This is a genomic window from Paenibacillus sp. FSL R7-0273 (assembly GCF_000758625.1).
Classification (GTDB): domain Bacteria; phylum Bacillota; class Bacilli; order Paenibacillales; family Paenibacillaceae; genus Paenibacillus_AQ.
In genome coordinates this window covers 4,791,407-4,849,077 of sequence record NZ_CP009283.1, presented here as the reverse complement: position 1 = coordinate 4,849,077, position 57,671 = coordinate 4,791,407, and the positions used below count along the sequence as shown (strand labels likewise).

The following is a 57,671-nucleotide window of genomic DNA, read 5'->3' as shown; positions in this document are numbered from 1 at the left end:
AATCATTCTCCTTTATGTGGCTAGAAGAGCTGGGGCTGCCGTATGTATCTCCGGCAGCAAGCCGCCCGGCGGCAACCGGACGGCTCTCGGCCATATGTGGTTAAATCCTTACCACACCGTTACATTGGAGCTGCCGCTGCTCTGGTAGCCTTCGGTAGCCAGCACCTGGTAGGACCAGCTGCTGCCCAGATTCATGCCCTTGCTCTTCCAGGCATTCACATGGTTAGCGAAATTAATCGCAACGTTGCTGCCGGTTGCCCGTTTCGACTGCCGGACGCTCCAGAACTGGGTGAAGGTCGCGGTGCCGTCGATGGACGGCGCATTAGTCCGCGTAGTTGTATAGATATCATAGGTGCCGCCATCACTCGTAACGGTACCTTTATAAGTACCGGTAGGCCGGTAGGTTCCCCAGCTGTCAACGACGTAGTATTCGATCAGTGAGTTGCGGGTCCATCCGTAGAGCGTCAAATAGGCATTGCCTGACGGTGACCATACACCGGCATTGTAATTAATAGTCCGGCTAGCCGATCCGGTATTCCAGCCTTTACCGACCACGAAATTACCTGTATTAGACCAATTAACGCTATAATTACCTCCAGTTCCATTGACAGCGTTTACAGTTCCTCCGCCGTCAGTCCAGTTCTGCCAGTAATCAGTCGCTGCTGCTCCTGCCGTTGCTGCAAACATGCCAAAAGCCATTGAAGCTGTAAGAAGTGCTGTAACTGCCTTTTTAAACTTGAACATGGGAAAGCCTCCTAGAGTTTGATGGGGTGTTCATTGGTTCATTGCCTTGCCTGAGAATGTGCTTTTCGGAATGCGGATTTGCGCTTATCCCCTGCCGCCGCTTCATCTCCTTCCGGTGGGTCTCTCGGCATATTTGCTAGAATACGAGATGATTATAGAATAACAGCGCTATCATTACTATTTACCAAATTAAAGGTGTTACCCGGATTTTTACATATATTAGAGATTCACCCGTCAGGCTGTCCGGCGCAAAAAGGGAGTGCTCCCGGATAATCCGGAACACTCCCTTTTCAAATTCCCTTTTCCTTTAAAGCAAAGAAATTCTGCAGTTAGTTAACCGGCACGTACCCGGTCTTAGCCACCAGCTCCTGTCCCTCGGGAGACACGATCCAGTCGAGGAACTCCTGCTGCTTAGGAGAAGGTGTTCCTGTTGTTACAGCATAAAAATTCACTGTGTACGGGTAAGCTCCGCTGCTGATGTTCTCTCTGTTCGGCTCAATCCCGTCTATTGCAAGCAGCTTAAGCTCGTCGCTGCTGTTCATCTGGGAGGCATAGTAGAGGAAGCTGAAGCCGATAGCGTTTTTGTAGTTACGGTAATTGGAGGTCCGGGAGATAATACCGCTCATCAGGCCCATCACATCCTCAGACGGAGGCTGCATCAGGGTGCGGTCCTGCATGATTTTTTGGAGCATGGACTGGCTTCCGCTGCCCTCATCACGCTGAAAGGCCCGGATCCGGTCATTCCGGCCGCCTGCTTCCTTCCAGTTGGTCAGCCCGCCGGAGTAGATGTCCATAATCTGCTCCGTGCTCAGGCTGTTTACCGGATTACGCTTGTTGACGAAAAAGACAAAGGCTTCACGGCCGATCGGTGTCAGCACCAGCTCGCGGCCGGCCAGCTTCGCCTCTTTTTCCTGGGCGAGTGAAGGGGTGGCGGTAAAGATGATGTCTGTCTCTCCGGAGATCAGCCGCTTATAGGCATATGAGGTAGAGGAGCACACTACCGGACTGCCCTCAAAATCATACGGATCATATTTATCCTCGGGATATACAGCCTGCACAAAGGCGGAGTAGAGCGGATAAAGCGCAGTAGCCCCGTCAAGACGCGGAAGTACCGTGTCCGTGATCTGATAGGAGGCCGGCTGGTCCAGCACGGCAGCTTTGGATTCAGCATGGAACGGCTGATACTGCTCAAGAGAAACCTCCTGCTCGCTTACTTCGGCCAGACTGTTCACATAGGCTTTATTGATCTCATACCCGCCGGTGGCCAGCAGACACAGTCCCAGGAATGAAGCAAAGGCAATGCCGCGGGTGCGCGGCTCAAACCAGTCAAAGATGGCAGCGATGATGTAGGCGCACAGCCCGGCAGCAACAACAGCAGAGAGCGGTGCATAGAACCTGAAACCGCCCATTAGGGCAACGATAAAATAGCCGATAAAGGCCAGTAAGGCGATAGGAACTACGGCTGCAATAGAAAACAGCAGGTTTAACCAGACAGATCTTTTCACGTGGACCCTCTTTCTGAATGATAAAGTATATAAAAAAACAGATGATTCCATTATACCTTATTAAAATCATAATATCTTCCAGTTGTTTTGAAAAATGGAACAGGCCATGCCTTTCTGTATGAAATACAGCAAAATATTTTCATAAAAGACTGGACGAAATCAGCGAATGGAGTTATCCTGAGATTGTGAAAAAAATAACGGAATACAAGATTCTCGGGGTAAGGTGAAATTCCTGACCGGCGGTGATGTTCAAAGCGAACTAAGCCCGCGACTCAAGCTCCGCTGTTAACGCGGAATTGACTGATCTGGTGACAATCCAGAGCCGACGGTAAAGTCCGGATGGGAGAGGATCAAAGAATATGGACACAGGTGTATTCCTGTTGCCTTTTATTCGAGATGCCCCCGATAATTGCCCTTTGCTGGGCGGATCGGGGGCTTTTGGTCTCTTATCGAGGGTTTGTATCGACAAGGAGAATGAATTATGAGTAATGCAACGGCTTCATCATCAGGGATTGGCAGAGCGCCAATCCGCAGCGGCTTCTGGCTGGTCGTGCTGGGAGCTGCGCTCTGGGGCGTCGATCCGCTGTTCCGGATCATTTTGCTGGATTCATTAACTTCCTCACAGATTGTGCTGCTGGAGCATGTGGTGCTTTTCATCGCAGCTGCGCCTGTACTCTGGCGCCACCGGGCTGAGTTGAAGAATGTAGGACTCCGCCAGGCAGGCGCATTGCTGGTCGTGTCCTGGGGCGGCTCTGCACTGGCAACCATCCTGTTCACCAAAGCTTTGTCCAGCGGCGACCTGAACGCTGTTCTGCTGCTGCAGAAGCTGCAGCCGGTATTTGCCATCGGCCTGGCTGCCGTAATTCTGAAAGAACGGCTTCCGCGCAACTTCGGCCTTCTGATTGTGCTTGCCCTGGCCGGAACCTATCTGCTGACCTTCGGCTGGACGGTTCCCTTCGGCCATGTTAACAACTTTATCAGCGTTGGCAGCCTGATGGCTATGGGCGCTGCCGCACTCTGGGGCGGATCGACTGTAATGGGCCGGTACCTGCTCGGCTCCATGCGCTATGAGACGGTAACCTCACTGCGCTTTATACTGGCCCTGCCTCTGCTGTTCGTCCTCACTACACTGGAAGGTGCACCATGGCAGGTGAGCGGCGGACTGGGAGCCACTTCACTCGTTGCAGTTAATCTGCTGCTGCAGGCGCTGCTGCCCGGACTTCTTAGTATGCTGCTGTACTATAAGGGCCTGAATACAACCAAAGCCTCTTTTGCCACACTCGCAGAGCTCAGCTTTCCGATGACCGGGATTCTGATTAACTGGATTGTCTACCACCAGCTGGTAACTATGGCGCAGGTCGTCGGGTTCGCTCTGATCTGGACCGCTTTATTCTATGTTTCCAGCCAGCAGAGCAGGCAGGCGCAGACTGAGTTGAAGCAGGCCGCTTAACCGTAAATATGCCTGAGGGGAGTGACCCCAGGGCTTTAATGTAACAAAAGGATATCTTCATGCAGCTGTTGCAGCTGAGAAGATATCCTTTTTTTAGTTGCGTGGTTTTTTTGTGCTTAAGAGTAAAAATAAGGCCTTTCTCCCATACTACCGTTATTCTGCTGTCATCCTTTGAGGAGGTGCATGAAGATGAACGATAAGCGGGCACCCGCAATTTACATACAGCTGAAGAACCGGGTTACAGTGCCCAAGGGCAAGGGGGTTATGCTGCGGGATGTGGCTTATCTGATTGCCGGTCCCGAGCTGCGGGAGAAGCTCGACTCCATTCTGCTGCTCCAGCCGGAGCAAAGCGACGGGAATCTGATTCTGATTGATCTGCTGACCATCATCCCGCGCATTCACGAGCTTGTACCTGGAGCTGATATCCAGCCGATCGGCGAGGGGCGGACCATTGTCCAGATTGAAGGCCCGCTTGAGGTGCGCAAGCCGTCGATTGCCCTGTTTGTGCTGGTCTGGCTGCTGCTGTTCTTCGGCTCGGCGCTGACGATTATGAATTTTCATGCCGATGTCAGCATGCAGGAGGTGCATGTGCGGATTGTCGAGATGCTGACCGGGCGGCGGGATGAGCATCCTTATGTTTTTCAGGTGGCGTATTCGCTGGGGATCGGGTTCGGGATGGTCGTCTTTTTCAATCACCTGTTCAAAAAGAAATGGAACGAGGAGCCGACGCCGCTGGAGGTAGAAATGTTCCTGTACCAGAAAAATATCGATCATTATGTAGTGCATGAGGAATACAGCAAGCTCGAGCACCGGCAAGGCTCTTCCGGGAAAAAAGGAGAAGTCCCATGACGGCGCCGCTCTCGCTCGGGCTTCATCTGCTGCTGGGGGTAGCGGCCGGAATCGCCGTCGGCGGGGGGGTCATTGCCCTTTTTATCGTGCTGGATATGGTTCCCCGTCTCGCCCAGCTGACTTCCTCCTACAATAAAGTGCACTGGTATGAGGGCGCGATGGTCGGCGGCTCGCTGCTTGGAACAGTCAGTGATTTCTGGAACTGGAAAATAGCAGCCGGTCCGCTGGCAGAGCTGGGGGTGGGGCTGCTTGACGGGATTTTTGTCGGCATGCTGGCTGCTGCCTTGACAGAGGTATTGAACGTGCTGCCTATCCTCGCCAAACGGCTGCATATGACGCAATATTTGTTCGGGCTGCTGATGGCCATGGTCTGCGGCAAGGTGGCGGGCTCATTGTTTGACTGGTTTGTGTACCAGCGCTAAGCGGACTGCGGCTCCTGGTTCTGCAGGTCTGAGGCGTGAAGAACTTTTGAGGGGGTTACGGGTTGGTGAGGTATATTCACAGCGGAGACCAGGTGAAGGCCGAGAAAGGAGAGGCCTCTGGTCCCCCGCCTACGGAAGTACAGGAGGATAGGAAAGAGCCGCCGGAGGAACTGGGCAGCCTGCTTGAGGGAGGCCTGACGGTTCCGGAAGGCGGTCATGTGACTGCAGCTGCCGACAGAGCGGAGGGAGACGATACAATGGATACGAATCAGCCGGTAAATAACGGGCCTGCGGACAGCAGATCCGGTAATAATAACCAAAGTCAGGGGAGCGGCAGCGATGCAGGAACAGGTACCGGGTACCAGGAAGGGGCTGGAGGCGAAGCTGCCCGGACGAATGATGCAGCGGCAGACGGGGCCGATATCGGCGTAGATGCCGGAGCAACGGGATATGGGGACCATGATCTGCAGGCCTCCGACGGACCCGGTACACCGGATCAGGAAGGTGAGAAGGAGCAGGCAGACGCTGATGAAAGCACAGAGTCTAATGACGGCCCCGGAGCCGTCAGCAGCAGTGCCCGGGAGGACACGGGGGGACAGGAAGAGGAAGAGGAAGAGGAAGAGACCCCGGAGAAGGGGGGCGGCTTGAAGGGCTTCCTGTCCACGCTGTTTGGCGATGACGAGGATCAGCAGGAAGCGTCCGGGACGGAGGATAGCGGCAGCCAGGCCAGCGGGAATGCAGCGCAGCAGGACAGCGGAAATTCGGGCCAGCAGGAGAGCAGAAATTCAGGCCAGCAGGACGGAGGAGTTTCCAGCCGGCAGGAGAGCGGATTCTCTGGCGGCCAGGATGCCGAAATATCCGGTGAGCTGGGTACCGGTGAGCCGGAAGCAGCAAAAAGGGGGCTCTTCGCCAGATTGTTCGGTGATGAGCCTGATGAGGAGGAGGAAGACGGCGGAGGGCAGGAGGCGGAAGCTGCAAGCAGCCGGCAGGATAAAGAGCAGGACGGCAAAAAGTCTGCAAAAGCGAAAAAAAGCGGAAAGCAGGCTGGCGGGAAGCAGGAAAAACAGACTGATCCGCTGCAGAAGAAGCGGGACTCGGAGCGCTCTGACTCGCTTGAGCAATCGATCATTTACTGGCAGGGCAATGATAAAATTCCGGAGTCTCTGGAGGATACCAAGAAGACATTGACGGAGGTGCTGGGGCTCGGGTCCTCCTTTGACATTGTGTTCAGGGAAATGACCTTCGGCGGACGCAAGGCGGCACTCCTCTGCATCAGCGGTTTTGCCAAGGATACTATTATTGATGAAATACTGAAACGGCTGACGTACCTGACTCCGGACGAGGTGTCCACCGGTGCGCTTAGCAGCTTCATGACCGAATACATCCCTCACATTCAGGTGGAAAAAGGCGAGCTGCTGAGTGAGAGCATCAATAAGGTGCTGTCGGGCATGAGCGTATTCTTTATTGAGGGTGAAGACCAGGTTATCATCATGGATACCCGTGCCTACCCGGCCCGCGGCCCGGATGAGCCCTCGATTGAGCGGGTGGTGCGCGGGGCCCGTGACGGGTTCACAGAAACACTGCTCAGCAATGTGGCGCTGGTGCGCAGAAGACTCCGCGATCCCGGACTGAAATATGAGATGCATCAGGTCGGACGCCGGACACGGACCGATGTCTGTGTCGCCTATATTGATGATATTGTGGACAAGACGCAGGTGCAGGCCGTTACCGACAAAATCAAGAGCATTGACATCGACGGCATCCCGCTGGCGGACAAGCAGCTGGAGGAGGCCATCGTCGGCAGGGGCTGGAACCCATATCCGCTGGTCCGCTATTCGGAGCGCCCTGATACAGTCGCTTCCCATCTGCTGGAAGGCAGGGTTGTTGTCTTTGTAGATACCTCGCCGAGCGTCATTGTCCTGCCGACGACGTTCTTCGATCTGTGCCAGCATGCCGAGGAGAACCGGCAGACCCCGTTCATGGGTACCTATCTGCGCTGGGTACGGTTCATAGGGGTGTTTGCCTCCATGTTCCTGCTTCCGTTATGGATGCTGATGGTTATCCATCCTGAGCTAAAGCCGGCGGTGCTGGAGTTCATCGGTCCGCAAAAAATGGCCAAAATCCCGCTGCTGGCCCAGTTTCTGATCGTTGAGCTCGGGGTCGATCTGCTGCGGATGGCCGCTGTGCATACGCCGACCCCGCTGGGCTCGGCAATGGGCCTGATCGCGGCTATTCTGGTGGGTGACATCGCTGTGCAGACCGGGCTTTTTGTCAACGAGGTCGTGCTGTATATGGCGGTGGCCTCCATCGGGATGTTTGCGACTCCGAGCTATGAGCTGGGGCTGGCTAACCGGATTGTCAGGCTTGCACTGCTGCTCGCCGTAGCTGCCTTCCAGGTGCAGGGCTTTATGATCGGGTCAACGCTGCTTGTCATACTGCTGACGACGCACCGGTCCTATAACTCCTCATATTTGTGGCCGTTTATACCATTTAATGCAAAAGCCATGGGGGCCATTCTGGTCCGGCAGCCGGTGCTCAGCTCCAAAGCAAGGCCGTCATTCAACAAAACGCGGGATAATACAAGAATGCCGCCTGTTCAGAGGAACGAAAAGTAGCCGTACAAAAAATACAAATCAACTGCAAATTAGTCCATTCTATGACGTTCCCTCTGTCTGTTATACTGAATACACTAAATAGCCCCTGTGAGATCCGGGTTTCAGCCCGAAGCCTGTTTTTGGAACTCTGCGGGGCAGCATTTCATACAATAGACAGGGTGGAATTAAGACGTTCCACGGAAATTGGAGGACTGGACAATGTTTTTACACGGGACGAGCCGGATTAATGATGCAGGACATCTGGAAATCGGCGGATGTGATGTGACCGATCTCAAGGCGGAATATGGTACCCCGCTATATATAATGGACGAGCAATTAATCCGCCAGCGCTGCCGCGAGTATATGGATGCCTTCAGAGCCTCCGGACTCGGCTTCCAGGTTGCTTATGCAAGCAAAGCGTTTTCGATCATGGCGATGTGCCGCCTGGTTGACGAAGAAGGTCTGTCACTGGACGTGGTATCAGACGGAGAGCTGTACACGGCACTTGAAGCCGGATTCCCGGCTGAGCGCATTCATTTCCACGGCAACAACAAGACCCCGGATGAAATTGAGATGGCGATTGAAGCGGGGATCGGCTGCTTTGTAGTTGATAATCTCGTGGAGCTGGGCCTTTTGCAGGCCATTGCAGCCAGCAAGGAAGTAACCGTGAATGTGCTGCTGCGCGTAACGCCGGGCGTTGAAGCCCATGCACACCATGCCTATGCTTCGACCGGCCAGACCGATTCCAAGTTCGGCTTTGATATCGGTAACGGCTCTGCCTATGCTGCTGTACAGCAGGCTTCAGATAAAGCCAATCTGCAGCTGCTGGGCGTGCATTCGCACATCGGCTCACAGATTTTTGAAACAGAGGGCTTCCAGCTGGCTGTTGAACGGATTGCTGAGTTTACCCGCAAGGTGAAGGAAGAGCTGAACGTTGATTTCCCTGTCGTCAATCTCGGCGGCGGCTTTGGTATCCGTTATGTGGAGGGTGATACACCGCTTCTGGTTTCGGAATATGTCGCAGCTATTACAGATGCTGTGAAGACACATTTCGCCGGCATCGGCAGTTCTCTGCCGCAGATCTGGGTAGAGCCGGGCCGCAGCATCGTCGGTGATGCCGGTACTACGCTGTACACAGTGGGCACGAACAAGGAGATTCCGGGAGTCCGCAAATATGTGGCTGTTGACGGCGGTATGACAGACAATCCGCGTCCGGCATTATACGAATCCAAGTATGAAGCACTGCTTGCCAACCGGGCTACTGAAGCTAATGAAGAAACAGTATCCATCGCCGGCAAATGCTGTGAGAGCGGCGATATGCTGATCTGGGATGTAGAGCTTCCCGCTGTTAAGAGCGGGGATCTGCTCGCAGTTGCCTGCACCGGTGCCTACAACTATTCGATGGCCAGCAACTACAACCGTATCCGCCGTCCGGCAGTCGTCTTTGTGCAGAACGGCCAGAGCGACCTGGTTGTACGCCGCGAGAGCCATGGTGACATTGTCGCTAATGATATTGTCCCGGAGCGTATTGCCAAGCAGGCTGTAGCGAAGTAGGATTGTGAGCCCCTCAGCGTTCTTTTAAGCTGGTTCATTTGCAGAGCAAGCGGGAAACCCTCCCGCTTGCTTTGCTTTGTGCGGAGTTTCATAGTAAACTAATAAACGTATTCTACATCTGAACTTTTGGAAGGGGTCATTTACATATGGCAAAGCAAGCAAAGGTAACACTTGAGAACGGCGGCGTAGTGCTGATCGACCTGTTTGAAAACGATGCTCCTAACACTGTAGCCAACTTCGAGAAGCTGGCTAACGACGGTTTCTATAACGGTCTGGTATTCCACCGCGTTATCCCTGGCTTCGTGGCACAGGGCGGCTGCCCTAACGGATCAGGAACCGGCGGTCCAGGCTACACAATCAACTGTGAGATCAACCCTAACAAGCACGAGCGCGGAACACTGGCAATGGCGCATGCCGGCAGAAACACAGGCGGAAGCCAGTTCTACATCTGCTACGCACCACAGCCTCACCTTGACGGAGTACACACTGTATTCGGTAAAGTAGTACAGGGTATGGAGCTGGTTGACAGCTTCCAGGGCCGCGACAAAATGACTTCGGTCGAAATTATCGAAGCCTAATATTTCCGTTTCATGGGCCTGCGCCCTTTTCGGATGATGAAACAGCACCGCACTGGTTTTCCAGCGCGGTGCTGTTTTTTTGTACAAGCCTATAGACTTCTTTTCCGGGAGGTGCTCCGGCTTCTAAGGGCTTCCGGCAGCTTGAAAAAGATCAGGAACATCATCAGGAAGATGAGAAAGGCAAAGGCCTCCTCCACCAGCAGGTAGTAAGGGTAGGGTCCGAAATAATCGAGTACGGAGAAGGTGCCGGGCTTATGCGCCAGGAACATATAGTTGGCACCGAGCAGCTTATCCAGGCCGAACACGGCAGCAGCAACCAGGTTGAGACACAGCATCGTGAACAGCAGCGAGCGCCAGGTTGGCCGGTAGCCGTAGGCCCAGGTCATGAACAGGGATGACAGCACAATTGCCGCATGGGCGGTAAAGAACAGCACAAAACGGAAATGGGGAAAAGGATACACCAGATTTGGGGTTAAGAGGGCGATAACGGCTCCGCCGATCCCGGCAAAATATAGAAAGTCATAAAGCAGACGGCTGCGGGTCAGCAGCATGATAACGGATAAGAGCAGGGTAATTCCGCATAGCTCAAGCGGCAGTGAATGCCGGGCTGTCCAGATGCCGTGGGAAAGATACCAGGCATGCAGCCCTCCTTCTGCAGCCAGCAGCACCAGGATCAGCAGCCAGCGGACGGAGTTCCGCAGTGAAGGGCGGGTACGCAGCGCAAATCTGGCTGAGAACAGCAGCAGGCAGAGTATTGCTGTCACACCAAGAGCAAGGAAATGCGGCAGCGAGAACATAATGAAATCCGTTTCATGCTTCCGTCCGAATAAGGTGATCAGGTCCACAAATGTCGCTCCTTTTTAAATAAGGCTTGCTTAGCAAAAATAAATATTCCGATTTTAAACATTATTCTGATTCTAAGCTTCTATACTTAGGTGATATAAGTATATAACGCTCAAGCTGACCAGAAAAGGAAGGAATTCTGTATGTTTACATAAGATGGACGCATTACGACCGGAATACATAACTGGCCTTGGGGCGGAGTATGCATCTACAAGCAGGTTCGGCGTCATCTTGAACAGAATCCTTGGTGGGAGCTTGAAATGAAAACCAGGAAATGGGGGCTACCGGGGAATGGTGAAAAAAAGGTTTAGTCTGGCGATTGTGGTTGTTATGCTATTTGTGCAATACGCTTACGGTATCGGGTTTATTTCACAGGCTAAGGCAGCGGCGATCGAAAATGAGGCGGACATCATTACCAGTGTGTCCATGGCTGTTTACGGACCTGACGGAAGCACAGTTACGGGCAGCGTATATGACGTGAATTCAACCGTCACCCTAGATTATACATGGGCGCTTCCGGACGGACACAGCTATAAAGCAGGGGATACTTTTACCTTCAAGCTCCCTGAGCAGTTCCAGCTGTACAATGATATCAGCGGCGAACTCGTCTCAGATGACGGGCAGGCGGGTCAGTTCACGATCAGCAAGGACACTCATGAGGTGGCTATGACTTTTAGCAGCTACATTGAGAGCCATGGGAACGTGCACGGAACCCTGCGTGTAAATACCAAGTTTGACCGGACAAAGATCGGCGGGAGTACGACCGAGCAGATCGTCTTTCCGGTTAACGGCGGCTCACAGACCATAGTTGTAACCTTCAAGCCGGAGGTGGGCTCAACGATCGGGAAGTCCGGTGTTGCGGGCGGCTTCAATGCCGGCCGGATCGACTGGACTGTAGATGTGAATAAACGGCTGGAGCCTGTAACGAATGCGGTTATTACCGATCCGATTCCGGCCGGCCTGACACTGGACAGTACTGTAACAGTGGCTGTATATCAGCTGAATGTCCAGCTTGACGGCACGGTGCAGCAGGGGGTATTGCTGGATGCCGGCAAATATACTGCTGAGGTTGCAGGAGGTGTGCTGACTGTCCGGTTTGCCGATCCTGTAATTAACGGCGCGTACCGGCTGGTCTACTCCACAGGTGTTACAAGCGACGATTCGAGCTACACTAACACCGCGACCTTTACCGGAGACGGACGTGACCCGGCCAGTGCCTCTGCGACAGTGACCGTCGAGCGCGGCGGCAGCCTGAAGAAGCAGGCCGTTCATTACGATTGGGGTATCCAGGTCATTACCTGGGCTATTGAATACAATTACAATCTGAAGGCTATCCCGCAGCAAAGCGCGGTGCTCACCGATTTATTTGACGATTCCCAGCGGCTGGTGCCCGGTTCAGTCGTTGTGTATCCGGTGACGCTGGATTCCAGCGGCAAAGCCATTAAAGGAACAGCCTTGACTGAGAATAAGGACTTTACCGTAACCGGTATAACCGGTGCTGAGAATAAGCAGGGCTTTAAGCTGCAGTTCACGGATGGTATAAGCTCCGCATTCCTCATTGAGTACAAAACCGGGGCGGCAGGCCGGGTGTTTAAGGACCACACGGTTACGAATACCGTGTCTGACAGCACCTATAGTGATACGGCCACCCAGCTGGTCAGACCCATTATTATCTACAAAACCTTCTCTGGTGCAGATTATAAAGAGCATACCGCTAACTGGAAGATTACGATAAACGGCGATAACTACCCGATGAAGGAGGTAGTAGTCACAGATACCTTCCCGCAGGGCGGTCAAAAGCTGCTTCCGGAAACCATCGTTGTGCGGAATGCCAGCAATACTGTGCTTGGCGAATCGGCGTATACACTGGAATATGCTACACCGGTTGTGCCGAATGCCGGGTTTAAGGTGAAATTCAAAACCGCAATTACCGGTTCATATACCATCAGCTATACGACCCAGTTTAGCAATGACTGGCTGAAGGGTAATACCGACGAGTTCATAAACACCGCCAGAATTGACTGGAAGGATATTGAGGGCGTTACGCAGACCACGAGTGCTAACGGGAAATTCATTCCCCGTTCCGAGTGGAAGAACAACGGCTTCAAAACCGGGGTGTATGATGCTTCCGGCAAAGAGCTGACCTGGACAGTAGGGGTTAATTATACGGCGAAAGCAGTAGCTTCACCTATTGTTTCAGATGTTCTGACCGCAGGACAGAGCCTGGTTCCGGATTCTCTGAGCGTCTACAGCCTGAAGGTTGATGCCAAGGGAGATTACTCCAGAGGGGCCGAGCTGAGCAAAAACGCATATTCCTACTCAGTAGGAAGCGGCAATGAATTGCGGGTTGTATTTGCAGACAGCATTAACGAGCCTTATGTGATTGTCTTCAAGACCAGCCTTGCAGGACAGCTGATTGGCAGTACTGTAGTTAACACTGCTAAGCTTCTGGACGGTACCGTAAAGGTATCCAAGGATCTGATTGCCTCGGTGACGATCCCGCATGGCGGAGAGTATGTGCTGAAGAACGGGCTGCAGAACGGGGATAAGATCAACTGGAGCCTTGCGGTGAACCGCAGCCAGTCCCATGTGAAGGATGCAAAGATCATTGATACACCGAGCTATAACCAGATTCTGCTGCCGGATTCTTTCCGGCTGTACGCTGGAGCTGCTGCTGCGAACGGGGATATCACCAAGAGCGGCACCGAATTAGTTAAAGGTGTGGATTATACCCTGCAGATACTGGCTGATAATGATGGCAGACAGAGCTTCGAACTGAGCTTTGCCCGTGACATCGACAGAGCCTATATTCTGGAATATCAGTCGCTGATCGCAGCGAAGACCGGCGATAAAGTGACTAATACGGCGAAATTTACCGGTAATAATGTAGTGCTTGTTGAAAAGGATACAACCTCGGAAATTATCGTTGGCGTATCCAGCGGCTCAGGAACCGGCAGCGGCGAGCGCGGGACACTGACTGTCAGCAAGCTGGATGCACAGGATAGCGGTAAGGTGCTGGCTGGGGCAACCTTTGAGCTGTACCGGCTGAACGGCGCTGAACGTATTCTTGTTAATACACGGACTACAGATGCAGCAGGAAAAACGGTGTTCAACAACCTCTGGCTCGGCAGCTATATCCTGATTGAAACAGCTGCTCCAAGCGGGTATGTACTGGATACTAAGGAGTATCAGGTGACCATTGGTTCAGTAACAGGTGTTAACCTGACCGTCTACAACACTGCAGTGCTGCCTACGGCGACGGTTGCCCCGACAGCTACACCAACCGTGGCACCAACGGCAACACCAACTATTGCGCCAACGGCGACACCAACTGTTGCGCCAACACCGGCTATGACAGAGTCACCGGCGCCGACGGCATCACCGGTACCAACTGAGTCAGCGGGCCCTGGCATTACGCCATCACCGGCCCCTTCAGCTCCGGCGACCCCGCTGCCGACCCCGGCAGTCACACCGGCAATTCCGGGAGGTACACCGGAAACGCCTCCGCCAGGAACTGTAGTACCGGGTGTAATTATTGAGGATGATGAGATTCCTGCCGGTCCGGCCATAACTCCGCCGGCGTCAGCTGGCCCGTCGGTTCCTCCGGGAACTCCTGGGGAGGAGCCGGTGGAAATTCCGGTCGATGATGAGATTCCGCTGGGCGGCGTCGATCCGGACAGCGGTGCTCCTGATAACGGAGGGACTCCGGAGATTGACATTAACGATGACTCCATCCCAAGAGGAACCGTAACGGAATCCGGAGGAGGACGGCTGCCGCAGACCGGAGAGAGCAGTCCCCTGCCGCTCTATCTGGCGGGTGCCGGACTGATTGCTGCAGGTGTGATCTTGAACCGGGTGTTCAGACACAGACGTAATCAGTAAACGTAATTTTAAATTTTAATAAGTTATTGCAGTACAGCTATAGAGCAGGAGCCTGCGGCAGATGATTGCCGCAGGCTCTTTGCTGTTTAGTCAGACAGATATGATTGAGCTCAATTATGAAGCTGTATCCCTGCCTCCAGCTCCTGCGGGGCTTCCTGAACACTATGCTGCTTAAGGCCCTTAGCCCCCAGCAGCGCAACGGTGATTATAGCCAAGCCGGATATGCCCAGAATCAGTGAGGTCGGGATCCGGTCAACCAGTAATCCATACAGAATCATTCCGGCCGGTGCGATGGCCCCTCCAGCTGTTTCAACAACTGCAAATACCCTGCCAAGATATTCCGGCTCTACTGTCTGCTGCAGATATACCTGGACCGGAATATTGATATTCATGACTGTGCAGCCGACCATGAACAGCAGGACGAGCAGGTAGATAAAGGCGGCGGTGCGCCCGAAATCAAATATCAGCGGCAGCAGCATGGCAATGAACAGCAGGCCCAGCAGGACCAGTCCGCGGATCAGGGAGCCGGCAGGGCTGGCGCTCTGCCGGCGGACGGTCAGCAGCAGTGACATTGCCAGCATTCCGGCGGCAAGCATGGCATTAATCGATCCGTACTGGGCGGAGGAAAGGGCGAGATTCTGAACGGCTGTATAGGGCAGCACAACATTCAGTGCTACTACAAAAAAATTGACCCAGAATACAATGATGAGAATAGCGCGGATGACAGGCTTTTTAAATGCGTAGGAGATTCCTCCGGCAATGCTGCTGCGGAACTCTGCGAATATTGCAGGACCGGTGCGGGAGCCCGGCCGGCCAGCAGGGGAAGAGCTGGGGTCTGCAGAGTCAGCAGAGCTGGCTGACGGCTTGAACTGCAGCCCCAGGCTCATGAGGGTAGAGACTGCGAAGCCTGCTGCGTTCAGCAGCATGAACTGCTCTAGCTGAACAACAGCGTACAGCATACCGCCAAGTACAGGAGCGAGCAAATTGCCGATGGAGCCGGCAGTTTGATTAAGTGAGCCGGCCCGCTGCAGCGAGCCTGGCTCTACAAGCTGGAGCAGGGAAGAGGAGATGGCGATGCCGTAGAAGGTGGAGCATACAGACAGCATAACGAGAGTCACATAGACCGGAAGCAGCGAAACCCCGTTAAGCGAGACAGCCAGATAGGCCAGCAGCAGCGCCAATACAGCGGCAAAATCGGAATAAATCAGCAGCTTGCGGCGGTTCATGCGGTCAGCCATCACTCCGGCAAAAGGGGCGAGCACAATCCGGGGCAGCATTCCGCAGACCATTGTAACTGCGAAGCTGCTTCCCGAGCCGGTCAGCTTCAAGATATACAAGCCCACCACAAAGGTATACATGCCTGAGCCGAGAATGGATGCGAGCTTGGCGGTGAAGAAAAGCAGCATATTACGATTGCCTGGAACAGTCCATAAGCCTGGTTTTTTTACCATATACAGCACTCCTCAAATGAAAAAAAGTTAAGTTATATTAAACAGATTATAGTGTCAATGCAGGTTTTGTGCAATATTAAGTTTAATTATATTTAACTTTGTTTTATTGTTAATCTGAGATAAGCTATACTGGAAGAAAGACGGATATAAGGATGGCTGTAAAAGATGACAACCAAGCAGACAATCGGAGATAAAATAAAAGCACTGCGCCAATCCAAAAAGCTTACGCAGACCGAACTGGCCGGAGAAGCAATGACCAAAAGCATGCTTAGCCAGATAGAGAACGGCCGTGCCCTGCCGTCCATGCGCAGTCTGCAGATCCTGGCTGAACGGCTGGGGGTAGACGCTGGTTATTTCCTTGAAGATGATCAGGGGATAGACCTGGCCGGTATGGTACGTGACATAGCAGCGCAGTTTAAGCTTAAAAACTATAGCGCGGTGGTTAGCGGTGTGAGGCCGATGCTGGACGGAAAACTTCCGGTGACCGTAGATGCTGCCCGGCTTATGGAGTTTTATATCGCAGCCTGCTATTATACAGGCACAGACGGAGGAGAAGAGGCTGTAGCGAGGGCCGCAGAAATCTATGAGCGGTTTGGCTTATTTGTGGAGAGTGCCAAAGTCCGGTATCTGACCTACGCGCTCCTGTTTACACAGAGCAGATACGAGGAAAGTCTGGAGCTGATCCTGGACGTCAGGGAATTGTATATGAGTAAAAAGGTCGGCAGCAATTTACTGTTTGAAATTGACCTTCACTATGCAGAAAGCGTTACTCTGTCCGCTCTTGGGAACTACAGCGGAAGCGAGGCGGCGGCACTGGCTGCCATAGCGCTGTCACGTGAAGAGGGTGTGTATTATTTGACAGACCATCTGTACCGCGTGTTATCGAACCTAGCCCTGATGTCCGGAAATTTGGAGCAAGCGGGGCATTATCTGGATAAATCGCGGCTGTATGTGGAGCTGTCGGAGGACGCGATGTCCTTACAGCTGCTCAGGCTTGCCAAGATGAGACAGCTGAACGCAGAGCGGCGTTACGAGGATACCCTGCAGCTGGGGGCACAGTTTGAAGCAGAAGGAGACAGATATGTATCAAGCTGGAGCCTGGCAGCGGGAACGGCTTTATTTTATCTGGGCCGGGATGAGGAAGCACTGGAGCTGCTGTCCAGAGTTACTCTGGCTGATGATGTCCACCATCCTCTTGACCGTGCTGCGGTCTTCACTTCCTATGCGTACAAAGCAAGGATATATGGCAGACAAGGAAAGCTGGAGGAAGCACGCCAGCAGTCACAGATTGCCTACGAGCGGGTGCAGCAGTTTCCGCCATCCGTATATACCCGGTTTATCGGCGAGACTTACCGGGAGCTGCATGGGCAATAGATTAAGTCCTTTTTGCTGTAATATTAAAAGCTTTTTTGTATGGTGAGCTGAGAATAACATGTTATACTAACCAAAATTCATAATCGGAGGGAAATGGAATGTGGAAGGAATTTAAAAGCTTTGCCATCAAGGGGAATGTGCTTGATCTGGCAGTTGCCGTAATTATTGGGGCAGCATTCGGCAAAATCGTCTCCTCGCTGGTTGCTGACATTATCATGCCTCTTGCAGGCCTGCTGAGCGGTGGGGTTGATCTGGAAAAGCTTACTTTTACTTATCTTGATGCAGAGGTAAAATACGGGGTATTCCTACAAAGTGTGGTGGATTTCTTTATCATCTCGTTCTCCATCTTTATGGTGGTCAAGCTGGCCAACCGGTTTAAGCACAAGGAGACGGTAAAAGTGGAGGTTGTAGAAACTCCCGCACCGGATCCAGAGATCGCTCTGCTGACTGAAATCCGTGATCTGTTAAAAGCAAACAAGCAGGGTGAGGCGTAGGCCGCACATTATGCTATAACTGCCCGACTGTATCCGGCTGCTGCGAGGTACGTTGGGCTTGCTTTTTTTACCGTATAGTGCTAACTTTATTTTAGTCAGTGCTGCTGGCTGTGCTATAATCGGTACTTAATTTCATACTGATTTGATCCTTCAGGGCAGGGTGTAATTCCCTACCGGCGGTGATGTCACTGTTCAATGGCTGTTGCAGCCTTGACGTGCTTAGTCCGCTACCCGCGCCGTATCTATGATATGGACGGTGGACCCGGTGCAATTCCGGGACCGACAGTATAGTCTGGATGGAAGAAGGAGAGAATAACGTACTGCCCCTGAACGGGCAGGCGTACTGGTGTATTCCAATATATATTGTGCGAACTTTCACAAAGATTTGTGAGTAGGTTTATTTACGCACCATTTTATTAGAATTATCGGCAAACTCTCGTATATCCCGTCTTGAACTCCTCCTGGAGATTGAGACGGGTTTTTCTGTTTTTTAACTGAAGGCAACTTAGCAGAGATTGGAGGCAGATCATGGATATTATGAATGACGAGTTTTACATGTCGCTTGCGCTGGATATGGCGGAAAGAGCGCAGGGACAGACGGGAATTAACCCGGTAGTCGGCTGCGTAGTCGTTAAGGACGGAGCTGTGATCGGCCTTGGTACTCATCTGCAGCGCGGAACCGGCCATGCTGAGGTGCATGCATTAAATATGGCGGCAGGCAAAGCGCAAGGCAGTACCGCCTATGTCACGCTTGAGCCGTGCAGTCACCACGGCAAGACGCCGCCCTGCAGCCAGCGGCTGATTGACGAAGGGGTGGCGCGGGTGGTTGTTGCCTGTGAAGACCCTAACCCGCAGGTGGCGGGCCGGGGCTTCGAAATGCTGCGCGAAGCAGGGATCGACGTTGAAGTCGGGCTGCTGCGAAGCCGTGCCCTGCGGCTGAATGAACGGTTTATTAAGTACATTTTGACCAAGGAGCCCTTTGTAACCCTGAAAAGTGCAAGCACGCTGGACGGTAAGCTTGCGACAAAGACAGGTGACAGCAAGTGGATATCAAATGGTCAGGCACGGGAAATTGTACATACGCTGCGCCACCGTCATCAGGGGATTATGGTAGGCGTAGGCACGGTCATTGCCGATAATCCTTCACTGACAACCAGGCTAGAGGTTCCCGGACTTCATCCGGTGCGGATTGTTATTGATTCGAGCCTGCGTACTCCGCTGGAAGCAAGTGTGGTTACCGACGGACAGGCGCCGACGATTATTGTGACAACCGCAGCGGCTGATCCGGAACGCAGAGCGGCGCTTACGGCGGCAGGTGTTACAGTCGTAACGAGCGGAGACGGGCCGCGGGTGGATCTGAAGGAAGCGATGGTCAAGCTCGGTGAGCTGGAGATCAGCTCGATTCTTCTGGAAGGCGGCGGAACGCTGAATGGCGCGATGCTGGAGAGCGGACTGGTTGACCGGGTAGTGCTCTTTTATGCGCCTAAGATTGTCGGCGGTGGAGCAGAAGCTCCGGGAACCTTCGATTTTCCGGGCATAGCGCTGATGAAGGATGCAATCACCCTTGAGGGATTGGAAGTGGAAGTGCTCGGGGATAATGTCTGTATCAGCGGCACACCGGTGCGTTAATCAGAGTTGTTGTATTCCTGACAAAACGAAGCATTTGCTTCCGAAGCCACAATACTTTTAGGAGGGGATCATATGTTCACCGGATTGATCGAGGAGATCGGCGTGCTGCGCGGTGTCAGCAGCGGCGGCGAGATGCTGGTGCTGAATATCGGCGCATCGCTGATTATGAGCGACCTCAAAATCGGCGACAGCGTGGCCGTCAATGGTGTCTGCCTGACGGCAACCTCAATCAGCGAGCATTCTTTTACCGTGGACGTCATGCCGCAGACCTACCGCAACAGTAACCTGAAGGAGCTGCGCAGCGGCAGCCGGATGAATCTGGAGCGGGCGATGGCAGCCGGCGGCCGGTTTGGCGGACACATCGTTCAGGGCCATGTAGATGGTACAGGTGAGATCCGCAGCGTCAAGCGCGACCAGAATGCCGTCGTGTTCGAGATTACGCCGGACCGCAGCGCTTTGTTCAAATACATTATCCCCAAAGGCTCCATTACCCTTGACGGCATCAGTCTTACTGTGGTGAATACGTCATCCTCGGCTTTCACCGTGTCCATTATCCCCCATACACTCGGTGAAACGGTGCTTGCCCATAAGCGGCCGGGAGACAGCATCAACATCGAGTGCGATGTGCTCGGGAAATATGTCGATCATCTCCTGCATTACAAGGGCGCAGGCAGTGAGGACGAAGCGGGCAGCTCAAGCATAAGCCGTGATTTTCTGGCGGCAAACGGATTTGTATAAGTGATTAGGAGGACAGAATAATGAGCGAACACAACAAGCAGGACAGTGTACTGGACCCGATTGAAGATGCCATATATGATCTGATGCGCGGCAAGGTGGTTATTGTGGTTGATGACGAGGACCGTGAGAACGAAGGGGATTTTGTTGCCCTGGCTGAACGGGCTACACCGGAGGTTATTAACTTCATGATTACCGAAGGACGCGGTCTGGTCTGTGTACCAATCACGGCCGAGCGCGCAGAGGAGCTGGATCTTCAGCCGATGGTTACCCACAACACCGATAACCACGGCACAGCCTTTACCGTTTCGGTTGACCATGCCAGCACGACTACCGGTATTTCCGCCGGCGAGCGCTCCCAGACCATCAAGGCCTTAATGGATCCGGCTGCGAAGCCGTCCGATTTCCGCAGACCGGGCCATATGTTCCCGCTGATCGCCAAAAAGGGCGGCGTGCTGCGCCGCTCCGGCCACACCGAGGCTGCTGTCGATCTGGCCCGCATGTGCGGCTCTTATCCGGCCGGCGTCATCTGCGAGGTGGTCAAGGTTGACGGCACGATGGCCCGGCTGCCTGATCTTGTGGAGATAGCGAAGAAGCATGATCTTAAGCTGATCAGCATTCAGGATCTGATTCATTACCGCAACGAGAAGGAGCAGCTGGTCACCCGTGAGGTATCGGTGAATCTGCCGACCGATTTCGGCACCTTCCAGACTATTGCTTACACTAATGAAGTGGATGACAAGGAGCATGTCGCGCTGGTTAAGGGCGATATTTCCGGCGACGAGCCGGTGCTCGTGCGCGTTCACTCCGAATGTCTCACCGGTGATGTGTTCCATTCCCACCGCTGCGATTGTGGCCCGCAGTTTGAAGCGGCGCTGCGCCAGATCGAAGACGCCGGCCGGGGCGTGCTGCTCTATATGCGCCAGGAGGGCAGAGGCATCGGCCTGATCAACAAGCTGCGGGCTTACAAGCTGCAGGAGGAAGGGCTGGATACAGTTGATGCCAACCTCAAGCTCGGGTTCCCGGCGGACCTGCGGGACTATGGCATCGGGGCGCAGATTTTGAAGGACCTCGGCGTCCGCCAGATCAAGCTGCTGACCAACAACCCGCGCAAGATCAAGGGACTCGAGGGCTATGGCCTTGAGGTTGTAGAGCGTGTCCCAATCCAGATGCCGGAGAACAAGGATAACACCGGTTATCTTCATACCAAGCAGGCCAAGCTCGGCCATCTGCTGTCTTTTGACAACATTGAACAGAATGAGGATTCAAAGGCTTAGTCTGTGCCACAAACTACCAACTAACTAATGAAGGGTTGATGAATGAATATGCCGAATTATTTTGAAGGACATTTAGTCTCCGAGGGATTGCGTTATGGTGTTGTTGTAGGACGTTTTAATGAATTTATTACAAGCAAGCTGCTGTCCGGCGCACTGGATGCCTTTAAGCGCCATGGGGTTGCCGATGATGAGGTAGATGTGGCCTGGGTGCCGGGCGTATTCGAAATTCCGCTCATCTGCCAGAAGATGGCCGAAAGCGGCAAGTACGATGCAGTAATTGCACTCGGTACGGTTATCCGCGGATCAACAACACATTATGATTATGTCTGCAACGAGGTTGCCAAAGGAGTAGCGGCCATCAACCTCAAGACTGGTGTTCCGACGATCTTCGGTGTGGTAACTACCGAGAATATCGAGCAGGCAATTGAGCGCTCCGGAACCAAAGCAGGCAACAAAGGCTGGGATGCAGCTACCTCCGCAATTGAAATGGCTAACCTGAACAAGCTGTTTAAATAAGCTTTTTAGGCAGTAACGCATGCTCCCCTCTTGACGGATTGGCAGCATTCGTGATTATTTATAAGTATAAGAAGAAAGCTTGGACTATAATAATCTTTCTACTTGTGTAGCGTCCTGTTTGCGGCGCTGCACTTTACTTTTTTTAGCAGGAGGAAATTTCGTGACTGTATTGTACAAGCTGGAGACGTTCGAAGGTCCGCTCGATCTGCTCTTGCATTTAATCGACAAGGCGGAAATCGACATCCAGGACATTCCGGTCAGCGAGATTACCGAGCAGTATATGGCATACCTGCAGAGCATGCAGGAGCTTGAGCTGGATATTACCAGCGAGTTTCTTGTCATGGCGGCCACACTGCTGTCGATCAAGAGCAAGCTGCTGCTGCCGAAGCCGCCGGTGATTGAGATCGAAGATTTCGAATACTACGAGGACGATGGCTATGATCCGCGGGCCGAGCTGGTGGAGCGGCTGATCGAATACCGCAAAATCAAGAGTATTGCCGTACAGCTCATGGATATGGAGAGCGAGCGCAGCCTGATTTTCACCAAAGAACCCGAGGACCTCGGTCCGTTTGTGCCGGTGAATCTGGATAATACGCTTAAAGGGCTGCACACCTCTGACCTGATTGCCGCTTTCCGTAAAGCGCTCAGCAAGGCGGCTAGAAGAACCTCCTACCAGCGGATTACCCGTGATGAAATCTCGGTCAAGGACCGGATCCGTGATGTGTCGGAGGCGCTGATGCGCAGAGGCATGGGCGGCAGGCTGCGGTTCTCTGCGCTTTTGCATGAGAGTATGGACCGGCATGAGATTGTTACCACCTTCCTGGCCATTCTGGAGCTGATGAAGATGAAGGCGATTTTTTGCTATCAGGAAAAATTATTTGATGACATTGTCATGGAGTGGAGAGGAGGAGAGGACTTCAGTGGACTACAAAACGCTGAAATCAATTATTGAGGGTCTGCTGTTCCTGTCCGGGGATGAGGGGTTGTCTGTCCGGCAAATTGCCGAGATTACCGAACAGCGTCCGGATTTAGCCGGCCGGGCGCTTGAGGAGCTCAAGGATGATTACGTGGCTCAGGAGCGCGGCCTGCAGGTAGTGCAGATTGCCGGTAACTACCGGCTGGCTACATTATCTGACCATGCACCCTATTTCGAGCGGCTGGCCTATTCGCCGGCCAGATCCTCTTTGTCCCAGGCAGCGCTTGAGACACTGGCCATTGTGGCATACCGCCAGCCGATTACCCGGGTTGAGATTGAGGAGATCCGCGGTGTGAAATCTGAGCGGGCGATTCATACGCTGAACAACAAGGATCTGATTCACGAGGTTGGACGTGCGGAAGCGGTGGGACGCCCTATTCTGTACGGGACTACCAAATCCTTTCTGGACAGCTTCGGGCTTGCCAGCCTGAAGGAGCTGCCGGAGCCGTCCAGCCTGGATTCAGCAGACAATCTGGAGGAGGAAACCCAGCTTCTGTTCAATAAGCTGGACAGCCAGATGTCGTTCGATGATGTAGGGCAATAAGCCATTATCCTTAGCGTAATCAATAGCCGTTGCTCCATTTGGAGCAGCGTTTTTTTTTCATATACACAGATATCCGGGCAGACCCGGCAGAGCAGGATTCTGCTTTTTGCAGCGATTTGAATCTGTCCGAATGTTTTCCAGCCAACTTTGCCATACTAATCCAAGGGTTCTATAAAAAGGCTGCTTGGAGGTTAATCCGTGACGTTATGGCTTGCTGTACCCTTAGCCCTGCTGCTGCTTGTAATTGTACTGGTGCTGTCTTCCTCCATTCATTTTCACTTCCGTTTATGCAGAATCGGCAAGGATGACCGCATTGAATTCGATATAAAAGCTTTATTCGGCCTGGTTAAATTCCATTATGAGCTGCCCAAGCTGATCTATGAGGGAATTGCCCGCGGAGTAAAGATAAAGCTCGAGGAGAGCGGAATTGCGCCTGTACGTCAGGATGCTGATTCGGTGGAACAGATTGACGATGAGACGCTGCGGGACTGGAAGAGGAAGCTGAAAGAGGCGCTGCAGGCCACCATGGACCTGAAAAGCTGGATAAAAAGCCTGATGTCCCACGTCATCATTACCCGGTTCGACTGGTCGACGGATTTCTCGCTGGGTGATGCGGCGTACACCGCGACGGCTACCGGAGCGCTGTCCGGGCTGAAATGGGGCATGGTCGGCTGGATCTCGCGTTACGTCCGGCTGCAGCGCAGTCCGCGGATGTTTGTCGTGCCGGTGTTCCGCGATGAGCTGTGCTTTTCTACAGAGGCTGTCTGTACCGGCAAGCTGCCGGTTTCCAGTGTTTTCTTTGCAGGAATCCAGCTGCTGTGGCGTGTTATCCGGGTAAAGGGCGGGCTGTCGCGCTGGATACGTCTGCTTAAGAATAAAAACTGATTCCCGCTTACGGAGCTTATGCTAAGAAACATCTTACATACAAATGCTGCGTATTGGGGATGATATCACCTGTGATCGACCTGAAAAGTCTTTAAAAGCCAAAGGAGGATATCAATATGAGCGACCATCCGATTCAAGGTCTGATGCAGACGGCGATGGAAAATATCAAAGGCATGGTGGATGTTAATACGATTGTCGGGGATCCGGTCGAAACCCCGGACGGCAGTGTAATTCTGCCGATCAGTAAAGTGGCCTTCGGGTTTGCTGCAGGGGGCAGTGACTTCCGGGTGGAGGATGACGCTCCCGGCATCAACGGAAGCGGGAGCGGAGTCAAAATGCTCCCATTCGGAGGAGGCAGCGGGGGAGGGGTATCCATTCGTCCGATTGCGTTTCTGGTAGTCGGCAGGGAAGGGGTACATATTGTGCCGCTGGATAATCAGACCCATCTGTTTGAAAAAATCATTGATGCCGCGCCGAATCTGATCGACAAAATCCAGAACATGATCCAATCCGGTACACCGGTAGGTGCCGAGATTGTCGGCGCTCCGGGTACAAAAACGACAACGGTAAAAACAGAAAGCGTGCATTCCAATCCATCAGCCCATTAATGGCCTGTAGCGTAGGACAGCCGGGGATACCGCCTTAACAGGGCGGTGTCCTTTTTTGCCTTGCGGGAGGGACATACCTGTCAAGCCTTCCGCATACACTTGTACAACACAGAAGGAATAAGGAAAGAAGAACTGAATGAAAAGCCGGAGGATGAACATGAAACCACTAAAAATGATCACAGGAAAGCCTTTGCTGCTTCTGATAATGGGCCTGCTGCTGGCTGTTATAGCCCCGGCTTATCCCGTGCATGCGGAGAATGCCTCTATCTCAACCCATGCCAGGGCTGCAGCGCTGATTGATGTCGAATCGGGAAGGCTCCTCTACAGCAGCCGGGGGGATGAGCCGATGCTGATCGCCAGCCTGACCAAAATCATGACGGCAATCGTGGCGATAGAGAACGGGGACCTGACTTCCGAAGTGAAGGTGGGCAAAAATGCTTTTGCCAAGGAGGGCTCCTCACTGTACCTGAAGCTGGGCGAGGAGATGCTGCTGGAGGATATGCTCTACGGCCTGATGCTGCGCTCAGGAAATGATGCGGCCACGGCAATCGCCGAGCATGTGGGGGGATCGGAGCAAGGGTTTGTCCATCTGATGAATGCCAAGGCGGAGGAGCTGGGGCTGAAGAACACCCATTTTGCCAATCCGCACGGTCTGGATGCAGAAGGTCATTATTCCAGTGCCAATGATATGGCCGTGCTGACCGCTTACGCCATGCATAATCCCGCTTTTAAGGAAATTGTGAAGACACAGGAGAAAACAGCTGACAATCCGTATGAGAAATGGGACTACAAGTGGGCTAACAAAAATAAAATGCTGCGCCTGTATGAAGGTGCGGACGGGGTTAAGACCGGATATACCAAAAAAGCGATGCGTTGTCTCGTTAGCTCCGCTACGCGCGGCGGCCAGCAGCTGGTTGCTGTTACGCTGAATGACGGCAACGACTGGAATGATCATGCTGCACTGCTGAACTTCGGCTTCAACCATTATCCGCTTAAAACCCTGATTGAACGCGGAGAGGGCATCAGCGGCTACAGCTTCCTGACCTCCCGCAAGTTCGCTTACCCGCTCGGCCAGGGTGAGGAAGCCAGAATTACAACAAAGCTGGTCTTAAATGAGGAGCCGGCTGCCGCCGGCGGGACAACAGCCCGTACCAGCGACTTCGGACTCAGAGGAGCCGTTGTACTCCAGCTTGGCGGGAAGGAAATCGGCCGTGTGCCGGTGTATGAGCCGGACCGGCTCCCGCCGGAGAAATCTCTTTACATGAAGCGCTACAGTCCGGCCGGAACAGCTGAATATCCGGCAGATAACTGGCTGCAGGCGCTCGGGAGCGCTTTACGGGCGCTGCTGCAGATGGGAAGGTAGTAAGCGCACCTGGGAATGAGAGAGAGCAGGACAGGGGAGGGACCGGAATGATTAATGGAATCTGGCTGGGGATGATTGTGATCGGCTTTGTATTTGCCGCCGTGAACGGCCGGATGGATGCTTTTACAGCGGCAGTTTTTGACGGCGCCAAGAACGGGGTTACCGTAAGCTTTGGACTGATCAGCGTACTTGTATTCTGGATGGGAATGATGCGGGTGGCCGAGGATGCCGGCCTCCTGCGCAAAATAGCCCGGCTGCTAGGGCCGGTGGTAGGCTTTCTGTTCCCGGATGTGCCCAAGGGCCATCCGGCAATCGGCTATATTCTGTCCAACATGAGCGCCAATCTGCTTGGCCTGGGCAATGCGGCAACACCAATGGGTATCAAGGCGATGCAGGAGCTGCAGACGCTGAATCCTGACAAGACTACGGCGACCCCGGCCATGTGCACCTTGCTTGCGCTGAATACAGCCAGCATTACGCTTATTCCGGCCACGCTGATCGCGATCCGGCTCAATTACGGCTCTGCCGATCCGGCCGGGATTGTCGGCACAACGCTGGCGGCAACCGCCGTAGCGACACTGGCTGCGGTTGGCGCGGACAGGCTGATGCGCAGGCTGTCCCTGCTGCGCCGGCCGCCGAAGCCGCCGGCCGTAAGGCCCGGGGATCACACCGCCGGAGGATCAGCCGTCCCGCATACCTCGATGAAAGGGTGAGCCGAGCTTGTTACACCTAATCAGCATCATCTCTGCCTGGGCGATCCCGGTCATGATCACCTTTATCCCGCTGTATGCTTTTACACGCAAGGTTCCGGTATATGAATCCTTTGTAGAAGGGGCTAAAGACGGCTTCGGGACTGCAATTGCCATTATTCCGCATCTGGTCGGCATGCTTGTGGCCATCAGCGTGTTCCGGGCCTCCGGGGCGCTGGATTTCCTGATGGGCTTTATTGCTCCCGCACTGGAAGGGCTCGGTGTGCCGCCTGAGGTGCTGCCGCTCGGCCTGCTGCGTCCGCTGACCGGCACCGGCTCGCTGGCCTATACAACTGATCTGATACGCGTTCATGGTCCGGACTCCCTGATCGGCATGATTGCCTCCACCATTCAGGGAAGCACCGACACAACCTTGTATGTGCTGACTGTCTATTTCGGCGCAGTAGGCATCCGTAACGGCCGTTATGCGCTTAAGGTCGGCCTGTTCTCTGACATTGTCGGCTTCATCGCCGCCATTGCTGTATGTCTGCTGGTTTTCGGATAGTCAGGAGCTCCAGATAAATTAAGAATTTGAAATTCCGGAATTGCTGTGTTAGGATAGAAGCAATTGAATAATCCTTAAATGCATCGTTTAATGGATTGTTACTGGCCGGGCCAGGCAAAACCTAAACTGATGGTAAAGCATTTGTCCTCTCCTTTTGGAGGTGGCGATTTCTTTACTAACGGTTTAGGTTTTTCTTGTTTTCGGGCATCATACTTATAAAATAACAGAAAGAGGTTATGTTCATGGCTACAGCAAACACAGGATTCCCGGACAATTTTTTGTGGGGCGGCGCTACGGCAGCCAACCAGCTTGAGGGCGGCTTTGACTTGGACGGCAAAGGCCTGTCCACTGCAGATATGATTGCCCATGTGCCGAAGGCGCAGCGTAAAGGGGATCACTCGATGGAGATTTCCTCGGAGCGTATTGCCGAGATTCTTGCCGGTGACCTTAGCGAGCGTTTTCCTAAGCGTGAAGGTGTGGACTTCTACCACCGCTATAAAGAGGATATTGCCCTGTTTGCCGAAATGGGCTTCAAGGTGTTCCGGATGTCGATCAACTGGGCGCGGATTTTCCCGAACGGGGATGACGCCGAGCCGAACGAAGCAGGCCTGCAGTTCTATGACAATGTGTTCGACGAGCTGCTTAAATACGGTATTGAGCCGCTGGTCACGCTGTCCCATTATGAGACTCCGCTTGGTCTGACCCTGAAATATAACGGCTGGGCCAGCCGTGAAGTCATCGGGCATTATGTAAAATACGCCGAGACCGTGTTCACCCGCTACCGGAACAAGGTGAAATACTGGCTGACCTTTAACGAAATCAACGTGATGACAATGAGCCCTTACACCGGCGGAGGCATCCTGTCCGACAAGGTTGAGCACAAGCTGCAGACCATTTATCAGGCGCTGCACCATCAATTTGTGGCAAGTGCACGGGTGACAAAGCTGGGCCATGAGATTATTCCGGGTGCACAGATCGGCTGCATGCTGGCCCGCCTTGAATCCTACCCGCACACCTGTAACCCTGAGGATGTCCGTAAGAGCCAGCTGGAAAGCCAGATGAACCTGTTCTTTACCGATGTGCATGCCCGCGGTGAATATCCAAGCTACATGAACCGTTATTTTGCCGAAAATAACATCGTAATTGCACGCGAGCCGGGAGACGATGAGATCATTGCCGCCCACACGGTAGATTTCATTTCCTTCAGCTATTACATGACCCTTACTGTTACTGCCGGACCGGAAGGCGATGTGACCGGAGGCAACCTGGTAGGCGGTGTCAAGAACCCTTATCTCGAAGCTTCCGACTGGGGCTGGCAGATCGATCCTGTAGGCCTGCGCATTACACTCAACACCCTGTATGACCGTTACCGGAAGCCGCTCTTTATTGTAGAGAACGGGCTGGGCGCAATCGACCGTGTTGAAGCTGACGGCTCCATTCATGATACTTACCGGATCGACTATCTCAAACAGCACATTATCCAGATGAAAGAAGCAGTTAAGGACGGCGTAGAGCTGATGGGCTACACAGCCTGGGGTCCGATTGACCTGGTGAGCATGTCCACTTCCGAGATGTCCAAGCGTTACGGCTTCATTTATGTCGACCTGGATGATGAAGGAAAGGGTACACTCGCCCGCAGCAAAAAGGATTCCTTTGACTGGTACAAGCAGGTAATTGAATCGAATGGCGAAGTGTTATAAAACGTTTTCATAATGCTGTTGTCAATCTGCAGGCAATGTGATAATATGCATATACGGGAAAACTAAAACTGGATTGTTACTGAACCTTCAGGCAAAACCAGAAGCTGGCATTAAGTGCCTGTTTTGGTTTTGCCTTTTTACTACTCTGACGGCGTAAGGTGATGGAATGAAAATTGAGAAGGTGCTCAACAATAATGTCGTGACCGTGCTTGATGCCAGCCAGAATGAGCTGGTCATCATGGGCCGGGGAATTGCCTTCAAGAAGCATACCGGTGATCTTATTGATGAGGACAAGATTGAAAAGGTATTCTCACTGGATAACAAAGAAGTCTCACAAAAGCTTATGACGCTGCTGTCGGACATTCCGATTGAATATGTTGAATGCTCCGATGAAGTGATCCGCTATGCGGAGACGGTGCTGGGCGAGAAGCTGCACGACAGTGTGTACATCTCGCTTACGGACCATATCCATTTCGCCATCGACCGGCACCGTCAGGGGCTTCAGCTCAAGAATGCGCTGCTGTGGGAGATCAAGAGGATGTACCGCAAGGAATTCTCAATCGGCCTCAAGGCTCTGCAAATTATTGAGGACCGGCTCGGCGTATTGCTGCCGGAAGACGAGTGCGCTTTCATTGCAATGCATCTGGTCAACGCCCAGCTGAACGGGGAAATGCGTGAAACGGTCAGCATCACGAATATCGTGAAGGACATCTCGAATATCGTGAGACGCAGCTTTTTGATTGAGCTCGACGAGGAATCGCTCAGCTATTACCGCTTTCTGACGCATCTGAAGTTCTTTGCGCAGCGGGTGGTTCAGGGCTCACCGGTTGACGACCGGGACAGGGATCATACACTGCATGATCTGGTCCGCGTCCAATACCCGGAAGCCTACGCCTGCGCAGAGAAGATTGCGGATTACACCCGCAAAATTTACAAGCGGAATTTATCCAAGGAAGAAATTTTGTACATGACGATTCACATTGAGCGGATTGTCCGGAACGAAGATACAACCGAATAAAGCAAGACGGGATTGTTACTCTAAGCAGGCAAAACCTAAACGCTGAATAGTATATGCGGCATTATCGCGATACTATGGGTGTTTAGGTTTTTTTGTTCCAAAAAACTCGGAATTGAAGGAGCATATCAAGATGGATAAAACAGCACTCTCCAAAGATATATTGAAGCTGGTGGGCGGAGAAGAGAATATTGAACAGGTTACCCACTGCATGACACGCCTACGCTTTAACCTTAACGATAACAATAAAGCGGATAAAGCGGCTCTGCAGAAAACGGATGGCGTTATGGGTGTAATGATCAACGGGGGCCAGTTCCAGGTTATCATCGGTAACGATGTGCCGGTCGTATATAACGAGCTGGTAAAGAATATGAAGGGCGCTCCCGAGGGAAGAGTAAGCTCGTCCTCAGCTGATGCCGGAGACAAGAAGAAAAAGAATGTGCTAAGCAGCATACTCGATTTCATCTCCGGAAGCTTCACTCCGATTCTGCCGGCGATTACCGGCGCAGGTATGATCAAAGGGATCATTGCCCTGCTGGTAGCAGCGGGATGGATGGGTACAACCAGTTCAACCTATGTCATTCTTTCGGCTATCGGTGACGGCGCCTTCTACTTCCTGCCGATCATTCTGGCGGTCAGTGCGGCCCGCAAGCTGGGAAGCAATATGTATATCGGTGCAGCGATTGGTGCCGCTATATTGCATCCGACGGTTACAACGCTGCTGGGCGCGGGTGAGCCGGTTACTTTTGCCAGCCTGCCTGTTGTAGCTGCAACGTATTCCTCGTCGGTTATTCCGATCATCATTGCGGTATGGCTTGCTTCCTATGTGGAAAAAGCAGTCGATAAAGTTACACATGCCTCGCTTAAGCTGATTATTGTTCCAACCGTTACACTGCTCGTAATTGTACCGTTGACCCTGATAGCTGTAGGTCCGCTGGGCGTTATCATCGGTAACGGTCTGACTGACGGCATTTCGTGGCTGTTTAACAATACCGGATTGTTCGCCGGCCTTCTGCTGGGCGGTACCATGTCCCTGCTGATTATTACAGGTATGCACTATGCGCTGATTCCGATCATGATCGCCTCCATTGCCAGCCTTGGATATGATTACATCATTCCAATTATGATGGTAGCCAACTTTGCCCAGGCCGGTGCAACCTTCGGTGTCTTCCTGAAAACGAAAAACAGCAAGCTGAAGCCATTGGCCCTTTCGACAAGTGTGACGGCGCTGATGGGGATTACCGAGCCTGCAATGTATGGGGTTAACATGCGTTTCAAAAAGCCGTTTATCGGCGCTTTGATCGGCGGAGCAGTGGGCGGAGCGTTCCTGAGCCTGTTTAAAGTAAAAGCTTATGTTATCGGCGGTCTGGCCGGTTTGTCCGGTATTCCGATGGTTATTGGTGAAACCTTTGTCTACTCCGTGATCGGCTTTGCAATCGGTATTGTTGTGGCAGCCATTGTAACTTACATTCTGGGCTTTGAAGACGAGCCTGAAGCTGCAGCAGCAGCGGTTCCGGCTGCAACGGCTAATGCAAATACTTCTTCTAACTCAGCAGTGATTGCTGATGCGCTGGAAGCTGAAGCTGCTGCTAAGGTTACTGAAGATATCTACAGCCCGATTACCGGTGAAGTTAAACCGCTGAGCGAAGTAAACGATCCAGCGTTCTCTGAAGAAATTATGGGTAAGGGCTTTGCGATCCAGCCGTCTGAAGGCCGGGTAGTATCTCCTGTCAACGGTACGGTGTTCTCCCTGTCAAAGAGCGGACATGCGATTGGCCTGGTCAGCGATAACGGCGCCGAGATGCTGATCCATATCGGTATCGATACTGTGAAGCTGAAGGGACTGCATTTCTCGCCGAAAGTGACAGCCGGCAGCAAGGTATCCGTTGGCGACCTGCTGATGGAGTTCGACCGCGCAGAGATTGAAAAAGCAGGCTACAGCACCATTACACCGGTAATTATCACTAACATTGCCGAGTACAGCTCCATCAAACCCGGAGGCCGTTCCACAGTGAAGGAGCAGGAGCTGCTCTACACCGTGCAGGCCTAAACCATTCCAATAGAAGAAAGTGAGTGAAGCTTATTATGCAAAAGACATTTAAAATCATCGATGAAGACGGCATCCATGCCCGTCCGGCGACAGCTCTGGTCAATACTGCAACCAAATTTAAGGATACCGAGGTGTTCGCGGAGAGCGGCGGCAAGAAGGTTACCCTGAAATCGATTCTCGGCGTGCTGTCGCTCGGCCTGGAGCCCGGCGATACGCTGAGCCTGATTGCCGAAGGCGGACAGGCCGCGGAAGTGCTGAGCGCGCTGCAGGATGTTATGGTTAAGGAAGGGCTGGGAGAGGTTCAGGAGTAAGACCGGCTGAGTGCCGCCTGCTCATAGGGCTGACCCTTACTGCAACGAATAAAACTGGTGTCCGGGTACCTGCACTTGCAGGTATTCGGGCACCGGTTTTTTGTGTTGGCAGATTTATTTCGGAAGATCCCGCAAGTCCACACTAATTAGTTGGATTTAAACCGCTTACATTGTGTGTCCTCATCCACTTGCCGGATTTAGTTGGAAAAAAGACACCTGATTCCGCCTGTTTTGGCTAAAATGATGCTTTTTCGATGATCTAAGTGTGCTTTTTCCACCTAAATGCTGGATTTGTCTGAAAAAGAGTAATTTAGTTGTCTTATTTCCACTTAGGTATTGGGGGGGCTCCGTCTGCCATATTTTACGGGCTATGTATGGATCACCGTATGTATTTGCAGGCCACTCAGCCCAATATTGGAATTTGCTATCTTTTATATTTACAGGCAGAGGGGCTTTAACTCTGCCGGCGCGGTTCCGGCAAGCGCAGCCAAGCTGCTTGCCCGCATGTTACCCTCACCCTCAGCGGGGTGAGGGTTTGTTTTGCAGCGGATGGGCGGGAGTAACGGAGGGGATTTTGGAACTGTAGGAGCGTTAGCGTCCGCCTTTGTCTGCAGATTTCTACCGCGAACAGCGGTTTAATCAGGAAATCTGCAGACAACAGCGGCCGGAAGTCCAAAACTTCCCGCAGTTACGGCTGCAGCCCATCCCCGCCGATCAGCCCCATTTTAAAAAACCAACCCGTCACCCCGCCCTCCCCCCAATCATATGCTATTGCAGCAATACGGAGGGGGGCCGGCATGCGTTGGAATATAAAGGATTTATTCTGCATCATTCCCGCTGTCCGTCGATAAACGGCAAGGGATTTGATTTTTGGGTGGGGAAGGACGGCGGGATTTACGCCGCGCCGCTGCTGACAGATCCGGACCACATCCATATCTGTCTGGAAGGAAACTACGGGGAGGAAGAGAGCATACCGCAGCTTCCTGGCCGCCGGGAGCAGCTGTTTGCCGCCGGCAAGCTCATTCTTGAGCTGGCGGCACGCTATCAGATTTCGCCGCTGCTGATCGAGCCGCACAGTAAAACTTGTCCGGGAAACTTTTTTCCGTGGAATGAACTTGTGATTTATCCCGCTGATGGTTATCATTAACCTGAGGTGAGTAGTCGAAAATGGAAAGATTACAGAAAATTTTGGCGCAAGCAGGTGTTGCGTCCAGACGCAAATGTGAAGAATTGATTTTGGCCGGTAAAGTGGAGGTCAACGGGGAACTGGTAACAACACTCGGCACCAAGGTAGACCCCGAGCAGGATATTATTAAAGTGGCCGGAAGACTGATCCGGGGCGAAAATAAAATCTACATTATGTTCAACAAGCCCAAAGGTGTCATCACCAGCGCATCTGATGATAAGGGCCGTAAGGTAGTAACGGATTATTTGAAAGGCATCAAGGAGCGGGTATACCCTGTAGGCCGGCTGGATTATGACACAGAAGGGCTGCTGCTGCTGACGAATGACGGGGAGTTTGCTAATCTGCTGACCCATCCGAAGCATCACGTGCCGAAGACGTATCTGGCTACGGTCAAGGGTACTCCGCATGGCACCGCCCTGGACAAGCTAAAGGCAGGCATCAAGCTGGAGGACGGCATGACCGCACCGGCAGAAGTGGAATACAAGGATGTGGACGAGGCCAGCAAGGAATCCGTCATCAGCATTACCATCCACGAAGGCCGCAACCGCCAGGTGCGCCGGATGTTCGAGGCGATTTCTCATCCGGTTATCCGGCTGAAGCGGATTTCCTTCGGCGATATTCTGCTGCAGAATCTCAAGCGCGGCTCCTACCGCCACCTGACCAAGGATGAAATTAACCATCTCCAGCAGATCGCCAAGGCAGGCGCCTTGAAGACTAACCAAACACGCAAAGACACATAAAGTTCACATTTTCCTCTCCTAAAACTGTGACAATATTCGGTATAATGTTCATAGGATGTTCACACCTGACAACTTAAGTGTATGAATTGCGTCACAGAAGGGGGCTTCGCGTGTGGGCAAAGCGAGAAAGCCGATTCAAATCGTAATTCTGTTTCTGATACTTTTGCTTGGAGGCTATGCCATTGGCACCTCGGTGTTTGGCGGAGACGGCAAACCGCATGAAGGCAGTAAGGCGCCCTCCTTTGAGCTGCTGGGGCTTGACGGCCTGACCCACACGCTGGATGAGTATAAGGGTCAGACTGTCGTGCTGAATTTCTGGGGCTCCTGGTGCGGTCCCTGTGTGAAGGAGATGCCTGCCCTGCAGGCACAGTACGATAAGTGGAAGGATCAAGGGGTAGTTGTTGTAGGCGTCAATGTCGGGGAAGACCAGATGACTGTTGAGAACTTCGTCAAGCAGGTGGATATCCAATTTCCTGTTGTTATGGATACCGGGCGGGATGCAGTGCGCAGCTATGGCGTTTCTCCGCTGCCGACGACCTTTTTCATCAACCCTGAAGGCAGAGTGGACAGCATTCACATCGGGCAGTTGGAGCTGGATTCGCTTGACGCACAGATCGGAAGGCTGGTGGATCCATGATTCCGCGGGAGCCACGGTTCAGCAATACCAAATGCGACTGCGGCCATCAGAATCCGGTTGGAACTGTGCTGTGCGAAGCCTGCGGCAAGCCTCTGGACGACAGGGAGCTTAAAGCCGGCGGGAATCTGGAAATGCGCTATGACGGTGTTGCCCGCCGTTCACAGCGCGTTAATCCGGGTGTGATTGACAGGGTATGGAACTTTTTTTCCTCGGTCAAAATAGCCATTTACCTGATTGTGCTTACACTGCTTGGCTCCATGCTGGGGACTATCTTCCCGCAGGAGAGCACCTTTCTTAATATTGATGCATCAACCTACTACAAAGAAATGTACGGAACAGCCGGGAATATATATTATAGACTCGGCCTTTCGCACACCTATGAATCCTGGTGGTTCGTAACCCTGCTGGTCATGATCGGAGCTTCGCTGGTAATCTGCAGCCTGGACCGCGTGCTGCCGCTGTATAAGGCGCTTACCCGCCAGAAGGTGCGCAAGCACCGCCAGTTTCTGACCCGTCAGAAGGCTGTGCTGGTAACACGGGTGGAAGCAGAGCCGGAAGCCTGGGTTGCTGCGCTGGCAGTGCCGCTGAAGAAGAAGGGCTACCGTGTCAGGACCGAAGGGGGCGCGCTGCTTGCCGAGAAGCACCGTTTCAGCCGCTGGGGACCTTATGTAATACATATTGGCCTGATTGTTTTTTTGCTTGCCGTGTTGGCGAGGGGGCTGCCGGGACTGAATATGGATCAGCATCTTGCTTTTCAGCAGGGGGAGATCACGAGAATTCCCGATACGACCTATTATCTGAAGAATGAGCAGTTTACTGTGGAGTTTTACAGTGATGAAGAAATGCCGGAGGAGTTCCGCGGCAAAAAGGTGCTGCCCAAGCTTTATGAGACTAAGGCGGTGCTCTATGAATGTACGGCTGAATGCACAGATCTGTCCGGTGAGCCTCAGCTTGCAGAGGTCGCCAGCCACGACATCAGAGTTAATTCTCCATTAAGCTACAAAGGATTGAAAGCGTATCAGTTTGATTATGATCTGACGCCTGTGCTTCGTTCGGTGCAGCCGGAACTTGTGAATGCCGCTACCGGAGAGGGCTACGGCAAGTTCAAGCTGGATATGAACAACCCGGAGCGTGTGTTTCAGTCAGGACCGTATACCCTTTCCCTCAAAGAAAAGTATATGGACTTTGGTCTGAATGAAGAGGGCCAGCCGGTATCCAAATCTCCGTATCCGAATGCTCCGGCCTTCCTGTTTCTGATAACCGGACCGGGACTGCCGGAAGAGGGCCAGCAGTATTTTTATTTTCCGAAGCAGGTGGATAAGGAGCAGTTCCAGCAGCAGGCGATTAATAACCGGCTGGGCGGAAACGGGCGTTTTCTGGAGCTTACGGTACAGGATATGGGCGATGTTGATTTTTCGGCTTCGACCTCTTACCTTAATATCCGGGTAGACCGGGCGATGCCGTTTGTCTGGACCGGGGCGGGGATTATTATGCTGGGGCTTGTGCTGGGCTTCTACTGGCAGCACAGACGCATCTGGCTGTGTGTAGAGGACGGGGAGCTGGTGCTTGGCGGACATACCAGCAAGAACTGGTTCGGCTTCCGGCGCGAAATCGCTGCCCTATTGCAGAAGGTAGACCTGATAGTCGATGAAAAATCATTGGACAACGGGGGAGGTCTGGCATGAGCCTGCTTGATTTCAGCAGTGATGTGTTTATCGTTGCCTTCTTTTTGTACAGCGGGGCGTTTATGCTGTTCACGATTGCCATTATGGGCCGCCGGTGGTCCGGCAGGAAGCCCGGTGAGCATACCGCCCGATGGGGCAAAGCTGCTTTTATCGCCTCCTCTCTGGGACTGCTGTGCCATCTGGCCTATTTCATTACCCGCTGGATCGGCTCAGGCCATATTCCGGTCAGCAATATGTATGAGTTCATGACTTTTCTATCGATGATGATCATGGTTGCGTTCACTGTAATCTTTGCCATCTACCGCAAAATCATTCTAGGTGTGTTTGCGGTTCCTGTATCGATCATAGTGATGGCCTATGCGGCCGTATTTCCGCAAGAGGTGCAGCCGCTAATTCCTTCCTTGAAATCCATTTACCTGAATATCCATGTTACGCTTGCTGCGCTTGGCGAATCCTTCTTTGCTGTAGGCTTTGCCGCCGGACTGATGTACCTTCTGCGTACTGTGAATTTCGACAGCAAAGCGCCCAGTGACCGCAAACAGCAGCGGCTGGTTGAATTTACTCTCTTTTCAATCATTGTTATAATTGGGTTTCTCGGAAGTGTCTTTGCCTTCCGCGGTGCAGGATACGAATCGGTTTTTGTCCGCAATAACGTAACGATTGACAGCGCCGGGCAGGGTGATAGTACAATAGAGAAAGTGAGTTATAAAATGCCGCCGATTGTGGCACCTTACCAGAGCGAAACCGAGGTTTTCCAGCCGTTTCTCGGCATCACAAAGCCGCTGTTTGAAGCACCCTCCTGGATGAATGGTGTCAACGCGGGGCGCAAATTCAATACCGTAATCTGGTCGCTTTTATCCGGTCTGATCCTGTACTTCATACTCCGATTAATAGTCCGCAGGCCGCTGGGCAAGGCAATCCATCCGGTAATGGACGGAATTGACGAGAATGATCTCGATGAGATTGCTTATAGGGCCATTGCGATCGGCTTTCCGATATTTACGCTGGGGGCATTGATATTTGCCATGATCTGGGCGCAGATTGCCTGGGGCCGGTTCTGGGGCTGGGACCCTAAGGAGGTCTGGGCACTCGTAACCTGGCTGTTTTACAGCGCTTATCTGCATTTGCGGCTGGCCCGCGGCTGGCAGGGACGCAGATCGGCCTGGCTTGCCGTTCTTGGTTTTCTAGTGGTCATGTTTACCCTGATAGGCGTGAATCTGGTGATCGCCGGGCTTCATTCCTATGCGGGAACAGACTAGTGGAACAAGGCATTTCAGGCTCCTGATCAAGGGTCAGATCTGTCTGTGAGTTTTGGGTGTTTCGTTTATCCGGTGTTATTTTGCGTTATAGTAATGTAAATCCCGTACGCTCAGGCGTGAGGCATAATAGGGTAACTGTTCAACTGTATTAGATGAAGGGGTTGTTGTTAATGGCTGAGCATCTGAATAGAATTCTGGTGGTGGATGACGAGGAGCGCATTCGCCGCCTGCTGAAAATGTATCTGGAAAAAGAAGGCTACGAAATCGACGAAGCAGAGGACGGCGAAATTGCTCTGCGCAAAGCAACAGCCAATGATTACGGTCTTATCCTGCTGGATGTCATGCTGCCGGGGATTGACGGAATTGAAGTGCTGACCAGACTTAGAGGCGTCAAGTCCACACCGGTTCTGATGCTTACCGCCAAGGGCGAGGAAATCAACCGTGTGCAGGGCTTTGAGATGGGAGCCGACGATTATGTGGTTAAGCCGTTCAGCCCGCGTGAGGTGATCTACCGGGTCAAGGCCATTATGCGGCGTTCTTCGGCGACAGCCTTTTTATCCAAAGAGAGCAATTCCAGTAACAATATTGTATTTCCGCATCTTATTATTGAGCATGATGCCCACCGCGTTACTGCCGGCGGCCAGGAGGTCAGTCTGACTCCGAAGGAATATGAGCTGCTGCATTATCTGGCAATTTCGCCGGACAAGGTATTCTCCCGTGAGGAGCTGCTCAAGGATGTGTGGAATTACGAGTTTTTTGGAGACCTGCGTACCGTTGATACACATGTCAAAAGACTCCGCGAGAAACTGAATAAAGTATCACCGGAATCGGCTGCAATGATCACCACAGTCTGGGGAGTAGGCTACAAGCTTGAGGTACCCAAATAGGTGAGCTTCTGGAGAAGCCTTGTCGGGAAGCTATGGGTTACGATTATCTGCCTTGTTGCAGTCGTGCTCATTACGGTAGGACTGTTCCTGCTTCCCTATATCGACAGCAACTTCGCCAATTCCGGGGCGATCAAACGTTTATTTACTTATGCTTCAATGATCGGTTTTTCCTTAACAACGTTTTTCGCGTTGTTCCTGTTTACCAAAATTACACAGCCGATGCAGCAGGTTATTGAAGCGGCTAACAATATCCGCCGGGGTCAATACGGCACGAGACTGACGCTCCGGACCAGTGATGAGATTGGCCAGCTGGCTACCTCCTTTAATCACATGGCTGCAGAGCTGGAAGAGAATATCCGCAGCCTGAACCATGAAAAGGGGCACTTATCCAGTGTGCTGCGCAGTATGACTGATCCTGTAATTACCTTTGATAACGAAGGCCAGGTCATACTCACGAACCCTCATGGACAGAAGCTGCTGGAGATATGGAGCAATTTAAGCCTGGAGCATCAGCTCGAAAACGATAACGGTTCAGGAGCGGACGATGCCGTTTACAGTGCAGTTCCGCTCCCGCTGCGCCCGTTATTTATGGATACCCTCCGCCAGGGCGGGGATCAGCGTGCTAACGTTCATGTGCGCCAGGGTGTATGGTCTGTGCATATGGCTCCGCTGTATTCGGAGAATCATATCAGGGGCGCGGTAGCTGTGCTCCGAGATGTGACAGAGGAGGTGCGTCTGGAGAAGATGCGCCGGGATTTCGTAGCGAATGTCTCGCATGAGATCCGTACGCCGCTCTCGATGATGCAGGGCTACAGTGAAGCGCTGCTGGACGGCATGGCCTCTTCCCCTGAAGAGCGGAATGAGCTGGTGCAGGTGATTCATGATGAATCCCTGCGGATGGGCAGGCTGGTCAAGGATCTGCTTGATCTGGCCCGGATGGAGGCAGGGCATACGGACATGATGATGGGACAGGTGGATATGGGCGAGCTGCTCGACCGCATCTACCGTAAATTTTCCGTCCGCGCCAAGGAACGTGATATCATCCTGGAGCTGCACAGGCCTGAAGGTCTGCTGCTGCTGAAGTCTGCAGATGTGGATAAGCTGGAGCAGGTGCTTACCAATCTGCTGGACAATGCCTTCAGGCATACTCCTGCTGACAGGCAGATCTCCATTACGGCAGGTTTAACTGTGCTCGATGGACGCCGTTATCTAGAAATTGAGATCCGTGACCAGGGTGCCGGAATTCATCCGGATGACCTGCCCTTTATCTTTGAGCGTTTCTACAAGGCTGACAAAGCCCGTGTACGAGGGGAGTCCGGCGGTACCGGTCTTGGGCTGGCTATTGTTAAAAATATCGTCGAATCTCATCACGGACAGATTTTTGCCGCCAGTAAGCTTGGCGAAGGTACGAATTTTACGCTACGGCTTCCTGTCGAAAAACAGTAAATCCGGACTTAGACTGACAGCGCCTCTGAATGCAGAGGTGCTTTTTGTTGAAAGGACTCCTTTAATCTTGTTCATCGTGGAACATAATATACCCGTCACTTTAGGAGGCAATTATAGATGATTTTATCATTGGATCAAGGGACTACCAGCTCAAGGGCTATACTGTTTGACCATCAGGCCGGGATGGTCGCCCAGGGGCAATACGATATTAAGCAGTCCTTTCCCCGGCCGGGCTGGGTGGAGCATGATCCGGAGCAGATCTGGGAGAGCCAGCTGGCAGCAGCCAGGGACGCCATACAGGCAGGCGGAATAGCGGCAGCGGACATTACTGCCATTGGCATCACCAACCAGCGGGAAACGGCGCTGATCTGGGACAGGGTGACGGGAGAGCCGGTATACCCGGCGATCGTATGGCAGGACCGCCGCACAGCTCAGCAGTGTGAGGAGATCAAACGGCAGGGCCTGGCCCGGGAGATTGCGGATAAGACAGGCCTGGTGGTAGATGCTTACTTTTCGGCTACCAAGCTGGCCTGGATTCTGGACCACGTAGAAGGCTCCAGAGCGCGTGCAGAGCGCGGGGAGCTGCTGGCAGGCACTATCGACAGCTGGCTTATCTGGAAGCTAACCAGCGGCGCTGTGCATGCGACAGACGTGACCAATGCTTCGCGGACGATGCTGTATAATCTGCATGAACGCAGATGGGATGACCAGCTGATCCGGGAGCTTAACATCCCGCGGGCGATGCTGCCCGGGGTCCGCATGTCCGGCGGTGATTTCGGCATGGCAGATGCCCGCTGGTTCGGTGCGGAAATCCCGATCCGCTCTGTGCTCGGCGACCAGCAGGCTGCATTGTTCGGCCACACCTGCCTGGAAGCGGGGAGTGCCAAGAACACCTACGGCACAGGCTGCTTCATCCTCATGAACACGGGCACTGAAGCAGTTGCCTCCAGGCACGGCCTGCTTACAACTGTTGCCTGGGGCATGGGGGACGAGCTGTATTATGCGTTAGAGGGCAGCGTGTTTGTAGCCGGGGCTGCTGTGCAGTGGCTGCATGAGGGGCTTGGCCTGATAGAAGGGCCGGCTGATTCCGAGCAAAAGGCTGCAGAGGTAGACGACAGCGAAGGTGTCGTAGTTGTACCTGCCTTCACTGGTCTTGGCGCCCCTTACTGGGATATGTATGCCCGCGGAGCTGTCTTCGGTCTTACCCGGGGCACAAACGCAGGTCATCTCGTACGGGCTACGCTGGAGGCGCTGGCCTTTCAGTCCCGTGATGTCATCGGCGCAATGGAGAAGGACGCCGGCATGCCGCTGACCGGACTTCGTGTGGACGGCGGAGCTGTCCGCAATAATCTGCTGATGCAGTTCCAGGCGGACATCCTCGGCAGTACAGTGACCCGTACAACCTACGCTGAGACAACGGCGCTTGGCGCAGCGCTGCTGGCGGGGCTGACGTCCGGAATCTGGTCGAGAGAGCAGCTGGAGAGCTTCAATAAGGCGGAGCGGGACTTTGAGCCCCGGATGGGTGAAGAAGAGCGGGAGCGCCGCTATGACGTGTGGAAGGATGCGGTAGAGCGGACAATGGGCTGGGAGAAGCACGAAGCCCGTCATTAGCTTAGGCCCGTCTCTCTTTGTGCAAGAGACGTGAAGCCGCTAAACAAAAGCAACCGGCAGGCAAGTTATCACTTGTCTGCCGGTTGCTTTTTTGATCATATAAGAGCTGGCAATTACGCTTAAAAAGAAGGAACAATCAGCATATTCTCAAGCCCTGCCTTACGGCCAAGCCGGGAGAGCTGCATTTTGAGCAGCGGATTATTTTCGAGAGCAAGGGAAACCTGCTGAAAACCATCCGATTTGAACATATGAAAGCAGCTTTCCAGCAGGGGAACCACATCCGGAGCAGTGACATTCAGCTTGCGGCAGTCAATCTGCAGGGAGTATTCACTGGAGGTAATCGGATTGACGATCTGCTGGTAGGCTTGAATCGATTTGAGGCCATCCTCATTGGAGAAGGTGCCCTCCAGCTGGATATGCAGGATTCTGTTCTCGGGATCGGTTTTCAGCGCGTATTTGCCCATTTGGCTCAAGCCTCCAAAACAAAATAGGTGTATTCTACATGTTCAAAAGCTACTTGATTTCCTCCAGTGTGGCAAGCAGCACATTAAAGGCAGAAATAACCTTCGGTACACCGATTGCCGGTACCAGGTGCAGCAGGATACCTTTGATCTGCTCCACGGTCATGCCTACACGCAGCGCCATTACATAATGTACGCCGAGCTGTTCGAACTGGCCCATGGTGATCAGGGCTGAAATCACAGCAATTTCCTTCCAGTCTGCGCCGATCGTTGTACGCTGAAAAATATCGCCGTAGGCATTGCCCATAATGTACTCAGCCAATTCCGGAAAATGCTCATTAATCGGCTCCATATGTTTGCTGCCGTAATCCCCGGACAGATTGGTAAAATGCTTAACCCCGCTGTTCACTGAACTTTCCACTTAAGAAAACCTCCTGAATGATGTGATATTATTACAGATTCAATACACGGTGCGCTGTCGGAGGCATTTCGTCACGGTCGGTAAGCAGTTCAATGACTGCTACCTTATTGGAGGCGATTGCGGCTTCAAGAGCTGCTGCAAACTGTCCGGCTGTTTCACACTTGTAGCCTACAGCTCCGAGGGATTCCCCGAATTTTGCGGCATCCATCGGAACCTCGAAGAGGGTACCGTCAATTCTGCCGGTTGTTTTTTCCATGCCCTTAAGAGCCATGTCGAGCTGCATATTATTAACCACGATAAAAATAACCGGGATGTCCTTGCAGACTGCGGTGTTGATCTCAGCGCCGAGCATCATGAAGCAGCCGTCACCGGTGATGCAGAAGACCGTTTCATCAGGTGCCGCCACTTTGGCGCCGATGGACATGCCGATCGAGTTGCCCATGCAGGCAAAATAGGCATCAAAGATAAAGCTTCCCGGCTTCTTGACGTTATACCATTTAACAGCATGGAAGCCGTGGCTGCCGTCATCTACAAATACCGAGCTGTTATAAGGAATCTGATCGCTCAAAGTACTCAGGACGGAAGCGATGGAGAGCTTTGGCAGCTCCGGCAGCTCATCATGGTAATTAGCCTCTACAGTTATTTCATGTCTGACAACAGTATCTCTGTCGATATTCTGCAGGTAGTAGGTCAGGTTATCACGCAGATCTCCGCTGACCGCAATCGTCTGCGAATTCAGAATTTTACCGACAAAGGTAGGGTCGGAATCGAATTGGATCAGTGTAGCCGGATGGTTTTCCGCTTTGAGATTGCAGATCGTCATATCACTCAGGCGCGAGCCGAGCACAATGTAAAGATCGCTGCTGTTCAGCATGTCATCCCCGTGCTTGCAGCCGCCTACGCCGCAAGGGCCGTGGTATAGCGGATGGTCCCAGGCGATAGCGCCTTTTCCCCCCGGAGTTGTAACGATCGGGATATTGAAGGTTTCAGCGAGCTGTACCAGCTCCTGATGCGTACCGGACCGGTTAACGCCTTTACCGGCAATAATCAGCGGACGTGAGGATGCATTGATTGCCGCAATTACACGCTCAAAATTCCCGATGCTGACAAGCGGCTCGCGTTCAGGAAGAACAATACGGCATTCTTCAAGCATTTCTGTCTGGACATCAAAAGGAATACACAGATGCACCGGACCGCGCTTGCTGAGAGCAATAGAAATGGCATGATTAAAAATCGTGCTGAAATGATCTCCGCGCTCAACCAGCTTGCTGAATAAGGTAGCCGGTCTGAACATATCCGCCAGATCGGCCAGATAAGAGGAGGAATCCTGGCACTGCGGAATTCCGAGCTCCTTAATTGACTGGTGTCCTGTAATGAACAGGACAGGAAGATTGTTGGCTTTGGCATGTGCTGCTGCAGTAAGCAGGTTGGTTCCGCCCGGGCCTGAGGTGCCGAAGGCAACACCTAGCCCGCCGGTTTTGAGTGCATAGCCCGCGGCTTCGAAGCCGCAGCTGGATTCATGTCTGCCCGGAATAAATTCGATGCCGTAATCAACCATTTTAAGAGCAATAGGACAAATTGATTTACCGATAATACCAAAGGAATGTGTTACGCCGAGGCTGCGAAGCGCCTCTGCCATATAATCTGCGACTGTTTTCAAATGCTCCACCCTATCCGTTGTGTATTTGTCTAGCGATTCTAGTGACTCTGGTGACAATAGAATACCTGTACTCAAAATGAGCACAGGCCAGTTGCATCTATAGCCGTTAAGGACAGAATGATTCTGGCGTCCCGGGCTGCAACCTGGCAATCATGGTCCCGATAGCTGAGACTGTAGATCCATGGCTTTGCGTCATTTCCTTTCGGAGAATTTTGCCGATATGGGGTTAGGTACAAAGTTGGATAATATTACATTGGGTAATTTTACTTTTACAATATATTTTTAACTCTATCATTGTCAATACTATTATGCAGAAAAGTGCGAAAATTGACGAATTGCAGGACGATTCAGTGAACCTGGCTTACAAAACTTAAAAAGCTGCCGCTTCTAAAGAACGGCAGCTTTGGGACCAAAGTAATGCTTGCTTAAAACTTGAATATGTGAATGGTTTTTTGCAGCTGGAATACGGCCTGGGTCATTTTGTCTGTCTCATCAGCTACAGACTGCAGGGCATTGATCTGCTCATTCATTGCTGCAGACACCTCTTCGGTACCTGCAGCCGTCTGCTGGGTGATTGCTGAGATATTTTCAATGGCGCCGGAAATTTTGAGGGCACTCTCCAGCATAAGGTCACTTTCCTGGGAGAAGGCTGCGATCTGCTCGGTTATGTATTGAACGCTTTGCACGATCTGGGAGAAGATATGGGCAGTCTCCACAATCAGCTCGTTCTGTACCTGAACAACCTCTTCGTTAATGGCGATATTCTCCACCGCCTGCTTGATATCGGATTCGATACTGCGGATCAGGGTGAAGACCTCTTTGGTTGAGGCGGTGGATTCCTCTGCGAGCTTGCGCACCTCCTGGGCGACAACGGCAAAGCCGCGGCCGTGCTCACCTGCGCGTGCCGCCTCAATTGAAGCGTTCAGCGACAGCAGGTTGGTCTGCTCGGCAATTTCGGTAATGGACTTGGCAATCATGGAAATACCGCGGGCATTCTGGGAGAGCGCCTCTATGGTACCGGCGACCTTATTGGTGGCCTCAATATTTTTGCGCATGCCTTCCGCCTGGGTATCTACTGATACCCTCCCTTGTTCAACCAGTTCAAGCGTATGTATAGAGCGTTTGTTCATCTCCTTGGTGGAGTGCGTGTAATTGGCTACCTTAGTTTCGATATCCTTGATGGATTCCGTCATGTCGGCAATATCTGCGGAGATTTCGTTAGCGCCGACAGCGAGCTCATTGGAGGAGGAGGCGACCTGGGCCATTACAATTTTGAGGCTGTGGTTCTTGTCCTCGATGCCTCTGCTGGCATCCATTACATGCCGCGTAATTTGTGAGGCTTCCGTCAGGATTTTCTTGAGCTTGTCAATCATGGTGTTAAAGGAGCGGCTGACCTCGCCCATTGACCCGTTTTCGTCAGCGCGGCTTGTAAAGTCGCCTTTGGCTATGGTATGGGTAACGTTGGAGAACTCGTCAAAAGAAGATGTAAGCGTTCTCTCTACAAAGCGTGCCAGAGGATAAGTCAGTCCTGCCAGTGCGGCGATGAGAATGATGCCGATAACGATTTTGCCCATGATTACAAGCGTGATTAAAACCGGAACAGCGAATAAAGCGGCAACAAGGTAACAGCCGGCAACGATTCTCTGCTTTAATGGAAGCTTAGTCATCCAGTCCATAATAAAGTTCCCCCTAAGAAAGATGGTGTGTATTGTAATATTATAGGGGATCTGCCGGGAAACAGTCTACTGTAAAAACTGACATAAAACTTCAAGGTCCGGATTCTCCGGCCGGAAGGGTCTGCGTTATTTCTTCATATAAAGCGCAGGTTTCCCGCAAAGCGGCCTTAAGCATATCCACCAGCTCCGGCGGGGCGGTTGCAGCAGCCTCCTGTCCCAGGGACAGAAGAATTTTGCAGGCTGATTCCAACGTTTGAAATTCAGCCTGTACTTCCTGCCAGCCTTCCTTGAATGACTGGACTGTTGTCTGAACAGTTACGTAGCGCTCTTGCCTCAGGATCTTTTCGCCGGAACTGCTGAGCAGGAGGGTGGCAGGGTAACGAGGCAGTGCAGCCCTAAAGGAAGCGGTTGATTCCTCCCAGTATCGGGCCAGCTCAAATCCTTCAGGGCGGGTAAAGAGATTACCGGTTATTTCAGCCGAGATAATCCTCGATACCCGGTAAGTCCGCAGCTCTCCGCCGCTCTCGGCGGCGGCATACCAGACACCGCGTTTAGCTATGAGCCCCAGCGGAGAGATAAGGCGCTCTTTGTGCTCGCCGTTGTTACTATATACAATGGAAACTTTCCGGTCCGTCCAAACAGCCTCCTGCAGGAGAGAAAGATACGGATAAGCTTCACCGGAAGGATGCCAGGCTGCACCGTCGATATGAATGCGCTGATTAAGCAGCTGGATCTGTGAGCTCTGCGGCGTGGCGCCGGCCGCCTCCAGCTTGCGGACTGCCGAGGAATAATCGTCCTTAATACCAAGCGCTTCAATAACAGCGGAGTCCGCTGCCAGGAGGAGTGAGCCGATCTCAGCGGGCTTCATTCCGGTTAAGGAGGTTCTGTAGCCCTCAGGCAGCATCCAGCCGCCGTCACGGCCTCTTTCTGCGAATACAGGAACACCGGACATGCTCAGTGCCTCCATATCACGTACAACCGTCCGTACGGAAACCTCGAGAAGTCCGGCCAGCTCGCGCGAGCTGGCTTTGCCGCGGGCCTGCAGCAGAAGCATTATGGATAATAAACGGTCTGCCCTCATAGATACACTCCCTTCAAATCAGATTATGTTTATTTTTATTATATCCATTATATATGTCAATTGATGACATATATAATGGATATAATAATGATATGAAGCTGAGAAGTACAGAATATGGGCACATAACATTGGAGAGGAGCAGGATACAGGATGACAAAACTTCAGGGAAAGATAGCCTTAGTTACCGGAGGAAGCAGAGGGGCGGGACGGGGAATAGCGCTGGAATTGGCGAAGGCAGGCGCCTTTGTCTATATCACCGGAAGGAGCACAGGACTAAAGCAGGCAGGACAGCTAAGGGGAACGATAGATTCGGTCTGCAACGAAATTGTGGAGAACGGCGGTGAAGCGGCAGCCATCCACTGTGATCATACCAATGATCAGGAGACGGAGAGGGTCATCCGGCAGATAGCAGAAGAAAAGGGCAGGCTTGATATTCTGGTTAACAATGTCTGGGGCGGCAATCAGCTGCCGATCGGCCTCGAACCGTTCTGGGAGCAGCCCCCGGCCCACTGGAGCAATATGTTTGAGTCAGGTGTCAGGGCACAGCTGATGACGAACTACTATGCGGTTCCGCTCATGCGCAGTACTAAGGACAGCGGCGGACTGATTATTCACACCACCTTTTGGGACAGGGACAAGTATACCGGTAATTTCTATTATGATCTGGCCAAAAATGCACTCATCCGGATGGCATACGGATTGTCGGTTGAGCTTGCGGCAGACGGCATCGCGGTTATCCCGCTGTCCCCGGGCTGGATGCGGACAGAGCTTGTGCTGGAGGAATTCGGAACGGATGAGGAGCACTGGCAGGAGGTAGAGGCGCTGAAGAACACGGAGTCTACTGCGTATATTGGCCGCGCTGTTGTCGCTCTGGCAGAAGATACAGGCAAACTGTCACTTTCGGGCATTCCTCAGCAGGTAGGAGTATTGGCGGAAAAATACGGCTTTACAGATTCAGACGGGCGCAGAGTCCCGGCCTTTCTGATGGAGGAATAACAGAGAAGCATATATTATAAAAAAATGCCCGTCTGGAAGCGGCTGTAAAGCGCATATTCCAGACGGGCATTATTATTTGTGAAGGGCCGTTTACTCTACACGAGAATGACTTCTTCAGCAGTATTAATTTCAGGCAGTCCGGCAAGCTTCACCAGCACATGCTGCGGTACTGCTTTATCAACGGTCAGCAGCATGATTGCTGCGCCACCGACGATTTTACGGCCAACCTGCATGGATGCGATGTTGACGTCATTTTCACCCAGCAGCGTACCGACGAGACCAATAATACCCGGTTTATCGTTGTGGGAAATAAGGATCTGGTGGCCTTCCGGCGCGATATCAACCGGGAAGTTATTCACCTGGACAATGCGTTCACCGTAGCCCTGCAGCAGCGTGCCGGCAACCAGGCGCACTTCATCCGGATCGGCCTTCAAGGTTACAGTAATCAGGTTTGTGAAGCCTTTGGTCTTAGGCGATTTCGTTACAACTACATTCACGTCTCTGGTTTTGGCCAGATGCATGGAGTTGACGATGTTAACGTCGCCGGCAAAGTGGCGGGACAGCACACCCTTGACAATATAGCGGGTCAGAGGCTGGGTATCTACATCAGAGAGGTCCCCGGCATATTCCACGTTGATTTCGCTGATGGCGCCGTGTGTAAGCTGTGTTGCGAAGCTTCCCAGCTTCTCGCCGAGCGTGAAGTACGGCTGAAGCTTATTCATTACGCTAGGAGCAACCGGCGGGATATTGACGGCATTAATGAACGGCTCATTGCGCAGAATGTGCAGGACCTGCTCCGAAACGTCGATAGCTACGTTCTCCTGCGCTTCTACAGTCGAAGCGCCCAGATGCGGAGTAACGATTACCTTTGGATGCGACAGGAACGGATGATCAGCCTGCGGCGGCTCCTTTTCGAATACGTCGAACGCAGCTCCGGCCACAATGCCGCTGTCAATGGCTTCAATCAGCGCCATCTCATCAATAACACCGCCGCGGGCACAGTTTATGATGCGCATGCCTTTTTTCATCACCTCGAATTGCGGACGGGAAATCATATGGCGTGTTTCAGGAGTCAGCGGGGTGTGTACAGTAATAAAATCAGCTCCGCGCACAATGTCATCGACCGAAGCCAGCTTTACTTCCAGCTTCTCGGCACGGTCGGCCGTCAGGAACGGGTCATAGGCAAGAATGCTCATTCCGAATGCCTTGGCGCGCTTGGCCACCTCACTGCCGATCCGGCCCATGCCGAGAACGCCCAGTGTTTTGCCCCGCAGCTCAACACCGAGGAAGGTCTTTCTGTCCCATACACCGTTAATCGTCTTGGCATAGGCCTGCGGAATATGGCGGGCGAGGGCCATCATCATAGCAAAGGCATGCTCACAGGTTGTAATGGTATTTCCGTCAGGAGCGTTGATAACTACGACACCGCGCTGCGTAGCCGCCTCCAGCTTAATGTTGTCAACACCGACTCCGGCACGGCCGATAACCTTCAGGTTGGTGCCGGCAGCGATTATTTTCTCGGTAACCGTTGTCTGGCTGCGGACAAGCAGACCGTCATATTCGCCGATGATGGCGATTAGCTCGTCTTCGCTCAGTCCTGTTTTCTTATCCACAACTACATCGTTTGCGTCCATCAATTGCTGAATACCCAAATCGCTGATCGGATCCGACACTAATACTTTAAACATGGTTTCTTATCCCCCTTAAAAGTTAAAAAGCTAATATGCCTAAGGATGCCCGTGTGGGGCAGTCCACAGTACCGGAAGCGGTGTAACGGAATGGATGACGATGCTGAAATAAAGGGGTAACGCGCTGTCGCATAAAAGAAGCGGCATGCAGCTGTGCCCGGAAAACAGGGTATGGGCCTTTTAGACCAAAAATGCTGAATTTGGGTAACAAAAAAACTCCCAACCCCATACTACTGCCGTAGTAAGGGACGAGAGTTGTCGTGGTACCACCCTAATTCACTGCATCTGTTAAGAAGCAGCCTCATTGGCCCAAAAGGCCACACTGGTAACGGAGATGATCCGATTGTATCTACTATTCGTTCGATACAATATCTCAGGAGCGCTAAAGAACACTGTCCGCCACCGGTTTGCACCAACCACCGGCTCTCTGGAGACCTTCAGAATCTTTGTTCCTTCATCGGTTTTACGTGATTAATTTTTCATAATGTAACATGGTGCTGCCAGCTATGTCAATAGGCTTATTCTGCCCCTGCTGTCTTGAAGTGAGCTTTAATTTTCGTTATGATGCAATAGCTGGTTCTACTCATAGAAGAACGGCAGCTGCGGTACAATTTCCTTGCCGTAGTATTGTTCGCGCCACTTCATGTAGTCCTGCTCCTGGACCGCGCCTGTAGAAATAAGCAGCGTGATGGAGGACTGGACATCCTTCAGGCCGAGTGAGCTGGCGGTGCCGGAATAGATCATATCATCAATTTTGGCTGAAATATCCTGCGGATCGTAAGCGCCGTAAATGTTGCGGTTCAGCATAATGTTCGCTACAGTTGCATTTTTGAGCAGCAGGGGCATCTTTTTCCAGGCCACAAAGGACAATGTTTTGAGCTCCCCTGTTGCTGCAGGGATGCTGCTGCTGGTTTTGGAGCCCCATTTCAGCATGGAATCATAGAAATCCTTCTGTGCCAGAAGTCCGAATTTGATGGCACTTGCCGTGAAATTATCATTCTTGAGCGCCTTGGCGGTCTCTGAACCGGAGGTGCCTGCGGTTACTTTGCCTGAAGCCTGCGAGAAGAGCGTCAGGCTCTTGAGAATATTCAGCTGTGCCTGGGACAGCAGCGGTGAGCTGGTGAACAGGGAGTCTTTGCTGACCTTGCCGTATTGTTTATCAGCCAGGAGGCCGAGATTCTTGAGCGTTGCCGCATTGGTGCGCGCATCTGAGCTGCGGGCCAGATTATCCACCTCGCTGTTCCAATTCCGCTTGAATTCCCGGTAAGGCAAAAATACGTTATGATAGAAGGCAACAAGATCCTGCTGCTGGTATGAACCGGAGAATTCCTCGACAGCTCCTTCAGTACCGGTCAGATGGGCATATTTAGCCTCCGTCTTGTCAGCTCCAACCTTCACTCCCGTAAAAAATGCGGCAAATGCGCAGATCAGGAAAAATAAAAAACCTAGTGTGTATAACATTTGAGTGCGGGAGTTACGGCTATTCATAATTTAGTGCTCCTTCTTCTGGGAAAATGATCTTATGTAAAAACAATTTAGAACAGGCAGGTTACAATGAAAAAATTCAAATTAGGCAATATCAAAATCAAAAAGGCCGATCCCGCGCAGCTTACAGACAGGCTGCTTCTGATTAATCTCTATATTACACAGGGCCTTACTTTATTTATCGGTCTGATATGGATATTATTGCAGAAAAGAAATCCCATTGACATATTAAATTTTCCTGACAGTGCGCAATTTGTATTCTGGGGCCTTGGTTTAGCAGCGATTATGCTGATTGTGGATTTTTTGTTAACCTATATTGCCCCGCAGGATAGCATGGATGACGGAGGGATCAATGAGCTCCTGTTCGGCCGCCGTCCTGTCTGGCATATTGTCGTTATTGCGGCTATAGTTGCGGTATGTGAAGAGCTGCTGTTCCGCGGTGCCATCCAGCATGCGTTCGGGCCTTACTGGACAAGTATTCTGTTTGCTGTGATTCACGTCCGTTATCTCCGCCACTGGATTCCTACGGGCTGGGTATTTTTGAGCAGCTACGGGCTTGGCTACATTTATATTCATTCCGGCACTTTATGGGCGCCGATCCTGTGCCATTTCCTGATCGACCTGTTCTCAGGGCTTGTGATCCGCTACAGGAGGGAATCATGAACGAGGAACTAAGCCGGGTTAAATCCCGCCGCAAATCCGCAGAGCGCAAAACTACAGACCGCAAAACCGCAGACCGCAAAACCGCAGAGCGTCCAAGCCGTCCTGCCGCCGTTTCCAGGAAAAGACAGGCTGATGCTGAATCTGCTGAGATGCGGCCTGAAACCGCCAAGCCGTCTGCCGGACTCTCCAGAAAAGCAAGACACGGGGCATCCGGGTCCTCCTCCAGGCAGGACAGGCCTAAACGCACGGCAGCTCAGGAAACAGAGGAAACCCCTTCCCGTTCCCAGAGCTATCCGTCAGAGCGTGTCCGGCTCAGCAAAATATTCGTTAACTCACTGTATGTCCTGTTCATTATGCTGCTTGGCTTCCTCGTGCTGTGGGGAATCAAAGGCGCACCTGAGCTGAGGACGCTATGGTAGCCGCCTGGGTTGCAGCGGCCGTATCCGTCCTGCTGCTGGCAATGGTGATTTTTGCCGCTGTCATGGTTACAGCAGCCTTCAGGAAGAGCATTATTGCCGAGGAAATATTTATCAGCAAGCTGCCCGCGGCTTTTGACGGCTTCCGGATTCTCTTTATTACTGATATTCACCGCCGGCGGCTTCCCGAAGCTCTCCTTGCACCCCTGGCCGGGCAGGTAGAAGCGGTATTTCTGGGCGGAGACCTCACAGAGAAAGGGAATCCCACGGCCAGGCTGGCAGAGAACATGAAGCTTGCGGCCTCCCTGGCTCCTGCCTATGCGGTTCACGGCAATCATGACTACAAGGCCAATACAGCGCTGGCGGATAATATTATCCGCGGCAGCGGGATAAGGCTGCTTATGAACGAGAATGTGTTCATAGAACATAACGGCCAGAGGCTGATGCTGACCGGAATGGACTTTCCAAAGCAGGGAGGCAAGAAGGGCTATGCCCCTTTGCCGCCGGTGGCCCCTCATGATACTCCGCATTTCCGGATCATTCTGGTGCATGACCCGCTGTGGCTCGCCGGGCAAAAGGCTGTCCCTGCGGATCTTATCCTTGCCGGCCATACCCATGGGGGCCAGGTTGTGCTTCCCTTCGGCCTGCAGATGCATGCCGATCCGTTCTACCGTACATACAATGCCGGCATGTACAGCATTCCCAGAAAGGATGGCAGCGGAGGCGAAGCCAAGCTGCTGATCAGCAGGGGCTTCGGCACAGCGCATCTTCCGCTCCGCTGGCGGAGCCCGGCAGAGATGCATGTGCTGACGCTGCGTAAAGGGTCCGGCAGGGATAACAACTAATGCTGCAGACAGCAGCGGTGAGCATTGAAACCTCTTTTATGTATACTGATATTGTAAACGCAGAAAAGGGACCCCCGGCAATATGCCAGGGGTCCCTTTTTCTGGTAGTGATTAAGTACTTTATGCTTAGCGCATCTTGAGCTCAATGCTGCGCGGATCGACGAAGCTGTAGCCTTTGCCTTCAAGCGTGGTCAGCAGCGTATCCAGTGCCTCGACTGTCCAGGGCAGCTCATGCATCAGGATGTTGCTGCCGGAATGCAGCTGGTCAGTCACATTTTTGACAAGTGTCTCGGTCTTGCCTGTATCCTTTTCTTTCATTTCCCAGTCCAGGGATCCTACGGACCAGGTCATATATAACATTCCGTTCTCGGCAGCGACCTGCTTGCCGACATCCCCGCCTGCACCGTGCGGCGGACGAAAGAACGCCGGTGCTTCACCGGTGATGTCCTTAACGATGCTCTGAACATCCCCGATCTGCTTATTCACTTCTGCGTAACTCTTATCCTTAAGCACGATATGGTCCCAGCTGTGATTGCCTATAATGCCGCCGCGCTCATGCAGCAGCTCCAGCAGCTCAGGATGCTCTTTAACACGGTACCCGTTAACGAAGAAGATCGCTTTGGCCTTGTGCTTGTCCAGCGTATCCATCATCGCATTGATCATTTCTGCTTCTTTGGGGCCGTCGTCAAACGTAAGCAGGACCACCTTTTTGTCAGTGCCTTCCTCATTCGGAACAATATCGTAATTTTTGTTCATATGGTACAGCAGCGGAATTTCGGCAGAAGCCGATTCGCTGCCTGCCGGCGGCGCTGTGGCTGCCGCTGATGCGGCCGGTGTGACGGTTGCCTCCGCTGACGGGCCGGGAGTAACAGCCGGTGCCGCAGTGCTGCCTGTATCGGCGGCCGGTGCAGATGCGTCTGCGGCAGCCGTGTCAGTGGCTGCGGGAGCCGGAGATGCGCTGCCCTGTGCAGGCTGGCTGTTATCGTTTCCGCTGCTGCAGGCTGACAGCAGAAGGGTTGCCAGCAGCAGTGCTGAAATTGCTTTACCCACTTTTTTCATCTCGCTTTCTTGTTGTTTGGCTGTATGAGCCGGAATCTTTCCGCGAACACTAAGCATGATTTTACCATACAAGGAGGTTAGAGATATGAATACTTCGTCATTTCTGTGCGGGGTCGTGCTTGGTGCCGCCGCCAGTATGATTATGTCCAGAAAACGCAGCGCCATGATGTCCTCGCTGATGCAGCCGGGCGGACAGCTTCAGGGTGCCGGTGAAAAAGCGCGGGACAAGATTGTGGGTATGGCGCTGACCGGGTTCGGCAGCACAGCTGCAGACCCGCATGACAAAGAAGCCAAGACCGAGCATAAAACCGCAGGGCAAACCGGACATAAGGATGAAGATATTTTAAAGTCTAAGGAATCCAACCTGAACATGCTGAAGGATTTCATCCGTACAAATCCTGAAGTAAAACATGAAGTGGAGCAGATTCTGAAGGACACGCATACAGTCATACCCGGTTTGTAACCGCAAGGAAGCCGTTCAGAATCATTTTGGAGATGATTCCATCTTCAGAATGATTCTTTTTTTGTATTCAGACGAGCGGCGGCGTGGTAATGAATGATTAAATATATTTATTTGCGTGCATTTACTCCGCCAAAATGATAACATACTTACATAGTAACCATTTTTGGCTCATTACTCGGGACTCATCATACATTAATATTAAATGAGCTTGCAAAAGGAGGATCCTGTCATGAGAATAGAGCGATTAGGTCAAGATAAGATACGGATTTTCCTCACTTTTGACGACCTGAGCGAGCGGGGCATCCAGAAGGAAGATATGTGGCAGGAAGTTCCCAAGGTGCACGACCTTTTTACGGAGATGATGGATCAGGCGTACAGTGAGCTTGGCTTTGACGCTACAGGTCCGCTTGCCGTGGAAGTGTTCGCGTTGCCCGCGCAAGGTATGGTCGTTATTGTGACCCGGGGGAAATATGATCACCATCAGTACGGTGGAGCCGGGGAAGAAGAAATGCCTGAAGAGATTTACGAAATGGAAGTTACTCTCGAACAAAGCGACTCCATTGTGTATGCATTCCGCGATTTTGAGATTCTGGTTGAAGCGGCACATGTACTCATCGGCAATATTACTTCCCAGGGAAAACTGTATTCTTATAATAATAAATGGTATCTCTACTTCGATCCTAAGGAGTATGAAGAAGCCGTGCTTACAGGACTGATTGCCGTGTTGTCTGAATTCGGGGATTCGTCCCCGGTAACAGAAGCTGTACTGGATGAATACGGTAAGACAGTAATGGCTGAGAATGCTGTCCAGCTGCTGTGTACGCATTTCAAACGCCAGGAATAAGCTTGGATAAACGGGCCTGGGTATATACCGGGCCTTTTTCTGCAGAATGACAGGGAGCAGATCTACAGGTGAAAGTTTGGGGGAGGAAAGCTCGGTGCTTTTGTTATCGGTTATTACGTCGGCAGTTGCACCGGGACTAGCGCTGCTGACTTTTTTTTATCTGAAAGACAAGTACGACCAGGAGCCGCTGCATATTGTCCTGAAGGTATTTCTGCTTGGACTGCTGATTGTTTTTCCGGTTATGATCATTCAGCGGGGCATGGTGCTCGGGCTGGGCGGCGGTGCTTACGTCGATTCCTTCCTGATTTCTGCAGGAGTTGAGGAGTGCCTCAAGTGGTTTGTGCTGTACCACATGATTTATAATCATACCGAATTTGACGAGCCTTATGATGGAATACTATACGCTGTAGCGATTTCGCTCGGCTTTGCAACAATTGAGAATGTGATGTATGCGTGGTACAGCCATGCTTCGCTGGGCTCCATGTTTATCAGGGCGCTGCTTCCGGTATCCGGCCATGCGATGTTCGGGGTCATTATGGGCTATCACATGGGCCGGGCCAAGTTTACCAAGGGCAAGAAGCCGAGAGGAATACTGCTGGTATCCTTGCTGCTGCCCTGGTTATGGCACGGAATATATGATTTTATCCTCGCCACAATGACCAACTACTGGATATGGTTCATCGTGCCTCTGATGGCGGTATTGTGGTATGGCGGCATGGGGAAGGTGGCGCGGGCTAACAGCCGTTCACCGTTCCGTTTTTTGAAGCGTGAGGAAGAGGTTAACCTCTAAAGAAGATGGACACACTTTATCTTACCCGGAAAGTTCCGCAGGCAGGAATTCCAGAGAAGAGAGGGGGTGTCTTTTTTTTGCGTGTAAAGGTTCGGATTGTATGCAGGCAGTGTGGAGAATCCTACATATTAAGAGGCAGCAAGGAGCAGGGAATCATTCAGACCGGCTTTAAGCAGTGCCTCTGTAACAGCAGCACCGGCTTTGATATTGAGGAGCGGGCCTGAACGCCCGAGCATCTGGAAGTAATCTCTTTAATTTTGAGGCCGTTAAGGTGAATAACTCTTCTCAGTTATTGTCAAACTAACGGCAATAAGCTACTGAAAGGAGTCTTGCAGCCCTATGTACAAAAGATTAAGTGCCATAATGTTCCCGCTTACCACCTTGCTGCTGGTAGGAGCGCTCGTTTGGGGATATCAGGAGAACCAGGAGAAGAATTCGATTCTGATTAAAGCGGAGAACCAGTATCAGCGTGCTTTTCATGACCTGTCCTATCATGTGGAGCGGCTTCACGGCGAGCTTGGGAATACCCTGGCGGTGAATTCCGCTTCTAACGGGATGCACCGTAAAGGTCTGGTTAATGTGTGGAGGCTGACAAGTGAGGCGCAGAATGAGATTAACCAGCTGCCGCTTACGCTGCTGCCTTTTAGTGAGACTGAAGAGTTTCTGTCCAAGATATCCAACTTTTCCTACAAAGCCGCTGTCCGTGATTTTACGAAGAAGCCGCTGACTGAAGGGGAGATGGCCAATCTGATGGCGCTCTACAAAAACTCCGGTGAGATTTCCAAGGATCTTCAGGAGGTGCAGGAAAAGGTTATCGGCAACAAGCTGCGGTGGATGGATGTGGAAACAGCGCTTGCGACCGAGGAAAAGGCTGAAGACAACACGATTATCGACGGGTTCAAGACTGTGGATAAGCGGGTTGCGGCCTACCCGGAGCTGGACTGGGGCCCGTCTGTAGCGAGTATTTACGATAAACGTTCTGTGAAAAAGCTCGGCGGTAAGCCGGTTACTGCGGAAGATATCAGAGCCAAGGCAGTGAAGCTTGCCGGCGCTGGCGGAAATGCACAGG

Annotated in this window: 53 protein-coding genes, 3 riboswitches and 1 other annotated feature (1 of these 57 cut by a window edge); of the genes, 41 read left to right on the top strand and 12 right to left on the bottom strand. The window is 52.5% G+C overall.

Going from position 1 to position 57,671, the window contains the following annotated elements:
• Positions 1 to 108 precede the first annotated feature (108 nt).
• Entirely contained in the window at positions 109 to 744 is a 636-nt protein-coding gene (locus tag R70723_RS20920) for a glycoside hydrolase family 11 protein (RefSeq protein ID WP_039875075.1), read from the bottom strand.
• A 329-nt stretch (positions 745 to 1,073) separates the two neighbouring features.
• On the bottom strand, positions 1,074 to 2,249 hold the full coding sequence (locus tag R70723_RS20915) for a PstS family phosphate ABC transporter substrate-binding protein (RefSeq protein WP_039875072.1): 1,176 nt from the start codon (positions 2,247 to 2,249) through the stop codon (positions 1,074 to 1,076).
• 205 nt (positions 2,250 to 2,454) lie between these two features.
• Positions 2,455 to 2,604: riboswitch (FMN riboswitch) on the top strand.
• 126 nt (positions 2,605 to 2,730) lie between these two features.
• On the opposite strand from R70723_RS20915, the gene R70723_RS20910 reads away from it, so the two are divergent.
• The 6 genes from R70723_RS20910 (at position 2,731) to R70723_RS20885 (ending at position 9,696) form a co-directional block, all read left to right on the top strand.
• Positions 2,731 to 3,699 (top strand): DMT family transporter, encoded by a 969-nt coding sequence (locus R70723_RS20910; protein WP_039875070.1) that lies wholly within the window; start codon positions 2,731 to 2,733, stop codon positions 3,697 to 3,699.
• Between the two features lie 189 nt (positions 3,700 to 3,888).
• The gene (locus R70723_RS20905; protein WP_076418414.1) at positions 3,889 to 4,548 is read left to right on the top strand and encodes a stage V sporulation protein AA; all 660 of its coding nucleotides are present in this window, start codon (positions 3,889 to 3,891) and stop codon (positions 4,546 to 4,548) included.
• Complete coding sequence (locus tag R70723_RS20900; RefSeq protein WP_039875065.1) at positions 4,545 to 4,970, top strand: stage V sporulation protein AB; 426 nt, start codon at positions 4,545 to 4,547, stop codon at positions 4,968 to 4,970. Before R70723_RS20905 ends, R70723_RS20900 begins: the two co-directional genes overlap by 4 nt.
• Positions 4,971 to 5,884: 914 nt before the next feature.
• Positions 5,885 to 7,585 (top strand): spore germination protein, encoded by a 1,701-nt coding sequence (locus R70723_RS20895; protein WP_372238244.1) that lies wholly within the window; start codon positions 5,885 to 5,887, stop codon positions 7,583 to 7,585.
• A gap of 198 nt (positions 7,586 to 7,783) precedes the next feature.
• Positions 7,784 to 9,118 (top strand): diaminopimelate decarboxylase, encoded by a 1,335-nt coding sequence (gene lysA / locus R70723_RS20890; protein ID WP_039875063.1) that lies wholly within the window; start codon positions 7,784 to 7,786, stop codon positions 9,116 to 9,118.
• 146 nt (positions 9,119 to 9,264) lie between these two features.
• The gene (locus tag R70723_RS20885; RefSeq protein ID WP_039875060.1) at positions 9,265 to 9,696 is read left to right on the top strand and encodes a peptidylprolyl isomerase; all 432 of its coding nucleotides are present in this window, start codon (positions 9,265 to 9,267) and stop codon (positions 9,694 to 9,696) included.
• Positions 9,697 to 9,785: 89 nt separating this feature from the next.
• Here the strand turns inward: R70723_RS20885 and R70723_RS20880 are convergent, their stop codons facing one another.
• The gene (locus R70723_RS20880; RefSeq protein WP_081957444.1) at positions 9,786 to 10,541 is read right to left on the bottom strand and encodes a YwaF family protein; all 756 of its coding nucleotides are present in this window, start codon (positions 10,539 to 10,541) and stop codon (positions 9,786 to 9,788) included.
• Between the two features lie 289 nt (positions 10,542 to 10,830).
• Between R70723_RS20880 and R70723_RS20875 the strand changes: the two genes are divergently transcribed.
• Complete coding sequence (locus R70723_RS20875; RefSeq protein WP_047171179.1) at positions 10,831 to 14,421, top strand: LPXTG cell wall anchor domain-containing protein; 3,591 nt, start codon at positions 10,831 to 10,833, stop codon at positions 14,419 to 14,421.
• 110 nt (positions 14,422 to 14,531) lie between these two features.
• On the opposite strand, the gene R70723_RS20870 is transcribed toward R70723_RS20875, so the two are convergent.
• Positions 14,532 to 15,872 (bottom strand): MFS transporter, encoded by a 1,341-nt coding sequence (locus R70723_RS20870; protein WP_047171178.1) that lies wholly within the window; start codon positions 15,870 to 15,872, stop codon positions 14,532 to 14,534.
• A gap of 165 nt (positions 15,873 to 16,037) precedes the next feature.
• On the opposite strand from R70723_RS20870, the gene R70723_RS20865 reads away from it, so the two are divergent.
• The 25 genes from R70723_RS20865 (at position 16,038) to glpK (ending at position 42,054) form a co-directional block, all read left to right on the top strand.
• Positions 16,038 to 17,246, top strand: coding sequence for a helix-turn-helix domain-containing protein (locus R70723_RS20865; RefSeq protein ID WP_039875057.1), 1,209 nt, complete (start codon positions 16,038 to 16,040; stop codon positions 17,244 to 17,246).
• Between the two features lie 98 nt (positions 17,247 to 17,344).
• Positions 17,345 to 17,740, top strand: a complete 396-nt coding sequence (gene mscL, locus R70723_RS20860) for a large conductance mechanosensitive channel protein MscL (RefSeq protein ID WP_039875055.1) — start codon at positions 17,345 to 17,347, stop codon at positions 17,738 to 17,740.
• A gap of 142 nt (positions 17,741 to 17,882) precedes the next feature.
• Positions 17,883 to 18,052, top strand: a riboswitch (FMN riboswitch).
• 216 nt (positions 18,053 to 18,268) lie between these two features.
• Entirely contained in the window at positions 18,269 to 19,369 is a 1,101-nt protein-coding gene (ribD, locus tag R70723_RS20855) for a bifunctional diaminohydroxyphosphoribosylaminopyrimidine deaminase/5-amino-6-(5-phosphoribosylamino)uracil reductase RibD (RefSeq protein WP_039875053.1), read from the top strand.
• A 72-nt stretch (positions 19,370 to 19,441) separates the two neighbouring features.
• Complete coding sequence (locus tag R70723_RS20850) at positions 19,442 to 20,107, top strand: riboflavin synthase (RefSeq protein ID WP_039875051.1); 666 nt, start codon at positions 19,442 to 19,444, stop codon at positions 20,105 to 20,107.
• A 20-nt stretch (positions 20,108 to 20,127) separates the two neighbouring features.
• The gene (locus R70723_RS20845) at positions 20,128 to 21,381 is read left to right on the top strand and encodes a bifunctional 3,4-dihydroxy-2-butanone-4-phosphate synthase/GTP cyclohydrolase II (protein ID WP_047171177.1); all 1,254 of its coding nucleotides are present in this window, start codon (positions 20,128 to 20,130) and stop codon (positions 21,379 to 21,381) included.
• A 48-nt stretch (positions 21,382 to 21,429) separates the two neighbouring features.
• On the top strand, positions 21,430 to 21,897 hold the full coding sequence (ribH, locus tag R70723_RS20840; protein WP_039879072.1) for a 6,7-dimethyl-8-ribityllumazine synthase: 468 nt from the start codon (positions 21,430 to 21,432) through the stop codon (positions 21,895 to 21,897).
• A 160-nt stretch (positions 21,898 to 22,057) separates the two neighbouring features.
• Positions 22,058 to 22,849, top strand: a complete 792-nt coding sequence (locus R70723_RS20835) for a segregation and condensation protein A (protein WP_039875049.1) — start codon at positions 22,058 to 22,060, stop codon at positions 22,847 to 22,849.
• A complete protein-coding gene (gene scpB, locus R70723_RS20830; RefSeq protein ID WP_039875047.1) occupies positions 22,818 to 23,417 on the top strand; it encodes an SMC-Scp complex subunit ScpB in 600 nt (199 codons plus the stop codon). Before R70723_RS20835 ends, scpB begins: the two co-directional genes overlap by 32 nt.
• A 198-nt stretch (positions 23,418 to 23,615) precedes the next feature.
• Positions 23,616 to 24,302 carry a DUF2953 domain-containing protein gene (locus tag R70723_RS20825; RefSeq protein ID WP_039875045.1) on the top strand — a complete coding sequence of 229 codons (687 nt, stop codon included), beginning with the start codon at positions 23,616 to 23,618 and terminating at the stop codon, positions 24,300 to 24,302.
• A 116-nt stretch (positions 24,303 to 24,418) separates the two neighbouring features.
• Positions 24,419 to 24,910 carry a GerW family sporulation protein gene (gene ytfJ, locus R70723_RS20820; RefSeq protein ID WP_039875042.1) on the top strand — a complete coding sequence of 164 codons (492 nt, stop codon included), beginning with the start codon at positions 24,419 to 24,421 and terminating at the stop codon, positions 24,908 to 24,910.
• Between the two features lie 157 nt (positions 24,911 to 25,067).
• A complete protein-coding gene (locus R70723_RS20815; protein WP_047171176.1) occupies positions 25,068 to 26,273 on the top strand; it encodes a D-alanyl-D-alanine carboxypeptidase family protein in 1,206 nt (401 codons plus the stop codon).
• A gap of 47 nt (positions 26,274 to 26,320) precedes the next feature.
• Positions 26,321 to 26,986: a nucleoside recognition domain-containing protein gene (locus R70723_RS20810; protein ID WP_039875038.1), complete on the top strand. Its 666-nt coding sequence runs from the start codon at positions 26,321 to 26,323 to the stop codon at positions 26,984 to 26,986.
• Between the two features lie 7 nt (positions 26,987 to 26,993).
• Positions 26,994 to 27,527, top strand: a complete 534-nt coding sequence (locus R70723_RS20805; RefSeq protein ID WP_039875037.1) for a spore maturation protein — start codon at positions 26,994 to 26,996, stop codon at positions 27,525 to 27,527.
• Between the two features lie 242 nt (positions 27,528 to 27,769).
• Positions 27,770 to 29,227: a glycoside hydrolase family 1 protein gene (locus R70723_RS20800; protein ID WP_039875035.1), complete on the top strand. Its 1,458-nt coding sequence runs from the start codon at positions 27,770 to 27,772 to the stop codon at positions 29,225 to 29,227.
• 166 nt (positions 29,228 to 29,393) lie between these two features.
• The gene (gene licT, locus R70723_RS20795; protein WP_039875031.1) at positions 29,394 to 30,245 is read left to right on the top strand and encodes a BglG family transcription antiterminator LicT; all 852 of its coding nucleotides are present in this window, start codon (positions 29,394 to 29,396) and stop codon (positions 30,243 to 30,245) included.
• A gap of 130 nt (positions 30,246 to 30,375) precedes the next feature.
• Positions 30,376 to 32,292 carry a beta-glucoside-specific PTS transporter subunit IIABC gene (locus tag R70723_RS20790; protein ID WP_039875030.1) on the top strand — a complete coding sequence of 639 codons (1,917 nt, stop codon included), beginning with the start codon at positions 30,376 to 30,378 and terminating at the stop codon, positions 32,290 to 32,292.
• A gap of 35 nt (positions 32,293 to 32,327) precedes the next feature.
• Positions 32,328 to 32,603 carry an HPr family phosphocarrier protein gene (locus tag R70723_RS20785; RefSeq protein ID WP_039879071.1) on the top strand — a complete coding sequence of 92 codons (276 nt, stop codon included), beginning with the start codon at positions 32,328 to 32,330 and terminating at the stop codon, positions 32,601 to 32,603.
• Positions 32,604 to 33,405: 802 nt separating this feature from the next.
• Positions 33,406 to 33,750, top strand: coding sequence for a peptidoglycan recognition protein family protein (locus R70723_RS20780; protein WP_039875027.1), 345 nt, complete (start codon positions 33,406 to 33,408; stop codon positions 33,748 to 33,750).
• Positions 33,751 to 33,770: 20 nt separating this feature from the next.
• The gene (locus R70723_RS20775; RefSeq protein ID WP_039875024.1) at positions 33,771 to 34,529 is read left to right on the top strand and encodes a pseudouridine synthase; all 759 of its coding nucleotides are present in this window, start codon (positions 33,771 to 33,773) and stop codon (positions 34,527 to 34,529) included.
• Between the two features lie 112 nt (positions 34,530 to 34,641).
• On the top strand, positions 34,642 to 35,166 hold the full coding sequence (resA, locus tag R70723_RS20770; protein ID WP_039875022.1) for a thiol-disulfide oxidoreductase ResA: 525 nt from the start codon (positions 34,642 to 34,644) through the stop codon (positions 35,164 to 35,166).
• Entirely contained in the window at positions 35,163 to 36,851 is a 1,689-nt protein-coding gene (gene resB, locus R70723_RS20765) for a cytochrome c biogenesis protein ResB (protein ID WP_039875020.1), read from the top strand. Before resA ends, resB begins: the two co-directional genes overlap by 4 nt.
• Positions 36,848 to 38,110, top strand: coding sequence for a cytochrome c biogenesis protein CcsA (gene ccsA / locus R70723_RS20760; RefSeq protein ID WP_039875018.1), 1,263 nt, complete (start codon positions 36,848 to 36,850; stop codon positions 38,108 to 38,110). The genes resB and ccsA overlap by 4 nt, the downstream gene beginning before the upstream one ends.
• 170 nt (positions 38,111 to 38,280) lie before the next feature.
• Positions 38,281 to 38,997: a response regulator transcription factor gene (locus tag R70723_RS20755; RefSeq protein ID WP_020427515.1), complete on the top strand. Its 717-nt coding sequence runs from the start codon at positions 38,281 to 38,283 to the stop codon at positions 38,995 to 38,997.
• Positions 38,998 to 40,443, top strand: a complete 1,446-nt coding sequence (locus R70723_RS20750; RefSeq protein ID WP_039875016.1) for a HAMP domain-containing sensor histidine kinase — start codon at positions 38,998 to 39,000, stop codon at positions 40,441 to 40,443.
• Positions 40,444 to 40,560: 117 nt separating this feature from the next.
• Entirely contained in the window at positions 40,561 to 42,054 is a 1,494-nt protein-coding gene (gene glpK / locus R70723_RS20745; protein WP_039875012.1) for a glycerol kinase GlpK, read from the top strand.
• Positions 42,055 to 42,173: 119 nt separating this feature from the next.
• Here the strand turns inward: glpK and R70723_RS20740 are convergent, their stop codons facing one another.
• The 5 genes from R70723_RS20740 to R70723_RS20720 all read right to left on the bottom strand — a co-directional run bounded on the left by R70723_RS20740 (position 42,174) and on the right by R70723_RS20720 (position 47,353).
• Positions 42,174 to 42,518 (bottom strand): hypothetical protein, encoded by a 345-nt coding sequence (locus tag R70723_RS20740; RefSeq protein ID WP_039875011.1) that lies wholly within the window; start codon positions 42,516 to 42,518, stop codon positions 42,174 to 42,176.
• A gap of 49 nt (positions 42,519 to 42,567) precedes the next feature.
• Positions 42,568 to 42,936, bottom strand: coding sequence for a carboxymuconolactone decarboxylase family protein (locus tag R70723_RS20735; protein WP_039875007.1), 369 nt, complete (start codon positions 42,934 to 42,936; stop codon positions 42,568 to 42,570).
• Positions 42,937 to 42,967: 31 nt separating this feature from the next.
• Positions 42,968 to 44,605 (bottom strand): thiamine pyrophosphate-binding protein, encoded by a 1,638-nt coding sequence (locus R70723_RS20730; protein ID WP_052421406.1) that lies wholly within the window; start codon positions 44,603 to 44,605, stop codon positions 42,968 to 42,970.
• 125 nt (positions 44,606 to 44,730) lie between these two features.
• Positions 44,731 to 44,823: riboswitch (cyclic di-GMP riboswitch) on the bottom strand.
• A gap of 198 nt (positions 44,824 to 45,021) precedes the next feature.
• The gene (locus tag R70723_RS20725) at positions 45,022 to 46,272 is read right to left on the bottom strand and encodes a methyl-accepting chemotaxis protein (protein WP_039875002.1); all 1,251 of its coding nucleotides are present in this window, start codon (positions 46,270 to 46,272) and stop codon (positions 45,022 to 45,024) included.
• Positions 46,273 to 46,363: 91 nt separating this feature from the next.
• Positions 46,364 to 47,353, bottom strand: a complete 990-nt coding sequence (locus R70723_RS20720) for a helix-turn-helix transcriptional regulator (RefSeq protein ID WP_047171175.1) — start codon at positions 47,351 to 47,353, stop codon at positions 46,364 to 46,366.
• Between the two features lie 150 nt (positions 47,354 to 47,503).
• Here R70723_RS20720 and R70723_RS20715 point away from each other — a divergent pair, with 150 nt between their 5' ends.
• A complete protein-coding gene (locus R70723_RS20715) occupies positions 47,504 to 48,349 on the top strand; it encodes an SDR family NAD(P)-dependent oxidoreductase (protein WP_039875000.1) in 846 nt (281 codons plus the stop codon).
• A gap of 95 nt (positions 48,350 to 48,444) precedes the next feature.
• On the opposite strand, the gene serA is transcribed toward R70723_RS20715, so the two are convergent.
• The gene (gene serA, locus R70723_RS20710; RefSeq protein ID WP_039874999.1) at positions 48,445 to 50,037 is read right to left on the bottom strand and encodes a phosphoglycerate dehydrogenase; all 1,593 of its coding nucleotides are present in this window, start codon (positions 50,035 to 50,037) and stop codon (positions 48,445 to 48,447) included.
• Positions 50,038 to 50,278: 241 nt separating this feature from the next.
• Positions 50,279 to 50,504, bottom strand: a binding site (T-box leader).
• A gap of 112 nt (positions 50,505 to 50,616) precedes the next feature.
• Positions 50,617 to 51,525, bottom strand: coding sequence for a hypothetical protein (locus tag R70723_RS20705; protein WP_039874996.1), 909 nt, complete (start codon positions 51,523 to 51,525; stop codon positions 50,617 to 50,619).
• Positions 51,526 to 51,591: 66 nt separating this feature from the next.
• On the opposite strand from R70723_RS20705, the gene R70723_RS20700 reads away from it, so the two are divergent.
• The 3 genes from R70723_RS20700 to R70723_RS20690 are packed head-to-tail and all read left to right on the top strand — an operon-like array spanning position 51,592 to position 53,446.
• The gene (locus R70723_RS20700) at positions 51,592 to 52,185 is read left to right on the top strand and encodes a CPBP family intramembrane glutamic endopeptidase (RefSeq protein ID WP_039874995.1); all 594 of its coding nucleotides are present in this window, start codon (positions 51,592 to 51,594) and stop codon (positions 52,183 to 52,185) included.
• On the top strand, positions 52,182 to 52,604 hold the full coding sequence (locus R70723_RS20695; RefSeq protein ID WP_039874993.1) for a hypothetical protein: 423 nt from the start codon (positions 52,182 to 52,184) through the stop codon (positions 52,602 to 52,604). The genes R70723_RS20700 and R70723_RS20695 overlap by 4 nt, the downstream gene beginning before the upstream one ends.
• Positions 52,598 to 53,446, top strand: coding sequence for a metallophosphoesterase (locus R70723_RS20690; RefSeq protein ID WP_039874989.1), 849 nt, complete (start codon positions 52,598 to 52,600; stop codon positions 53,444 to 53,446). The genes R70723_RS20695 and R70723_RS20690 overlap by 7 nt, the downstream gene beginning before the upstream one ends.
• 126 nt (positions 53,447 to 53,572) lie before the next feature.
• Here the strand turns inward: R70723_RS20690 and R70723_RS20685 are convergent, their stop codons facing one another.
• Positions 53,573 to 54,505 carry a polysaccharide deacetylase family protein gene (locus tag R70723_RS20685; RefSeq protein ID WP_372238240.1) on the bottom strand — a complete coding sequence of 311 codons (933 nt, stop codon included), beginning with the start codon at positions 54,503 to 54,505 and terminating at the stop codon, positions 53,573 to 53,575.
• 85 nt (positions 54,506 to 54,590) lie between these two features.
• Here R70723_RS20685 and R70723_RS20680 point away from each other — a divergent pair, with 85 nt between their 5' ends.
• The 5 genes from R70723_RS20680 to ypeB all read left to right on the top strand — a co-directional run.
• Complete coding sequence (locus tag R70723_RS20680) at positions 54,591 to 54,968, top strand: hypothetical protein (protein ID WP_039874986.1); 378 nt, start codon at positions 54,591 to 54,593, stop codon at positions 54,966 to 54,968.
• A 229-nt stretch (positions 54,969 to 55,197) separates the two neighbouring features.
• Positions 55,198 to 55,812 (top strand): genetic competence negative regulator, encoded by a 615-nt coding sequence (locus R70723_RS20675; RefSeq protein WP_039874982.1) that lies wholly within the window; start codon positions 55,198 to 55,200, stop codon positions 55,810 to 55,812.
• A 94-nt stretch (positions 55,813 to 55,906) separates the two neighbouring features.
• Positions 55,907 to 56,602 (top strand): glutamic-type intramembrane protease PrsW, encoded by a 696-nt coding sequence (gene prsW, locus R70723_RS20670; RefSeq protein WP_039874980.1) that lies wholly within the window; start codon positions 55,907 to 55,909, stop codon positions 56,600 to 56,602.
• Between the two features lie 77 nt (positions 56,603 to 56,679).
• Complete coding sequence (locus R70723_RS33805; RefSeq protein WP_179088056.1) at positions 56,680 to 56,826, top strand: hypothetical protein; 147 nt, start codon at positions 56,680 to 56,682, stop codon at positions 56,824 to 56,826.
• A 115-nt stretch (positions 56,827 to 56,941) separates the two neighbouring features.
• Positions 56,942 to 57,671, top strand: the 5' portion of a protein-coding gene (gene ypeB, locus R70723_RS20665) for a germination protein YpeB (protein ID WP_039874978.1). It continues 632 nt past the right edge of the window; the window shows 730 of its 1,362 coding nt (coding positions 1–730); its start codon is at positions 56,942 to 56,944; its stop codon lies off the right edge, out of view.

Bases quoted from the DNA above. Each gene is read 5' to 3' on its own strand.
- R70723_RS20920 (WP_039875075.1), bottom strand. From the start codon at position 744: ATGTTCAAGTTTAAAAAGGCAGTTACAGCACTTCTTACAGCTTCAATG.
- R70723_RS20910 (WP_039875070.1), top strand. From the start codon at position 2,731: ATGAGTAATGCAACGGCTTCATCATCAGGGATTGGCAGAGCGCCAATC.
- R70723_RS20905 (WP_076418414.1), top strand. From the start codon at position 3,889: ATGAACGATAAGCGGGCACCCGCAATTTACATACAGCTGAAGAACCGG.
- R70723_RS20900 (WP_039875065.1), top strand. From the start codon at position 4,545: ATGACGGCGCCGCTCTCGCTCGGGCTTCATCTGCTGCTGGGGGTAGCG.
- lysA (WP_039875063.1), top strand. From the start codon at position 7,784: ATGTTTTTACACGGGACGAGCCGGATTAATGATGCAGGACATCTGGAA.
- R70723_RS20885 (WP_039875060.1), top strand. From the start codon at position 9,265: ATGGCAAAGCAAGCAAAGGTAACACTTGAGAACGGCGGCGTAGTGCTG.
- R70723_RS20875 (WP_047171179.1), top strand. From the start codon at position 10,831: ATGGTGAAAAAAAGGTTTAGTCTGGCGATTGTGGTTGTTATGCTATTT.
- R70723_RS20870 (WP_047171178.1), bottom strand. From the start codon at position 15,872: ATGGTAAAAAAACCAGGCTTATGGACTGTTCCAGGCAATCGTAATATG.
- R70723_RS20865 (WP_039875057.1), top strand. From the start codon at position 16,038: ATGACAACCAAGCAGACAATCGGAGATAAAATAAAAGCACTGCGCCAA.
- mscL (WP_039875055.1), top strand. From the start codon at position 17,345: ATGTGGAAGGAATTTAAAAGCTTTGCCATCAAGGGGAATGTGCTTGAT.
- ribD (WP_039875053.1), top strand. From the start codon at position 18,269: ATGGATATTATGAATGACGAGTTTTACATGTCGCTTGCGCTGGATATG.
- R70723_RS20850 (WP_039875051.1), top strand. From the start codon at position 19,442: ATGTTCACCGGATTGATCGAGGAGATCGGCGTGCTGCGCGGTGTCAGC.
- R70723_RS20845 (WP_047171177.1), top strand. From the start codon at position 20,128: ATGAGCGAACACAACAAGCAGGACAGTGTACTGGACCCGATTGAAGAT.
- ribH (WP_039879072.1), top strand. From the start codon at position 21,430: ATGCCGAATTATTTTGAAGGACATTTAGTCTCCGAGGGATTGCGTTAT.
- ytfJ (WP_039875042.1), top strand. From the start codon at position 24,419: ATGAGCGACCATCCGATTCAAGGTCTGATGCAGACGGCGATGGAAAAT.
- R70723_RS20815 (WP_047171176.1), top strand. From the start codon at position 25,068: ATGAAACCACTAAAAATGATCACAGGAAAGCCTTTGCTGCTTCTGATA.
- R70723_RS20810 (WP_039875038.1), top strand. From the start codon at position 26,321: ATGATTAATGGAATCTGGCTGGGGATGATTGTGATCGGCTTTGTATTT.
- R70723_RS20800 (WP_039875035.1), top strand. From the start codon at position 27,770: ATGGCTACAGCAAACACAGGATTCCCGGACAATTTTTTGTGGGGCGGC.
- licT (WP_039875031.1), top strand. From the start codon at position 29,394: ATGAAAATTGAGAAGGTGCTCAACAATAATGTCGTGACCGTGCTTGAT.
- R70723_RS20790 (WP_039875030.1), top strand. From the start codon at position 30,376: ATGGATAAAACAGCACTCTCCAAAGATATATTGAAGCTGGTGGGCGGA.
- R70723_RS20785 (WP_039879071.1), top strand. From the start codon at position 32,328: ATGCAAAAGACATTTAAAATCATCGATGAAGACGGCATCCATGCCCGT.
- R70723_RS20775 (WP_039875024.1), top strand. From the start codon at position 33,771: ATGGAAAGATTACAGAAAATTTTGGCGCAAGCAGGTGTTGCGTCCAGA.
- resB (WP_039875020.1), top strand. From the start codon at position 35,163: ATGATTCCGCGGGAGCCACGGTTCAGCAATACCAAATGCGACTGCGGC.
- ccsA (WP_039875018.1), top strand. From the start codon at position 36,848: ATGAGCCTGCTTGATTTCAGCAGTGATGTGTTTATCGTTGCCTTCTTT.
- R70723_RS20755 (WP_020427515.1), top strand. From the start codon at position 38,281: ATGGCTGAGCATCTGAATAGAATTCTGGTGGTGGATGACGAGGAGCGC.
- glpK (WP_039875012.1), top strand. From the start codon at position 40,561: ATGATTTTATCATTGGATCAAGGGACTACCAGCTCAAGGGCTATACTG.
- R70723_RS20740 (WP_039875011.1), bottom strand. From the start codon at position 42,518: ATGGGCAAATACGCGCTGAAAACCGATCCCGAGAACAGAATCCTGCAT.
- R70723_RS20725 (WP_039875002.1), bottom strand. From the start codon at position 46,272: ATGGACTGGATGACTAAGCTTCCATTAAAGCAGAGAATCGTTGCCGGC.
- R70723_RS20720 (WP_047171175.1), bottom strand. From the start codon at position 47,353: ATGAGGGCAGACCGTTTATTATCCATAATGCTTCTGCTGCAGGCCCGC.
- R70723_RS20715 (WP_039875000.1), top strand. From the start codon at position 47,504: ATGACAAAACTTCAGGGAAAGATAGCCTTAGTTACCGGAGGAAGCAGA.
- serA (WP_039874999.1), bottom strand. From the start codon at position 50,037: ATGTTTAAAGTATTAGTGTCGGATCCGATCAGCGATTTGGGTATTCAG.
- R70723_RS20705 (WP_039874996.1), bottom strand. From the start codon at position 51,525: ATGAATAGCCGTAACTCCCGCACTCAAATGTTATACACACTAGGTTTT.
- R70723_RS20700 (WP_039874995.1), top strand. From the start codon at position 51,592: ATGAAAAAATTCAAATTAGGCAATATCAAAATCAAAAAGGCCGATCCC.
- R70723_RS20695 (WP_039874993.1), top strand. From the start codon at position 52,182: ATGAACGAGGAACTAAGCCGGGTTAAATCCCGCCGCAAATCCGCAGAG.
- R70723_RS20690 (WP_039874989.1), top strand. From the start codon at position 52,598: ATGGTAGCCGCCTGGGTTGCAGCGGCCGTATCCGTCCTGCTGCTGGCA.
- R70723_RS20685 (WP_372238240.1), bottom strand. From the start codon at position 54,505: ATGAAAAAAGTGGGTAAAGCAATTTCAGCACTGCTGCTGGCAACCCTT.
- R70723_RS20680 (WP_039874986.1), top strand. From the start codon at position 54,591: ATGAATACTTCGTCATTTCTGTGCGGGGTCGTGCTTGGTGCCGCCGCC.
- R70723_RS20675 (WP_039874982.1), top strand. From the start codon at position 55,198: ATGAGAATAGAGCGATTAGGTCAAGATAAGATACGGATTTTCCTCACT.